Genomic DNA, 57,671 nt, shown 5'->3' with positions numbered 1-57,671 from the left:
CAGGCCGGAGCGGACGAAGAGCATGCGGTAGGCGGTCAGCCAGGCGGTCGGCAGGCACGCGGCCTCGGCGAAGGACAGCTCGGCCGGCTTGGGCAGCAGGTTGCGCCGGGGGACGGCCACCCGCTCGGCCATCGTGCCCTGGTGCAGCTCGGAGAACAGCGTCCGCTTCGGGTCGAGGGTCTCGTCGCCGGTCCAGCCGGGGCTGGCCACGACACCGTGGACGACGACCTCGTTGCCGTCCTCGTCCAGTCCGGCCGCGTCGGTGCCCAGGACCATCGGCATCCGCTCCTGCGGCAGGCCGACGCCGCGCAGGCTGAACAGGTCGTGGTGGTTGAGCGAGACCGCCCGCACCTGCACCGTCGTCCAGCCGTCGGGGACCTCGGGCTCGGGGCGCTCGCCGACCTCCAGCACGGACAGCGGGTCGTCGGGCGAGGGGGAGGAGACGAAGACGGCGCGCATGCGCCGGACGTTAGGACACGGCGGTCCGGCGGGCGACAGCGCGCCCGCCGGACCGGGCGCTCAGGAGGCCGGCGGCGGGCAGGCGGTGTGGTAGTAGGACAGCGCGCTGTCGTGGCCGTCGACGACGCCGACCGTCAGCGGCTGTCCGCCCTCGAGCGTGACCGTCACGGAACCGGCCAGGGTGGCGGCGCGGTGCAGCACCCGGCCGACGCAGTGGTCCCGGTTGCCCGTGCGCCCCTCCCGCTGCGTCGGGCCGGTGCCGGTCCAGGCGAGGTCGACGTCGAGGGTGCCCGCCGTCGCCGCCAGGCCCTGCCCGCCGGCCGGCGCGCAGGTCACCGGCACGGCCGAGCCGCTCAGCGTGGCCGACTCCAGCGACACCACCGATCCCGTCAGGTCGCCCAGCGGGGTGCACGCCAGACCGTCGACGTAGACCTCCACCGGGGTGACCAGCGCGCCGGTGGTGTCGCGCGTGACCGCGGCGGCCACGGTGAGCGGGGCGCCCTCGGCGGTGCCCAGCTGCGTGGTCGCCTTGTACTCCGTCGTCGCCCCGCGCCCGTCGGGCGGCGCCGCCGCGGCGGTCCCCGGCAGCAGGCCCGCGGTGCCGGCGGCCAGCAGCACCGTCAGCGCGCCGGCCGTCCTCGTCCTCATGTCGTCCTCCTCCGCGCCGTCCGGTCCGTCCGGGTGGGCGCGGGCGGCAGGCTGGCAGCGCCGCGGCCGCGCCGGAACGCCTCCGCGCGCGGCGGTGCGGGAGGGCGGCGTGTCGCCCGGGGCGCGCCGGCCCCGTCAGCGGACGACGACGACGGCGTCCTGCCGCGGGACGAACTCGCCGATCACCGGCGCGCCGGGCACCTCACCGGCCAGCAGCAGCCCGCCGGAGGTCTGCGCGTCGGCCAGCAGCAGCGCCTCGTCCCCGTCCACCGCGGACAGGTCGGTGTGCGGCCGGACCCAGTCGAGGTTGCGCCGGGTGCCGCCAGAGACGAACCCGGCGGCCAGCGCCTCGCGCGCGCCGGTCAGGTAGGGGACGGCGGCGGCGTCGACCACCGCGGTCACCCCGCTGGCCCGCGCCATCTTGTAGAGGTGCCCGAGCAGGCCGAACCCGGTGACGTCGGTGCCCGCGCGGATGCCGGCGGCCAGCGCCGCGAGGGAGGCGTCCCGGTTGAGCGCCGTCATCGACGCCACCGCCTCCTCGCTGACCTCGCCGGTGGCCTTCATCCGGTTGTTGAGCACCCCGACGCCCAGCGGCTTGGTGAGCGACAGCGGCGTCCCGGCGACGGCGGCGTCGTTGCGGACGACCCGGTCGAGGTCGAGCACGCCGGTGACCGCCATGCCGTACTTGGGCTCGGGGTCGTCGATGGAGTGCCCGCCGCCGACGTGGCAGCCGGCCTCCTGCGCGGTCTCCAGCCCGCCGCGCAGCACCTCGGCGGCGAGCTCGGCCGGCAGCACGTCGCGCGGCCAGCCGAGCAGGTTCACCGCGACGACCGGGGTGCCGCCCATGGCATAGACGTCGGAGAGCGCGTTGGCCGCGGCGATCCGGCCGAAGGTGTACGCGTCGTCGACCACCGGGGTGAAGAAGTCGGTGGTGAGCACCAGCCCCTGCCCGCCGGCGATCCGGACCACCGCCGCGTCGTCGCCGTCGTCGAGGCCGACGACCAGCTCGGCGGCCGGGGCGGCCGGACCGGTGTGCGTCAGCCCGGCGACGACGGCCTCGAGCTCGCCGGGCGGGATCTTGCAGGCGCAGCCGCCGCCGTGGGCGAACCGGGTCAGCCGGACCTGCTCCGGCGCGGTGGTCACGGGCCCACCGTAGGCTGGGCGGCGGAGGCGTCAGGGTGTCTGGTGGCCCCCGCGGCCTCTAAAGCCGACGTGGCCGAGCAGCTCGGTCAGGCGGGTTCGATTCCCGTCCGCCTCCGCCAGCCTCCCCGCGGGCCGGCGCGCATACGCTCCGCAGCGATGAGCGCCGACCCGCGGCGGGCAGTGCCCCGCACCGACACGCTGCTGGCCGACCCCGCGCTGGCCGGCGCCGCCGCCCGGCTGGGCCGCGACCTGGTCAAGGACGCCGTCCGCGCCGTGCAGCAGCGGGTCCGGGACGGCTCGCTCGCCCCCGAGGACGCCGTCGGCGCCGTCCTCGCCGCCCTGCCGGCGACGGCGGGCAGCCTGCGGCCGGTGCTCAACGCCACCGGCGTCCTGGTGCACACCAACCTCGGGCGGGCACCGCTGTCGGAGGCCGCGGTCGAGGCGGTGGTCGCGGCCAGTGGCACCACCGACGTCGAGCTGGACCTGCGCACCGGCCGGCGCGGGCCGCGCGGGGAGGCGGCGATCGCCGCGCTGCTGGCCGCCGTCCCCGCCGCGGAGGCGGCGATCGTGGTGAACAACTGCGCCGCCGCGCTCGCACTCGTGGCCACCGCCCTCGGCGGGGAGCTCGTCATCGCCCGCGGCGAGCTGGTCGAGATCGGCGACGGTTTCCGCATCCCCGAGCTGCTGGAGGCCACCGGCGCCCGGCTGCGCGAGGTCGGCACGACCAACCGGGTGACGCCGGCCGACTACACCCGCGCGCTCGGTCCGGACACCGGCGCGGTGCTCAAGGTGCACCCGTCGAACTTCGTCGTCCGCGGCTTCACGACGGCCGTCCCGGTCGCCGACCTGACGGCGGCGCTCGCCGGCACCGGGGTCCCGCTGGTGGCCGACGTCGGCTCCGGCCTGCTGCGGCCGCACCCGGTGCTGCCCAACGAGCCGGACCTGCAGACCACCCTCGCCGACGGCGCCGACCTGGTGCTGTCCAGCGGGGACAAGCTGCTCGGCGGCCCGCAGGCCGGGCTGCTGCTGGGCCGCGCCGACCTGGTGCAGCGGCTGCGCCGGCACCCGCTGTACCGGGCCCTGCGCGTGGACAAGACGACGCTGGCCGCACTGGAGGCGACGCTGCGCGGCCCGCTGCCGCCGGTGCAGCGGATGCTCGCCGCCGACGTCGCGGGCCTGCGGGCGCGGGCCGACGCGCTGGCGGCCCGGCTCGCCGCCGCCGGGGTGGACGCGGCCGCCGTGGACTCCGCGGCCCGGGTCGGCGGCGGCGGGGCGCCGGAGCACCCGCTGCCCAGTGCGGCCGTCTCGCTGCCCGAGCCGTTCGCCGCGGCGCTGCGGACCGGGCCGCGGCCGGTGGTCGGGTACGTCGCCGACGGCCGCACCCTGCTCGACCTGCGCAGCGTGCCGCCGTCGGCCGACGACGACCTGGCCGCCGCGGTGCTGGAGGTGGCCCGGACGTGGAGGTGATCGCGTGGACGTGATCGCGACCGCCGGCCACGTCGACCACGGCAAGTCGACGCTGGTCCGGGCGCTCACCGGCATGGAGCCCGACCGGTGGGAGGAGGAACGCCGCCGCGGCCTGACCATCGACCTCGGCTTCGCCTGGACGACGCTGCCCTCGGGCCGGGTGGTCGCCGTCGTCGACGTGCCGGGGCACGAGCGGTTCGTCGGCAACATGCTCGCCGGGGTCGGGTCGGTGCCCGCGGCGCTGGTCGTGGTGGCCGCCGACGACGGCTGGTCGGCGCAGACCGCCGAGCACGTCGCCGTCCTCGACGCGCTCGGCGTGCGGCACGCGCTGCTCGCCGTCACCAAGGCCGACCTCGCCGACCCCGCGCCGGTGCTCGCCGACGCCACCGAGCGGCTGGCGGCCACCTCGCTGGGCGCCGTGCCGGGGGTGGCGGTCAGCGCGCCCACCGGCCGCGGCGTGCCGGAGCTCGCCGCCGCCCTGGAGACGCTGCTCGCCGGCCTGCCCGCGCCCGACGCCGCCGCGCCGGTGCGGCTGTGGATCGACCGCGCGTTCCCCGTGCGCGGCGCCGGCACCGTGGTCACCGGGACCCTCGCCGCCGGCACGGTGACCGCCGGCGACCGGCTGCGGCTGCGCGACCGGGAGGTGGGCGTCCGCGGCGTGCAGTCGCTGGGCCGGCCGGTGGACCGGGCGACGGCGACCGCGCGGGTGGCGCTCAACCTGCGCGGCCTCGCCGTCGAGGACCTCTCCCGCGGCGACGCGCTGCTCACCCCCGGCGCCTTCCGCGACACCGCCGAGCTCGACGTCGTCCTCGACCGCGACCCGGCCGACCGGCTGCCGGCCGAGGCGGTGCTGCACGTCGGCTCGGCGGCGGTGCCGGTGCGGCTGCGGCCGCTCGACGGGACCGCGGTGCGGCTGCGGCTGGCCTCGGCGCTGCCGCTGCGGGTCGGCGACCGGGTGCTGCTGCGCGACCCCGGCGCCCGGCGGGTGCTCGGCGCCGACGTGCGCGACGTCGCCCCGCCCCAGCTGCGCCGCCGCGGCGCGGCCCGGCAGCGGGCCGCGGAGCTGGCCGGGCAGGACACCGGCCCGGCCGGCGCCACGGCCGACCTGGTCCGCCGCCGGGTGATGCGCGCCGACGACTTCACCGCGATGGGCTGGCCGGTGCCCGACGACGCCGTCCGCGCCGGGCCGTGGCTGCTGGCCCCGGGGCTGGTCGAGACGCTGGCCCGGCGGGTGCCGGGGCTGGTGGCCGCGCACCGGCAGGCCTTCCCGCTCGAACCGGGCCCGCCGGTCGCCGTCGTCCGGCGGGAGCTGGACCTGCCCGACGACGACCTGGTGCGGCTGGCGGTCCGCCCGCCGCTGGCCCTGCGCGAGGGGCGGGTGGTCGTGGCCGCCGCGGGGCTGCCGCCGGCGGTGCAGCGCGCGGTGGACGGGATCCGGGCGCGGCTGGCCGCCGACCCCTTCGCCGCCCCCGACGCCGAGGAGCTGCGCGCCTCGGCGCTGGGCCCGCGCGAGCTGGCGGCCGCGGTGCGCGACGGTCAGCTCGTCCGCATCGCCGAGGGCGTGTACCTGGCCCCGGGCGTCGAGCGGGTGGCGCGCGAGCGGCTGGCGGCCCTGCCGCAGCCGGTCACGCTCAGCCAGGCGCGCTCGGCGTGGGGGACCTCGCGCCGCGTCGCCGTGCCGCTCATGGAGTGGCTGGACGCGCGCGGGGTGACCGAGCGGCTGCCCGACGCGACCCGCCGGCTCCGGTGACCTCTCTGGTGCGGTCGGGGACCACCGCCCACTCCTTCTGAGCGCAGTCGTGCTCTGCCCCCGATGCGGGGCAGAGCACGAGTGCGCCGGTGCGGTAACCCGGGCGCCGGGGCGGGTCACCCGGCGAGGTGGCCCCACCGGTCGGCCAGCTCGTCCCACCGGCCGGTGGCCGCCACGCGCCCCTCCTCCAGGACGACGACCCGGTCGGCCCGGGCCAGCGCCGAGCGCTTGGCGCTGGCCCCGACCACGGTGACCCCGCGGCCGCGCAGCGCCTCCCACAGCTCCAGCTCGGTGCGCGCGTCGAGGGCGGAGGACACGTCGTCGGCGACCAGCAGCTCGGCCTCGGTGGCCAGCGCGCGGGCCAGCGCCAGCCGCTGCACCTGACCGCCGGACAGCCGCACCCCGCGGTGGCCGACCAGGGCGCCGTGCCCGCCGGCGTCCTCGACGTCGGAGGTCAGCCGGGCGTCGTCCACCGCGGTCTGCAGGCGCCGGTCGTGGTCGAGGGTGATGTTGTCGGCGAAGGACCCCGACAGCACCCGGGGCACCTGCCCCACCCACGCCACCTGCCCCGGGCGGAGGAACAGCTGCGGGTCGTCGACCTCCCGCTGGTTCCACCGGATGGCGCCCTCGTGGTCGACCAGCCCGGCGAGGGCGGCCAGCAGGCTGGACTTGCCCGACGCGACCCGGCCGGTGAGCAGCACCAGCTCCCCGGCCTCGACGGTCAGGTCGACGCCGGCGGCGCCCACCGTGCCGTCGTCGTGGACGGCGGTCACGCCCTCCAGCACGAGCCGCTCCAGCGGCACCCGGCCGGTCGCCGGCGGGGCGGGCGCGACGCCGGCGACGAGGTCGACGCCCGGGGGCTCGGCGACCAGGTCGGTGCCGCCGGCCAGCTGCGTCGTCGCCTCCAGCCAGCGCCGGGCCACCGGGGCCTCGGTGATGGCGGCGCCGGCCACCGTGCCGAACCAGCTCGACCCGCTCACCGCGGTCGTGACGAGCAGCGTGGTCGGCAGGTCCCACCCCCCGGCCAGGTGCACGGCCCAGGCCGCGACCACGCCGGCCTGCACGAGCAGGTTCGGCACGCCGTCGAGCAGCGTGCGCACCCGGTGCTCCCGCACGTACGCCGCCACCCGGTGCCCGTCGACGGCCTCCAGGTGGGCGCCGACGGCGGCCGTCGCGGCCGCCAGCTTCACCGTGCGCGCGGCGTCGAAGGCCGACACCAGGGAGCGCCCGAAGCGGGCGCGCGCGTCGCCGGCCTCGCGGGCGGAGGAGCCGGCCAGCGGCGCCCCGGCGACCGACACCAGCGCCGACAGCGCCATCACCCCGCCGACGACGGCCCCGGCCAGCAGGCTCTGCCCGGCGACGGCGGTGGCGGCCACGACGACGACACCGATGGTGACGTCCACCCAGCGGTCGACGTAGAGGACCAGGCGGTCGCTGTCCAGCGCGCGTGCGGCGATCTCGCCCGGCGGCGTGCGCACCAGGCGCCGCTGCATGGTCTGCCCGCGCAGCACGCCGAGGCGCAGCCGCAGGGTGACCGTCGACCACCACAGGAAGTAGGTCCGGAAGGCCACGGCGAGCAGCAGCGGCGCGGTGAGGACCGCCGCGGCCAGCAGCCCGGCGTCGGCCCACGGCGTGCGCCCGGCGTCCAGCGCCTCGACGAGACGGCCCCACAGCCACCCGGTCACCGGACCGTAGGCGCTGAGCATCGACACGCCGAGGAAGGCCACCGCCCCGAGCAGGCCCCACCGCGGGTGGACGGCGACCAGGCGCGCGACCGTGCGGGCCAGGCCCGGCGTCCGCACCGGCGCCGCCGGCCGGGGCGGGCGCCGCTCGGCGCGCACCGACAGCGCCTCCCCGGCCGGGGCGGGCGGCGGCTCCGCACCGGAGGCCCGCAGCAGCTCGGCGAACGGCCCGGGCGTGCGCGCCAGCTCGGCCCGCGGCCCGTGCTGGACCACACGGCCGCGCTCGAGCACCGCGACGGCGTCCGCGTGGCGCGTGGTGGACAGCCGGTGGGCGATGACGATGCCGGTGCGTCCGGACAGCAGCCGCTGCGCGGCCTGGGTCACCCGGTGCTCGGTCTGGGGGTCCATGCGCGCGGTGGCCTCGTCCAGGACGACGACCGCGACGTCGCGAACGAGCAGGCGCGCGAAGGCGACCAGCTGCTCCTCCCCGGCCGACAGCGTGACGCCGCCGGTGCCCAGGCGGGTGTCGAGGCCGTGCGGCAGCGAGGCCACCCAGTCGGTGAGGCCGAGCGCGTCCACGGCGTCCCCGACCACCGGGCGCGGGACGTCGGCGAACAGCGTGACGTTGTCCGCCAGCGTGGCCGCGAGCAGCTCGGTGCGCTGGGTGACCACGCCGACGGCGCGGCGCAGGTCCTCGACCGCGGTGGCGGTCACGTCCTGGCCGCCGACGAACACGGTGCCCGGCGGCGGCTCCACGGCCCGCGACAGCAGCCGGGCGAGGGTCGACTTGCCGGCACCGGTGCGCCCGACCAGCGCGCAGGTGGTCCCCGCCGGCACGAGCAGGTCGACGTCGGTCAGGGCGAAGCCGCCCGGGTAGGCGAAGGTGAGCCCCCGGATCTCGACGTCCGCCGGCCCGGCCGGCACCGCGGTCCCGCCCGCCGGTTCCTGCGGGGCGTGCAGCAGGGCGCGGATGCGGGCGAGCGCGCCCAGGCCGGCCTGCAGCTCGGGGAGGTGGTTGGTGACCTGGTTCAGCTGCCCGACGAAGGCGGTGACCAGCAGCCACAGGGTCACCAGCTGCCCGGTGCCGAGGCGGCCGGCGCCGACCAGACCCACCCCGGCGACGGCCACCGCCGCGAGCATGGCGTGCACCACCAGGCCGGTGCGCAGGCTGACCGTCGTCGCGGCGACCGCCGTGGCGCGCACCCGCCGGAGCACCTCGGCGGACTGGCGGGCGTAGGCGCGGACCACGTGCGGCTGGCCGAGCGCCGAGCGCACGTCGTCGCGCCCGGCGACGGCCTCCTCCAGCTGCGCGGAGTGGTCGGACCAGGCCGCCTCCTCGGCCAGCTTGCGCGCCGCGACCACGCCGGCCAGGCGGCGCGAGACCGCGACGGCGGCCACCGCGACCAGGGGGAAGGCGATCCACGCGGGCCACCAGGTCAGCCCGGCGACGACCCACGCCAGCACCGAGCGCAGCGCCGAGCGCCCGAGCTCCCAGCCGGTGCGGCGCAGCAGCTGGCCGACCTGGCGGGGGTCGTCGTCGACCCGGTCGAGGACCTCGCCGACCGCCTGCTCCTCCAGCACCGGCAGCGGCTGGCGCAGGGCGGCGCCAAGCAGGTCGGCGCGCAGCCGGCCCTCCGCCCGCCCGACGATCCCGGAGAAGAGGGTGCGGCCGGCGGTGTCCAGGACACTGGCGCCGAGCAGCAGCGCGGCCAGCAGCGCGACCAGGCCGGACCGGGGGTGCTCGGCCAGCCGGCCCGCGACGACGGTGGCCAGCGTCTCCCCGACGGCGCCCAGGAGCGCGGCGACCAGTGCGGCGCCGCTCGCGCGCCCGGCCAGCCGGCGCCACGTCAACGGCGCGGGGACCACGGCACTCCGATCCGGGCGCCGCGGGTCGCCGCGAGCGCCCTCAACGACGGTCGGTGACGAGGACGCTAGCCCGCGCCGCCGACGACCCGCGCCCGCTTTTCCGGTGCTGCGACCGAGGCGCGGAGGTCAGCCCCCGGCCTGGCGCAGCAGGGTGTCGCGCTCGTCGGCGTCGGTGCTGTCCGGCCGCGTCGTGCCGGCGTCCACGGTCTCCACCGTGTCCTCCGGGTCGACCGGCTCGGGCAGGGTGCGGAAGCGCGCGCGGGGGTCCTCGGGTGCGGTCACGGGCGCAGCATCCCGCGCCCGACGGGCTACAGGGAGGGCACCCAGCGTGCCGGGCGCTTCTCGCGGAACGCCGCGATCCCCTCCTGCCCGTCCTCACCGGCGAAGGCCCGCGCGGAGAGCTCCAGCAGGTCGTCGAACGAGCCGCGCAGCCCGCCAGACCGCAGCAGCCGCTTGGTCTCGGCCAGCGCCCACGGCGACCCGGCCGCCAGCGCGCGCACCTGCACGTCGGCCGCGGCGTCGACCTCCCCGTCGGGGGCGACGAGGTCGACCAGCCCGCCGGCCGCGGCCGCCGCCGCGTCGAACACCTCCCCGGTCAGCATCAGCCGGTGCGCCACGTGCGGCAGCATCCGCGGCAGCACGACGGCGGAGATGACCGCGGGCACCAGCCCCAGCCGCACCTCGGACATGCCGAAGGTCGCCGAGGCCGCGGCGACGACGACGTCGCAGGCGGCCGCCAGCCCCACGCCGCCGGCCCGGGCCGGCCCGCGGACGACGGCGGCCACCGGCTTCGGCGAGGTCCAGATCGTCTCCAGCAGGTCGGGCAGCTCGCGCACACCCTGGTCGCCGGCACCCGCCCCGGCGGCCTCCGACAGGTCCATCCCCGAGCAGAAGACCCGGCCGGTGTGGTCGAGCACCACCACCCGGACGGCGTCGTCGGCCAGGGCGGCGTCCAGCGCCTCGCGCAGCTGCGCCCGCAGCGCGCGGGAGAGCGCGTTGCGGTTGGCGGGCGAGTCCAGGACGAGCCGGGCCACGCCCCCCTCGACGGTCCGCTGCAGCAGCCGGTCGTCGTCCACGGGTGCAGAGCTCACCCCGGCATCCTGCCCACCCTGGCGGCGGCGCGGCACACTGGGAGCAGATGAACACCGTGCTGCCGCTGCTCCCGGGGTCCCCGGCGAGCCCGTCCGACCTCCCCGACGCCGCCCGCGAGCACCTCACGACGACGCCGTTCGGCCTCTACGTGCACGTGCCGTTCTGCGCCACCCGCTGCGGCTACTGCGACTTCAACACCTACACCTCCGACGAGCTCGGCCCCGGCGCCAACCGGGCCGAGTACGCCGGCACCGCGATCGCCGAGCTGCGCCGCGCCGCGGAGGTCCTCGGGCCCGACCTGCCCGCGGTGTCCACGGTCTTCGTCGGCGGCGGCACCCCGACGCTGCTGCCCGCCGACGACCTGGCCGCGGTCCTGGCCGCCGTCCGCGAGCTGTTCCCGGTCGACCCCGCCGTCGAGGTGACCACCGAGGCCAACCCGGAGTCGGTCACCCCGCAGTCGCTGGACACCTTGCGCGCGGCGGGCTTCACCCGGCTGAGCCTGGGCATGCAGTCGGCCGCCGAGCACGTCCTCGCCGTCCTCGACCGGCGGCACACCCCGGGCCGCGCGGCGCAGGCCGCCCGCGAGGCGGTCGAAGCCGGGTTCGGGCACGTCAACCTCGACCTGATCTACGGCACCCCCGGTGAGACCGACGCCGACTGGGCGGCCTCCCTCGACGCCGTCCTCGCCGCGCCGGTCGACCACGTCAGCGCCTACGCGCTCATCGTCGAGGAGGGCACGCGGCTGGCCCGCCGGATCGCCCGCGGTGAGCTGCCGCTGCCCGACGACGACGTCCTCGCCGACCGCTACGTGCAGGCCGACACCGTGCTGCGCGGCGCCGGCTTCGACTGGTACGAGGTCAGCAACTGGTCGCGCGGGGACGCCGCCCGCTGCCGGCACAACGAGCTGTACTGGGCCAACGCGAACTGGTGGGGGATCGGGCCGGGCGCGCACAGCCACGTCGGCGGCGTGCGGTGGTGGAACGTCAAGCACCCCGCCGCCTACGCCCAGCGCCTGGCCGCGGGGGAGAGCCCGGTGGCCGACCGCGAGGTCCTCGACGACGCCGACCGCGCGCTGGAGACGGTCATGCTCGGCCTGCGGCTGCGCGACGGGCTGCCGCTGACCGCGCTGTCGGACGCCGGCCGGCTGCGGGCCGCCGACGCCGTCGCCCGCGGGCTGCTCGACGCGGGCGCGCACGCGGCCGGGCGGGCGGTGCTCACCGACCGCGGCCGGCTGCTCGCCGACGCCGTCGTCCGCGACCTCACGGACTGAGGAGGGACCTCCCTTCCGGTCAGGTGGCCCCCGTGCAGGGTCCCGCCGCGAGCATGCGAGTGGTGGGGGGCAAGGGGGTCCTTCGCCTGACGGGTGTCACAGCGGACCGGCGACGTCCCGCACTACTGCCGGCACCGCCCGCCCGGCCAGGCTCGACGCCGTGACCACACCCGCCCTCGACGTCTGCGGCCTGACCGTGCGGCACGGCGACGTGCTCGCCGTCGACGGCCTCGACCTGCGCATCGGCCGTGGCGAGACCGTCGCGCTGCTGGGCCCCAACGGCGCCGGCAAGTCCTCCACCGTCTCCGCCGCCCTCGGCCTGGTGCGGCCCGCGGCCGGCCGCGTGCGCGTGCTCGGCCGCGCCCCCGCCGACGCGGTCCGGGCCGGCTGCGTGGGCGCGATGCTGCAGCACGGCGGGCTGCCCGGTGAGGCACGGGTCGGCGAGGTGCTGCAGCTGGTGCGCCGCAGCTACCCCGACCCGTGGCCGCTGGCGGACCTGGCCGCCACCACCGGCACCGACGGGCTGCTGGGCCGGCCCGTCGAGGCCCTCTCCGGCGGCCAGCGGCAGCGGGTGCTGCTCGCCCTCGCGCTGGCCGGTCAGCCGCCGCTGCTGCTGCTCGACGAGCCCACCTCGGCCATGGACGTCGAGGGCCGCCGCGCCTTCTGGGCCACGATGCGCGCGCTCGCCGCCCGCGGCACCACCGTCGTCTTCGCCACCCACCACCTGGAGGAGGCCGACGCGGTCGCCGACCGGGTCGTGGTGCTGGCCGGCGGGCGGCTGGTGGCCGACGGGTCGTCCGCGGCGGTCCGCTCGGCGGTGTCCGGGCGCAGCGTCCGGCTCACCGCCGCGCGGCTGCCCGACGACCTCCCCGGCGTCACCGCGGTGACCCGCCAGGGCGCCGTCGCCACCCTGGCCACCGCCGACGTCGAGGCCACCCTGCGGGCGCTGCTCGACCACGGCGTCGCCCTGACCGACCTCGAGGTGCGCGGCGCGAGCCTCGAGGACGCCGTCCTCACCCTCACGACGGGAGCCCTCCGATGAGCCCGCTGCTCGCCTTCCAGCTGCGCCGGATCGGCCGCAACCGGCAGTACCTGCTGTTCACCGTCGTCCTGCCGGCCGCGTTCACCGTCTTCTTCACGCAGGTGTTCGCCGGCCAGCCGGGCGGGGTGAGCCAGGAGCAGGCCGCGGCCACGATGGTCGCGATGATGGCCTACGGCGCCATCGGGGCGGCCCTCGGCGCGACGATCCGGCTCTCCTTCGACCGCGCGTCGGGCTGGCTGCGGCAGCTGCGGGTCACCCCGGTGCCGCCGGCGGCGGTGGTCACGGTCGACGTCGCCGTCGGCGTGCTGCTCACCCTGCCGCCGCTGCTCGTGGTCGCGGCCACCGGCCGGCTGGTCAACGGGGTGCGGCTGGCGCCGGGGGAGTGGGCCGGCCTGCTGCTCGTCCTGTGGCTGGGGTCGGCGGTGTTCGTCGCGCTGGGGCTGCTGCTGGGCTGGGCGCTGGAGCAGGAGGCGGCCGGCGGCGCGATCGGCGTCGTCGCCACCGTGCTGGCCGTGCTCGGTGGGCTGTGGGTGCCGGTCGAGCTGTTCCCGTCCGGGCTGCGCGCGGTCGCGCACGTCCTGCCGTCCTACTGGTACGCCGAGGCCGGGCGCGCGGCCGCCGGCGGCAGCGTGCCGGTGCTGCCGCTGCTGGTGCTCACCGGTGCCGCCACGGTGTGCGCCGCGCTCACGGTCGCGGTGGCCCGCCGCCGGTCGCTCACCGCGGTCGCGGGCTGACCGGGCTACGGTCGGGCGCCGTGGACCCCCGTCCCCGCTGGTACCGCATCGGCTGGGCGCTGCCCTGGCTGCTGTTCCAGTTCTTCCCGGTCGCCGACCTGCTCACCACCGACCGGCCGCTCGCCGTGCGGGTGGCCGCGGGCGCCGGCCTGCTGGTGTTCACCGCCGTCTACCTCGCCGTCTTCCGCCGGGCCTTCGACGGCTGCTGGACCGGGTCGCTGTGGGGCCGGCTGGCCGTCGTCGCGGTCCTCGGCACCGTCCTCGCCGCCGCGATGGGGCCGTCGTGGGCGGGCCTGCTCGTCTACGTCTCGGCGGCCGCCGCGGCCGCGCTGCCCACCCGGTGGGTGTGGCCGGCCGTCCTCGCCGCGGCGGCCGTGTGCGCCGCGGTGGTCACCCTCGGCGGGGAGCCCGGGCTGCTCATCCTCCCGGTGCTGTGCCTGCTCACCGCCTTCGCGCTGCGCGGCACCCGGCACCTGGTGTCGGTCAACGCCGAGCTCGCCGAGGCCCGCGAGGAGCTGGCCCGCAACGCCGTCGCCGAGGAGCGGCTGCGCTTCGCCCGCGACCTGCACGACCTGCTCGGCCACAGCCTGTCGCTCATCGCGCTCAAGAGCGAGCTGGCCGGCCGCCTCGCCGAGGTCGACCCCGCCCGGGCGCGCGCGGAGATGGCCGACGTCGAGGCCGCCGCCCGCCGCGCGCTGGCCGAGGTCCGCGACGCGGTCAGCGGCTACCGCCGGGTCAGCTGCGCGCAGGCGCTCGCCGAGGCCCGCTCGGCGCTGTCCGGCGCCGGCATCTCGGTGCGGCTGCCCGCCCGGGTGCCCGCGCTGCCCGGCCCGGTCGACACCGCGCTGGGCTGGGTGGTGCGCGAGGCGACGACGAACGTGCTGCGGCACAGCGGCGCCCGCGCGGTCGCCGTCGCCCTCACCGACGACGGCACCCAGGCGGTGCTCACCGTCACCGACGACGGCCGCGGCCCGGCCGGCGACACCGGGCCCGGGTCGGGGCTCACCGGCCTCGCCGAGCGCGTGGGCGCCCTGGGCGGCGCCCTGACCGGCGGTGCCGGCCGCGCCGGCGGGTACGAGCTGCGGGCCGTCCTGCCGCTGGCGCCCGCGGCGGTCCCGGCGGGAGCCGCCCGGTGATCCGCGTCCTGGTCGCCGAGGACCAGTCGATGGTGCGCGGCGCGCTGCGGGCGCTGCTGGAGCTGGAGGAGGACATCGAGGTCGTCGCCGAGGTGGGCCGCGGCGACGAGGTGCTCACCGCCGCCCGCGAGCACCGCCCCGACGTCGCGCTGCTCGACATCGAGATGCCCGGGCAGGACGGCATCGAGGCCGCACGCGAGCTGGCCGCCGCGCTGCCCGCGGTGCGCGCCGTCGTGCTCACCACCTTCGGCCGGCCGGGGTTCCTGCGCCGCGCGATGGAGGTCGGCGCGGCCGGGTTCCTTGTCAAGGACGCCCCGGTCGCGGAGCTCGCGCGGGCGATCCGCGCCGTCGTCGCCGGGGAGCGGGTGATCGACCGGGACCTGGCCGCCGCCGCGCTCGCCCTCGGGGCGACGCCGCTGTCGGCGCGCGAGGCCGACGTCCTGCGCGAGGCCTCCGACGGCGCGACCGTGGCCGACATCGCCCGCCGGCTGTTCCTGTCGGAGGGCACGGTGCGCAACTACCTGTCCTCCGGGATCGGCAAGACCGGCACCCGCACCCGGGTCGAGGCCGCCCGCGTCGCCGCCGACAAGGGCTGGCTCTAGCGGCTCAGAGCCCGGGGGCCATCAGCGTGCCGGGTCGGCGGGCATGAGCGCGTCGAGGTCGAGGACCCGCACGTGGATGACGGTGCGCTGCTGCAGCGCCGCCCGCAGCGCCCGGTGCAGGCCGTCCTCGAGGTAGAGGTCGCCGTGCCACTGGACGGCGTGCGGGAACAGGTCGCCGTAGAAGGTCGAGTCGTCGGCGAGCAGGGCGTCCAGCGCCAGTTCGCGCTTGGTGGTGACCAGCGTGTCGAGCCGGATCTGACGGGGCGGGATCATCGCCCAGTCCCGCGGGGCCAGGCCGTGCTCGGGATAGGGGCGGCCGTCGCGCACCGCTTTGAAGATCAGGGACCCGACCTCCGTCCGCACCCACCCCGTTCCGGCACCGTCGGCCGTCACCCTATCGACCGTCCGGGTGACCCGTTCGGCCCCGTCCAGAGGCTCACCGCGAGCTCGCGAGCGGAGAGGGGGACGGGGTCCTTCGCGTATGCTGGTCTGGCACTCCGTCCGTGCGAGTGCCAGCCCGCCGCAGGGCGGCCGGCGTGCCCCGACCGCGCGCCCGGGCCCGCCCGCACGACGACGTCGACCGGTACGGGGAGGTGTCACCGTGGCGCACGACGAACGCCGCCTGCAGGTCCTGCGGGCCATCGTCCAGGACTTCGTCTCCACCAACGACCCGGTGGGCAGCAAGGCCCTGGCCGAACGGCACGACCTCGGGGTCTCGCCGGCGACCATCCGCAACGACATGGCGGTGCTCGAGGAGCAGGGCTACATCACCCAGCCGCACACCAGCGCCGGCCGGGTGCCCACCGACAAGGGCTACCGCCTCTTCGTCGACCGGCTCTCCTCGGTCAAGCCGCTGTCGGCCGCCGAGCGCAGGGCGATCGAGCGCTTCCTCGACGGCGCCGTCGACCTGCACGACGTGCTCGGCCGCACGGTGCGGCTGCTCGCGCAGCTGACCCACCAGGTCGCCGTCGTGCAGTACCCCACGCTCTCGCGCAGCGCCGTGCGCCACCTCGAGGTGGTGCAGCTGACCGGCTCGCGGCTGCTGCTGGTGCTCATCACCGACACCGGCCGGGTCGAGCAGCGGGTCGTCGACTGCCCGGCCGACGTCACCCGCGACGACGTCGCCGACCTGCGCACGCTGCTGAACGCGGCGTTCACCGGCGCCCGGCTCGCCGACGCCGGCGGCAAGGTGCCCGACCTGCTCGACACCGCCCCGCCGCACCTGCGCGTGCTGGTCGCCGCGGTGGGCGCGGCGCTGGTGGAGACGCTGGTCGAGCCGGGGGAGGACCGCCTGGTCGTGGGCGGGACGGCGAACCTGGCGCGGGTCGCCGTCGACTTCCCCGGGAGCCTGCGGCCGCTGCTGGAGGCGCTCGAGGAGCAGGTCGTGGTGCTCCGGCTGATCAGCGAGGTCGACTCCGGCGGTGCGGTGCTCGTGCGCATCGGCGAGGAGAACGCCCACGAGGCGCTGGCCGGTGCGTCGGTCGTCTCCGTGGGGTACGGAACCGGCGACCGGGCGCTGGGCGGGCTGGGCATCGTGGGCCCGACCCGCATGGACTACCCGGGCAACATGGCCGCGGTCCGCGCCGTGGCCCGCTACGTCGGCCAGCTGCTGGCCGAGAGCTGAGGTCTGTACACCAGATGGCAACCGACTACTACGGCGTCCTCGGGCTGTCCCGGGGCGCGTCCGACGCCGACATCAAGAAGGCCTACCGGCGGCTGGCGCGCGACCTGCACCCCGACGTCAACCCCGATCCCGAGGCCAAGGAGCGCTTCCAGGAGGTCAGCCGCGCCTACCAGGCGCTGACCGACCCGGACAAGCGCCGCATCGTCGATCTCGGCGGCGACCCCTTCGACGCCGGCGCGGGGGCCGCCGGCGGCTCACCCTTCGGCGCCGGGGCCGGCTTCGGCGGGCTCGGCGACATCATGGACGCCTTCTTCGGCGGCGGCGCCATGGGCGGCCGGGGCCCGCGCAGCCGGGTGCGCGCCGGGGACGACGCGCTCATCCGCCTCGAGCTCGACCTGGAGCAGACGGTCTTCGGCACGACCGAGGAGATCACCGTCGACACCGCCGTCCTGTGCGGCACCTGCAGCGGTGCGGGCACCGCCCCGGGCACCCACCCGGTCACCTGCTCCACCTGCTCCGGGCGCGGCGAGGTGCAGAGCGTGCAGCGCTCCTTCCTCGGCCAGGTGGTCAGCTCTCGGCCGTGCCCGACGTGCGCCGGCACCGGCCAGGTCATCCCCGACCCCTGCCCCGAGTGCGGCAGCGAGGGCCGGGTCCGCGCCCGCCGGACCATCCCGGTCAAGGTGCCCGCCGGCGTCGAGGACGGCATGCGCATCCGGCTCACCGGCCGCGGCGAGGTCGGCCCCGGCGGCGGGCCGGCGGGTGACCTCTACGTGGAGATCCGCGAGCGCCCGCACGAGGTCTTCACCCGCGACGGCGAGGACCTGCACTGCCACGTCACGCTGCCGATGACCGCCGCGGCGCTGGGCACCACGCTGCCGCTGACGCTGCTCGACGGCGAGGACACCGACGTCGACGTGCGGCCGGGCACCCAGTCGGGCACCGTCCTCACGCTGCGCGGCAAGGGCGCGCCGCGGCTGCGGGCCACCGGCCGGGGCAACCTGCAGGTCCACGTCGACGTCCAGACGCCGACCCGGCTCGACGCCGAGCAGGAGAAGCTGCTGCGCGAGCTCGCCGCGCTGCGCGGTGAGGACCAGCGGCAGCCGTCCGCCGAGGGGCACGGGGGGCTGTTCTCCCGGGTCCGGAACCCGTTCAGGTGAGCGCCCCGGCCACCGACGACCAGCACCCCGTGCAGGACGGCTCCCCGCTGTTCCTGCTCGACGAGCTCCCCGACGCCGCGGAGCTGGTCGTCGGCGGCGCCGAGGGCCGGCACGCCGTCGACGTGCTGCGGCTGACCCCCGGCGAGCCGGTGCGGGTCGGGGACGGCCGCGGCACCGTCGTCGAGGGGACCGTGCTCGACGCCGGCCCGGCCGGCCTGCGCGTGCAGGTGACCGCCCGGCACGAGGTGCCCGCGCCGGAGCCGGAGTTCGTGCTGGTGCAGGCGCTGCCCAAGGGCGACCGCGGACCGCTCGCGGTGGAGCTGGCCACCGAGCTCGGCGTCGACCGGATCGTGCCGTGGGCCGCCGCCCGCTGCGTCACCCGGTGGCGCGAGGACCGCGTGGAGAAGGGCCTGGCGAGGTGGCGCGCGGCGGCGCGGGCGGCGGCCAAGCAGGCGCGCCGGCCGCGGGTGCCCGAGGTCGCCGGCCTGCTGACCACCCGGCAGGTGTGCGGCGAGCTCGAGGACGTCGACCTCGCGCTGGTCCTGCACGAGCAGGCCCGCACCCCGCTCACCGGCGTCGAGGTGCCCCGCACCGGCACGGTCGCCGTCGTCGTCGGGCCCGAGGGCGGGCTGACCGACGGCGAGGTCGTCGCGCTGCGCGCCGCCGGGGCGCGGGCGGTGCGACTGGGCCCGGAGGTGCTGCGGACCTCGACCGCCGGCGCCGCCGCGCTGGCCGCCCTGTCGGTCCGCACCCGCTGGTCCTGACGGCGGGGTCGCGCCGGGATCAGGTGACCTGATCGTGGGGCGTCCTCCCGCACGGTGGGACGTGGGGGAGGACGCGCTGCGGTGCGGGAGGACGGTCGGCGCGCCGTAGGGTCCGACCGTGACCGACTGCCTGTTCTGCCGGATCGTCGCCCGGGAGATCCCCGCCGACGTCGTGCACGAGACCGACCGCACGCTCGCCTTCCGCGACGTCAACCCGCAGGCCCCGACGCACGTGCTGGTGATCCCCAAGGACCACCACCCGACGGTGGCCGCGCTGGCGTACGCCGACCCCGACCTGCTGGCCGAGGTCGTCCGGGCCGTGTCGGCGGTCGCCGTCCAGGAGGGCCTGGCCACCGACGACGGCGTCGAGCCGGGCTACCGGGTGGTCACCAACACCGGTCCGCAGGCCGGGCAGTCGGTCGACCACGTGCACCTGCACGTGCTCGGCGGCCGCGACCTGCGCTGGCCCCCGGGCTGAGCCGCGCGGACGGTGGCAGGGTGGCCGGCATGACCGACGCCGGCAGCGCCGCCCCCGTCCGGATCGAGCGGGACGGCGACGTCGCCGTCGTCGTGCTCGACAGGCCGCCGCTGAACCTCTTCGACGAGCCGGTGTTCGCCGCCCTGGAGCAGGTGGCCGCCGAGCTGGTCGGGCTCACCGCGCCCGGCCGCCCCGACCGCGCCCGCGCGGTGCTCGTCGAGGCCCGCGGGCGGGTCGTCTCCGGCGGGGTCGACGTCACCGCCTTCCGCGACATCGCCGAGGGCCCCGACCCGGCGCAGGCCGGCGCGGCGCTGTGGGCGCGGCTGCTGCGCGTGGCCCAGACCGTCGAGGACCTGCCGGTGCCCACCGTGTTCGCCGCGCACGGGCTGACCCTCACCGCCGCCTTCGAGCTGGCGCTGGCCTGCGACCTGCTGCTGGCCGCCGAGCGGGCGTCGTTCGGGCTGGTCGAGATCGTCGTCGGGCTCACCCCGTCGATGGGCGGCCCGCAGCGGCTGGCCGAGCGGGCCGGGCCGGCGCGGGCCAAGGAGCTCATCTTCACCGGGGAGCGGTTCCCGGCCGCGGTCCTGGAGCGGTGGGGCGTGGTCAACCGGGTGCTGCCCGACGAGGGGTTCGCCGCGGCCGCCCGCGACACCGCGCACCGGCTCGCGGCCGGCCCCACGGTGGCGCACGCGGCCACCAAGCGGCTGGTCACCACCGCCGTGCGGCACGGCGCCCGGGCCGCCGACGACATCACCCCGCAGGTCTCCGGGCCGCTGTTCGCCACCGCCGACCTGCGCGGCGCCGTCGCCTCGTTCCTCGAGGAGGGACCCGGCAAGGCCACCTACCAGGGGCGCTGAGCCGGTCGCGGACGGGATTCCCGGTGGCGGCCCGCGGGTAGACTCGGACGGTCAGATCCCCGTGTCAGGAAGGCAGGGTCGAGGGTTCTTGCCCGACACCTCCCCGAACGTCCCCGTGCCCGGCGTGCCCACCTCGCGTGAGGCCTCCGCCCAGGCCGCCGCGGCGGACGTCGCCACCGCTCTCGCGACCCCCGCGCCGGCGGCGGTCCGCACCACCATCACCGTCCCGGACTCGGTGTCCATGGTCGGCCTGCTCGGCTCCGGCGACGAGCTGCTGCGACTGGTCGAGGGCGAGCTCGAGGCCGACGTCCACGTGCGCGGCAACGAGATCGCCGTGACCGGGCAGCCGGCCGACAACGCCTTCGCCGTCCGCGTCTTCGACGAGCTGATCGCGCTGCTGGGCACCGGCCAGGCGCTGCGCCCGGACTCGGTGCGCCGCGTCATCGGCATGCTGCGCAGCGGCGGCTCCGAGCGCCCCGCCGACGTGCTGAGCCTGGACATCATCAGCCGCCGGGGCCGCACCATCCGGCCCAAGACGCTCAACCAGAAGCGCTACGTCGATGCGATCGACGCGCACACCGTCGTCTTCGGCATCGGCCCGGCCGGCACCGGCAAGACCTACCTGGCCATGGCCAAGGCCGTGCAGGCGCTGCAGACCAAGCAGGTCAACCGGATCATCCTCACCCGGCCCGCAGTCGAGGCCGGCGAGCGGCTGGGCTACCTGCCCGGCACGCTCAGCGAGAAGATCGACCCCTACCTGCGGCCGCTCTACGACGCGCTGCACGACATGGTCGACCCGGAGTCCATCCCGCGGCTGATGCAGTCGGGCACCATCGAGGTCGCCCCGCTGGCCTACATGCGCGGACGCACGCTCAACGACGCGTTCGTCATCCTCGACGAGGCGCAGAACACCACCGCCGAGCAGATGAAGATGTTCCTCACCCGGCTCGGCTTCGGCTCGAAGATCGTCGTCACCGGTGACGTCACGCAGGTGGACCTGCCCGGCGGCGCGCAGAGCGGGCTGAAGGTGGTGCGGGAGATCCTCGACGGCATCGAGGACGTGCACTTCGCCAACCTGACCAGCTCCGACGTCGTCCGCCACCGGCTGGTCGGCGACATCGTCGACGCCTACGAGCGCTGGGACGCCTCCCACCAGCAGGGCGCCGGCCGGCCCGCGACGCCCGCCCGCCCGGCGCGGCCGACCCGCCGGCAGGGGAGCTGAGCGCCGTGCCCGTCGAGGTCGCCAACGAGTCCGAGATCGCCGTCGACGAGGCCGAGCTGACCGGGATCTGCCGGTACGTGCTCGCCGAGATGGGCGTCAACCCGATGGCCGAGCTGTCGGTGCTGTGCGTCGACCCGGACTACATGTCGGTGCTGCACGAGCGCTGGATGGGGGAGAAGGGCCCGACCGACGTCCTGGCCTTCCCCATGGACGAGCTCGACACCGCCCGTCCCGACGACCCCGAGCCCGGCCCGGCGCTGCTCGGCGACGTCGTCCTGTGCCCCTCGGTCGCCGTCCGGCAGGCCCGCGCCGCCGGGCACTCGATGGACGACGAGCTGCTGCTGCTGGCCACCCACGGCGTGCTGCACCTGCTCGGCTACGACCACATGGAGCCCGAGGAGGAGCGGGAGATGTTCGGCCTGCAGAACCGCCTGCTCGAGGGCTGGCGGTCCGCCCCGCGGCAGCCGGTCACCGGCGAGCCGGCCGAACGGGGCCAGTCCTCCCGGTGAGGGCCCCGCGATGAGCGCCGGTGCGGTGACCCTGCTGGTGGTCGCGATCTGCCTGGTGCCGCTGGCGGGCGCCTTCGGCGCCATGGACGCCGCCCTGCAGCGGGTGTCGCTCGCCCGGGTGGAGGAGCTGCGCCGCGACGGCGTCCGGCGCGCGGTCCGCCTCGAGCAGGTGCTCGGCGAGCGCGCCCGCGCCGTGGCGCTGCTGCTCCTGCTGCGGATCGTCTGCGAGATGGTGGCGGCGGTGCTCGTGGCCGTGCTGTTCGTCCGGGTCCTGGGTATGGGCTGGCAGGCGGTGCTGGCCGCGGCCGGCGTGATGGTGGTGGTCAGCTACGTGCTGGTCGGCGTCGGGCCGCGCACGCTCGGCCGCCAGCACGCCTACCCGATCGCGCTGGCCACCGCCGGCGTCGTGCGGCTGCTGGTGCGGGTCCTCGGGCCGGTCGCGACGCTGCTCATCCTCATCGGCAACGCGATCACCCCCGGCCGCGGCTACCGCGACGGCCCGTTCTCCACCGAGGTGGAGCTGCGCGAGCTCGTCGACCTCGCCGAGGAGCGCGGCGTGGTGGAGTCCGGCGAGCGCAACATGATCCACTCGGTGTTCGAGCTCGGCGACACCATCGCCCGCGAGGTGATGGTGCCGCGCACCGACGTCGTCTGGATCGAGCGGACCAAGAGCGTCCGGCAGGCGCTGGCGCTGGCGCTGCGCAGCGGGTTCAGCCGCATCCCGGTGATCGGGGAGAACGTCGACGACGTCGTCGGCGTCGTCTACCTCAAGGACCTCGTGCGCCGGTCGCAGAACCTCGGCGACGCCCGCGGGCCCCGGGTCGAGGAGCTCATGCGCCCGCCGGCGTTCGTGCCGGAGTCCAAGCCGGTCGACGAGCTGCTGCGCGACATGCAGGCCCGCCGCACCCACATCGCCATCGTCGTCGACGAGTACGGCGGGTTCGCGGGGCTGGTGACCATCGAGGACATCCTCGAGGAGATCGTCGGCGAGATCGCCGACGAGCACGACGCCGTCCAGCGGCCGCCGGTCGAGCACCTCGAGGACGGCTCGGTGCGGATTACCGCCCGGCTGCCGGTCGAGGACCTCGCCGAGCTCTTCGACGTCGAGCTGCCCGGCGACGACGACGTCGAGACCGTCGGCGGCCTGCTCGCCCGCGAGCTCGGGCTGGTGCCGATCGAGGGGTCCTCGGCCGACGTCGCCGGCCTGCACCTGGTCGCCGAGAGCACCGGCGGGCGGCGCAACCGCATCGACACGATCCTGGTCACCCGGCTGCCCGACGCCGACCCCGAGCACCAGTCCGGGGCCACCCGGGCGGAGGTCCCGGCCACCGTCGAGACGTGAGGAAGGACCCTCCCGCCCACCACCGCTCGCAGGCTCGCGCCGGGCCCCTGCGGGAGGGCCGGATCCACCGGTAGGAGACTCCTCCTGTGCCCGACCTGCAGCCCGAGGACGCCAAGCTCGTCACCCTCGCCCGCTCCGCGCGCGGCCGCACCGCCGCCGCCGAGGGCGCCGCGGTCCGCGACACCGACGGGCGCACCTACGTCGCCGCGTCGGTGGCGCTGCCCTCGCTGACCCTCTCGGCGCTGCAGGCCGCCGTCGCCGCCGCCGTCTCCAGCGGGGTGCAGGGGCTGGAGGCAGCCGCGGTGGTGTCCGACGCCGACGCCGTCGAGCAGGCGGGGCTGGCGGCGGTGCACGACCTGACGCCGTCGGCCCCGGTGTTCCTCGCCGGCCCCGACGGCACCGTCCGCGCCACCGCGTGAGCGCCCGCGATGATCAGGTGACCTGATCGTGCAGCGTCCTCCCTCACCGTGGGACGTGCGGGAGGACACCGCAGGATCAGGTCACCTGATCCCCGCCACCTCCGCGTGGGTGTCACCCGGCGGTGGGAGACTGGACCGGTGAGCACGCCGGAGCAGCCGTACCGCAGCGGCTTCGCCTGTCTGGTGGGCCGCCCCAACGCCGGCAAGACCACGCTGACCAACGCGATGGTCGGCGAGAAGGTCGGCATCGTCAGCAACCGGCCGCAGACCACCCGGCACGCCATCCGCGGCGTCGTCCACCGGCCCGGCGGGCAGCTCGTGCTCGTCGACACCCCCGGCCTGCACAAGCCGAAGAGCCTGCTCGGCCGTCGGCTCAACGACGTCGTCCGCGACACCCTCTCCGAGGTCGACGTCGTGGTGTTCTGCATCCCGGCCGACCAGCCCGTCGGCACCGGCGACCGGTTCATCGCCCGCCAGCTGCAGGACGTGAAGGCCCCGGTGGTCGTCGTCGTCACCAAGACCGACGCCGCGTCGAAGAAGCAGGTCGCCGAGCAGCTGGTGGCCGCCAGCGCGCTGGTCGAGGCCGCCGAGGTCGTGCCGGTCAGCGCGGTGCGGGGCGACCAGGTCGAGCTGCTGGAGGACCTGCTCGTCGGCCTGCTGCCCGAGGGGCCACCGCTCTACCCCGAGGAGCAGACCACCGACGAGGACACCGACCGGCAGATCGCCGAGCTCGTCCGCGAGGCGGCGCTGGAGAAGGTGTTCCAGGAGGTGCCGCACTCCCTCGCCGTCACCGTCGAGGAGCTGGTCCGCCGCCCCGACCCCAAGCGGGAGGGCGCCGAGCTGGTCGAGGTGCACGCGCTGCTGCACGTCGAGCGCGCGAGCCAGAAGCCCATGCTGCTGGGGAGGGGCGGGTCGGTCATCAAGGCCATCGGCACCGAGGCCCGCGCCGGCCTCGAGCAGCTGCTCGGCGCGCGCGTCCACCTCGACCTGCACGTCACCGTCCTCGGCGAGTGGCAGGACGACCCGAAGAAGCTCAACCGGTTGGGTTACTGAGTGAGCACCACACCGAAGTCGCTGTACCGCGACGAGGGGGTCGTCCTGCGCACCCAGAAGCTGGGGGAGGCCGACCGGATCGTCACGGTCCTCACCCGCCGGCACGGCAAGGTGCGGGCGGTGGCCAAGGGCGTGCGCCGCACCAAGAGCAAGTTCGGGGCCCGGCTCGAGCCGTTCAGCCACGTCGACCTGCAGCTCTACACCGGCCGCAACCTCGACGTCGTCAGCCAGGCCGAGTCCATCCGCTCCTACGGCTCGGTCATCGCCGGCGACTACCCGGCCTACACCGCCGGCACCGCGGTGCTCGAGACCGCCGACCGGCTGACGGCGGAGGAGAAGGAGCCCTCGTTGCGGCTGTTCCTCCTCGTCGTCGGGGCGCTGCGGGCGCTGTCGGACCGCACCCGCCCCGCCGGGCTGGTGCTCGACGCCTTCCTGCTGCGCGCCATGTCGGTGGCCGGGTGGGAGCCGGCGCTGGGCGACTGCGCGCGGTGCGGCACCGAGGGCCCGCACCGGCACTTCTCCGTCCCGGCCGGCGGCTCGGTGTGCCGCGAGTGCCGCCCGACCGGCTCGGCCATGCCCAGCCCGGTCACCATCGAGCACCTGGAGGCCCTGCTGTCCGGCGACTGGGAGCGGGCCGAGGCCAGCGAGAGCGCGCAGCGCCGGGAGGGCAGCGGCCTGGTCGCGGCCCTGCTGCAGTGGCACCTCGAGCGCGGCCTGCGGTCCCTGCCGCTGGTCGACCGCTCCGACGTCGCGCCGCGGCGGGAGGCGGGCCTGCTGAGTGAGGCGTGAGGTGAAGGCACCCGACCCCCACCCGTCGGGCGCCACCCCGCCGCCGATCCCGGCCGACCGGGTGCCCCGGCACGTGGCGATCGTCATGGACGGCAACGGGCGGTGGGCCAAGGAGCGCGGACTGCCCCGGACGGCGGGTCACGAGGCGGGGGAGTCCTCGCTGTTCGACTGCGTCGAGGGGGCCATCGAGCTCGGCGTCGGGGCGATCAGTGCCTACGCCTTCTCCACGGAGAACTGGCGGCGCAGCCCCGAGGAGGTCCGCTTCCTCATGGGCTTCAACCGCGACGTCATCCGCCGCCGCCGCGACGAGATGCACGAGCTCGGCGTGCGGGTGCGCTGGGCCGGCCGCCGCCCGCGGCTGTGGCGCAGCGTGATCAAGGAGCTCGAGATCGCCGAGGAGCTCACGAAGGACAACGACGTCCTCACCCTCACCATGTGCGTCAACTACGGCGGCCGCGCCGAGATCGCCGACGCCGCCGCGGCCATCGCCCGCGAGGCCGCCGCCGGCCGCCTGGACCCGGGCAAGGTCGACGAGCGCACCGTCGCGCGGTTCCTCGACGAGCCCGACATGCCCGACGTCGACCTGTTCGTCCGCAGCTCCGGGGAGAACCGGACGAGCAACTTCCTGCTCTGGCAGTCGGCCTACGCGGAGTTCGTCTTCCTCGACACGCTCTGGCCCGACTTCGACCGCCGTCACCTGTGGGCCGCCTGCGAGGAGTTCGCCTCCCGCCAGCGCCGCTTCGGCAAGGCCTAGCGGCACCCTCGCACGGCCCCGCCACGAGCTCGCGGGCCGCGGCGGAATCCGTTGACAGTCCGGCGGACCGGCCCGACAGTGGCGGCTCCCCCGACAGAGGACGGACGACACCACCGTGAGCGAGAGCACCGCCGCGCCCCCGCACGCCCCGACCCCGGCGCAGCCCGGTGACCTGACCGACCACCTGGTCGCCACCGACGTCTGGACCGACCAGATGCTGAGCGAGGCGGGCATCCCCGTCGTCGACGTCCCGTTCGTCACCGTCGGCGGCGGCGTGGGCTCGTTCGTGCTCGTCGACTACCTGCGCATCTGCGGTGTCCCCACCGACGCCATCCGCGTGCTGACGCCGCTGCGCACCCCCTGGGAGAGCTACGAGTACCTGACGGCGGTCTCCCAGATCCCGCGCGGCGAGCGGCTGCGCTCGGACTCCTCCGGCACCCCGGACAACATCTGGGGGTTCCCCGGCTACGCCATCCGCGAGGCCCTCCAGGGCAACCTCCGGGCGGCGTGGAACGTCCTCGTCGAGCCGGTGTTCGCCGACTACTACACGCCGAGGGCCGGGATGGTCTTCGAGTCGATGGAGAAGGAGATGCACCGGATCCGGTGGCCGGAGATGGTCGTCCCCGGGCAGGTCCGGATGGTCCGCCGGCGGGCCGGCGGCGGGTACTTCACGGTCCTCACCCCGCCGGAGGGCGCCACGCCGACCCGGCGGATCGCCTACCGCAGCCAGTTCGTGCACGTCGCCGTCGGCTACCCGGGCCTGCGCTTCCTGCCCGACCTGCAGCGGTACCGATCGGAGCACAACGACTACCGGCGGGTGGTCAACGCCTACGAGCCGCACGAGCACGTCTACGAGCGGCTGGCCCTGCGTCCCGGCACGGTGCTGGTCCGCGGCGGCGGCATCGTCGCCTCCCGCGTCCTGCAGCGGCTCATCGACGACCGCGACCGCCGCGGCCTGAATACCCAGATCGTGCACCTGTTCCGCTCCTACGTGGACAAGCCGCACGGGCCCAGCCTCTTCATGCGCCGCAAGGGCGCCGACGGCTGGGCCTACCAGGGCTTCAACTGGCCCAAGTCGACCTGGGGCGGCCAGCTGCGGGCCCGGATGGCCAAGCTCGAGGGCGAGGACCGCGTCCGGATCTACAAGGAGATGGGCGGCACCAACACCCCGGCGCGCCAGGACTGGCAGGAGCAGCTGGCCCGCGGCCGGCAGCAGGGTTGGTACCGCGTCGTCATCGGGCAGATCGACGGCATGCGGCCGGTCGGCGACCTGGTCGAGGTCTCGGTGGACACCGACCAGGGGCGGCACGTCGGCACGTTCGACCACGTCGTCGACTGCACCGGGCTGGAGGCCGACATCCGCGAGCACCGGCTGCTGGCCGACCTGCTCGACCACTCCAACGCCCAGCGCAACCCGCTGGGCCGCCTCGACGTCGAGGCCGACTTCGAGGTCACCGGCACCCGCAACGGAGGCAAGGTGTACGCCTCGGGCAGCGCCACGCTCGGCGGCTACTTCGCCGGCGTGGACAGCTTCCTCGGCCTGCTGGTGGCCGCGCAGGAGATCACCGACGACCTCGCGGCCCAGGGGTTCGCCCGGAAGCTCACCCCGGGGCGGTCCACCAGCCAGTGGTGGAAGTGGGTCCGCAACACCACCATCTGACCGCCCTCCCGACCTGCGAGAGAGACACCCGTGATCCCCACCCTCAACGGCCGCATCCAGACCCGGGTCTTCCTGCTGGCCACCGTCGGCGTCCTGTGGACGCTCGTGTTCACCCCGCTGCTGCCCACCGGGGCGCCGCTGGGCGCCTCCTACGGGGCCACCTTCTCGGTGCTGCTCGTCGTCACCGTGCTCGGCGTGCTCTGGGAGTTCGTCTACCACGGCCTGCAGCAGTTCCGGTGGGAGAAGGACTGGCCGACCTTCTTCACGCTCGTCACCGGCATCCCCGAGGGGCTGCTGGTCTGGTTCCTGCTGGCCGGCGGCGCCACCTGGGTCGACAGCATGCCGGGCCCGGCGTTCGTGCTCCTGTTCTCGACCACCTGGCTGCTGGTGTTCCTCGTCGCCAACGGCCCGATGCGCGTGCCGTTCGTGCACTGGCGCAACCAGGGCGGGAAACTCGTCTGATGTCGAGTCCCCCGCCTCCGCTTCCCGGTGACGCCACGGCGGGGGCCACGGTCACTCCCTTCGACCAGGTCGCCGTCCAGGTGGCGCAGGGCCCCGACCTCGTCGTCCGGCTGCCCGGCGTGCTCCTCGTCGTCGCGGTCCCCCCGCAGTCCACCGCGAGCGCCGCGCCCCCTCCCCGCCCGACGCTCGCGGGCTGGGGGCCGGCGCCGGTGCCGGCCCCACCCGTGGCCGTGCCGGCCGGTGACGCGCCCCTCGGCGAGCTCGTCACCATCTGCCGCCGGGTCTCCGCCGCCGGTGCGCGCGCCCCCGGCGTGCGGCTGCACGAGGAGCTGCGCACCTGGCTCGGCACGGTGGCCGCTCCGCCCTCGTTCGCCGTCGTCGCCGCCACCGAGGACGGGCTGGCGCTCGTGCTCGTCGGCGGCGGGACCGCCGAGGTGCCCGACCTCGGGCTGCGGCTGACCGCGGCGCAGGGGGAGGACCTGGGGAACGGGACGGGGGTCGTCGACCGCTTCGTCGCCTGGCCACCGGCGGTACTGCACCTCTCGGCCGGCTCGCCGGTGACCACGGCGCCGCACCCGCTGGCCGACCTCGTGGCCGGTGTCGTCCCCGGCGCCGCCGCGGTGCTCTCGCCGTCGCCGGCACCCCCGCCGGTGCCCCCGCCGCCGTCCGGGACGGCGGCGACTCGCCTCCCGGCGCCGCACGTCGGGACGCCGCTGGTGGAGGTCCCGCCGGTGGGCGAGCGCGTGGCGTCCGCCTCCGCCGCCGGGCCGGCGCTGCCGCCTGAACCGGCGGCGCCCCCGCCACCGGCGCCGGAGCTGCCCGCCCCGAAGCGGTCGGCGCGGCTGTTCGACGCGCCGGCCGACGCCGAGCCGCCCCGCGAGCCCCTGCCGATCCCCGGCGCCGAGCCGACGTCGACCCGGGCCGCGGAGCCGGAGGACGACCGGGCGAGGGTCAAGGGGATCGTCTGCAAGAACGGTCACCTCAACGACCCCCGCGTGAGCTTCTGCGCCCTGTGCGGGATCCGCACGACCCAGCAGACCGCCGTCCTGGTCGAGGGCGTGCGCCCGCCGCTGGGCCTGCTCGTCTTCGACGACGGCGCGACGGTGAGCCTGGACGCGGACTACCTGCTGGGCCGGGAGCCGGAGACCGACGCGCGCGTGGCCTCCGGGGACCTGCGACCCCTGCTCGTCGTCGACCCGACCGGTGGCGTCAGCCGGCACCACGCCGAGATCCGCCTCGAGGGGTGGGACGTGCTGCTGGTCGACACCGGCTCGGCCAACGGCACGCTCGTCGCCCCCCGCGGGGCCCCGGGATGGGGGTCGCTGGTGCCCCACCAGCCGGTCCGGCTGACCCCGGGCATGGCGGTCCGCATGGGCGGCCGGCAGTTCGCCTTCGAGTCCCCGCACGGCGCCTACTGACCCGTCCGGCGCCCGTCCCCGGGCGGGGACGGGCGCCGTCGTGTCACCCGCGGGCGGTCGTGCTCTGCCCCCGGTGCGGACCAGAGCACGACCGTCCGCGGCAGGACCACGGGGCGGAGCCCCGGCCGCACCCGGGACGCGACGGAGCCCGCGTCCCCTCGAAACGGGACGCGGGCTCCGGGACGAGGTGGCTCAGGCGGCCCCGGGCCGGGCGGCGATGCCGGCGAGGGTCTCGTCCATGTCCCGGTCGGCGTCGGCCGTGCCGGCGTGCACGAGCAGGATCGGCGTCAGGTCGTCGCCGGCCGGGACGGCGCCCGCACCCGCCGGGACCACCAGCAGCGCGGGCAGCGCCTGGCTCTCCGGCTCGACCTGCACCCCGGCCCGGCGCAACGAGTCGGCCACGCCGCGCTTGACCCCGCGGCGGCCGTCGCCGGCGCGCAGCTGCAGCGGCACCTGCCGGCCCAGCGAGGCGTGCGCGGCCAGCCGGAGCGCGGCCCGGCCGTCGGCGCCGCCGTCCTGCAGCACCGCGACCGGCCCGTGCGGCTGCAGCGTCGCGGAGCCGAGCTCGCCGGAGACGGTCACCACCGAGCCGTTCAGCGACGCGGGCCACGGGGTGTCGCCGTCGGCGGTCAGGGCGCCCTCGCCGAGACCCCAGCCGCTGCGGACCAGCACCACGTCGGCACCGCTGCTGCCGGCCAGGTCGGCGACCTCCGCCCACGGGTCCTCGCTGAAGCGGGAGGCCACCGACGCCCGGAGCCCCCGCGCCTCCACCTGGCGGGCCAGCGTGCGCAGCTCGCCGGCGACGGTCGCCATGAGCTCGAGGTCGGCACCCAGCCCGGAGGAGACCTCCGGCTTGGGCCGCGACCGCCGCACCACGCGGGTGAGGACCACCTGCGCCGGCTGCTCGCGGCCGACCAGGTCGCAGGCGAGGTCCACGAGGCCCGCATCGCGGTCGACGTCGTCCACCACGACGACGACCGTGTAGGCCTCGGTGAGGCCCATCTCGGCCCGCTCGGCCGCGGCGATGTCGCGGTCGAGGACCCGCTGCGGGTAGATGACGTTGAGCAGCGGCGAGGTCATCACCGTGGTGACGACGGCCATGATCACCATGAGCGTGAACATCTCGGCGTCGAGCACACCCTGCTGGACGCCGATGTTGAGGATGACCAGCTCGGTCAGCCCGCGGGTGTTCATCAGGGTGGCCAGCGCGCTGGCCTGCCGGCGCGGCACCTTCTGCGCGCGGGCCGCCGCGTACGCGCCGACGAACTTGCCCGAGATGGCCACCAGCAGGATCAGCGCCAGCTCGCCGAGGCCGGTGAGGTCGATGGCGCCGATGTCGACCTGCAGACCGGTGACGACGAAGAAGACCGGCAGCAGGAGCAGCACGCTGACCTGCTCGAGCCGGTCGATGATCTCGTGGTTGAGCCGGGCGGCGCCCTTGCGGGGCATGACCACGCCGAAGAGGAAGGCGCCGAAGATGAAGTGGATGCCGATCTCCTCGGCCACCCAGGCGCTGGCCAGGATGCCGATCAGCACGCCGGCGAGCATCTCCGGGGTGAGCTGGCCCAGCCGCTCGTAGCGGGTGACCAGCACCCGCAGCACCGGCTTGACCACCAGGAACATCACCAGGGCGAACACGATCGACAGGCCCAGGATGAGCACGACGCCGGAGAACGAGCCGGCCGCGACGATCGCCACGACGACGGCGAGCAGGCACCAGGCGAGGACGTCGTCGACGGCGGCGCAGGCCAGCGCGAGGACGCCGGTGGGGATCCGGTGCATCTGCCGCTCGGCGAGGATGCGGGCGAGCACCGGGAACGCGGTGATCGACATCGCCACACCGAGGAAGAGGGCGAAGCCGAGGTAGGAGATGGCCGAGGTGGTGCCGTCCTCGGCGGTGAAGACGTCGTGGTGGGTGTGCAGGTAGGTGGCCAGCAGCACGCCCAGCGCGAAGGGCAGCAGGATCGAGGCCAGCGACACCGACACGGCGATCTTCTCGCGCCCGCGGATGAACGACAGGTCGACCTCGAGGCCGATGAGGAACATGAACAGGACCAGGCCGAGCTGGGCCAGCACGTTGAGGAACGGCCGGATGTCCGGTGGGAACAGCAGGGTGTCCAGGTCGCCGGGCAGCGCGCCCAGCAGGGTGGGCCCGAGCAGGATGCCGGCGACGATCTCGCCGATCACCGCCGGCTGACCGACCCGGCGGGCGAGTCGGCCCATCAGGCGGGCGAGGACCATGATCACGGCCAGGTCGATGAAGACGTAGGCGACGATCTCTGCGACGGGGCGCGGCTCCACGAGATCTCCGGATGGCGTGTGACGGGTGGGTGCGGGTCACCCGGGGACTGTCGCGACCGCGGCGCGGTCACGGGCCGTCCGAGGGGTCCCGGGCGGCGACGGGCGCGGAGCGTAACGGCGGTCCGCGGGACGTGGGGGTCTTCGGCACGTGGCGGTGCGGGACCGATCCGGCGGGACCGATCCGGCGGGGCGGATCGGGTTCCCGGACGGCGGTCCGGCGGGCACACTGTCGCGCTGCCGCGTCGCGGCGTCCCGGTCGTCCCGGGGGGAGAGCAGCGTGTCAGGAGGACAGGGATGGATGCCGTCGGCCTGGTGGGCCCGGCGCCTGCCACCATCGCGGACTACCAGGTGGTCCGCGTGCTCGGTGAGGGCAACAACGGCCGCTTCTACCTCGCCCGCCCGCCGGCGCGGCTCGGGCTGCCCGACGAGTACGTCGCGGTGAAGGTGTTCACCGGCACGCACAGCGAGCAGGCCTACGAGCGCGGGGTGCGCGAGCTGCGGGCCTTCGCCCAGGTGGCCTCGCCCTACCTGGTGAAGGTCTACGACGCGGTGCTCCAGGACAGCTTCCTGTACGCCATGGAGTACTGCCCGCTCGGCTCGCTGGCCGCCCCGGCCCGCCCGCTCAGCCGCGGCGAGGTGCTGCGGGCGGTGGCGCACGCCGCCCACGCCGCGCACGCGCTGCACGAGGCCGGGCTGACCCACGGCGACATCAAGCCGGCCAACATCCTGCTCACCGACGACGGGGGCAAGCTCTCCGACCTCGGCCTGGCCCGCTACCTCGCGCCCGGCGTCACGCTGACCGGGATGGCCAGCGCCGCGTCCGTCGAGTACCTGGACCCGGCGCTGCTGCGCGGTGAGCGGCCCTCCCGGGCCACCGAGGTGTTCGCCCTGGGCGCCACGCTCAACCGCGCGCTCACCGGCACCGGCCTCTACGGCGAGCTGCCCGACGGCGAGCCGCTGCTGGCGATCCGCCGGGTGATGAGCGCCGAGCCGGCGATCAGCGCCGGGCTGACCGACGACGAGGCCGCGCTGGTCTCCGCCTGCCTGGCGCCGGTCGGCCAGCGGCCGGCGACCGCGCTGCAGGTGGCCGAGCGCCTCGACGCGCTGGCGGCGGCCACCCGCGCCTGAGCGCGGCGCCCGACGACGAGGGCCCCGTCCTCACCGGCCGGTGGGGACGGGGCCCTCGTCGTGTCGGGACCGCCGGGTGCGGGTCAGCGCTGCACGAAGTCGCTGTGCGCGCTGTCCTGCCACCACTGGTAGAGGGTGGCCAGGCCCTCCTGGCCGCCGTTGGCGATCACGACGATGCCCTCGGCGGCGAACTCGTCCTGGGTCCAGTACAGGACGGCGTTGTTGTCGGCGTTCACGAAGCAGCCGAGCCGGCCGGCGCTCTGCCCGTTGATCGTGTACTCGTCGTAGCCCTGACCGGTGGCGCAGTCCGGCTGGCCGGTGAACGCGCTGACGCCCTCGCGCTCCATGTCGGCGAGGAAGACCTCGCTGACGGCCGCCGCGTCCTCGTACAGGTAGAACGACGACGCCTCGGGGCCGGGCTGGGTCGCCGCGGCACCGCAGTTCACGGTCGCGATGTCGCCGTCGCCGGCCGGGTCCCCGGTCTGGCAGGCGGCGGGGTCGAAGTCGCCGGGGATGATCCCGAGCAGCTGCTCCTCCGGGTCGGGGTCGGTGGTGCCGCCCGTGTCCGTGCCGGTCCCGGTGTCCGTGCCCGTGCCGGTGTCCGTGCCGGTGTCGGAGCCGCCGTCGGCGGTGGTGTCGGTCGGGGTGTCGCTCCCGCCGAAGCCGCCGGCCAGTGCGATGACCCCGATGACCACGGCCACCAGCGCCGCCGCGATCCCGCCGATGAGCAGCGGCAGCCGGTTGCGCCGACCCGCGCCGGTCGGTGTGGCCCCGCCGGGGGACGGGACGAAGCCCTGGCCGGCCGGGGGGCCGTAGCCGGTGGGGCCGCCGGGGTTGGACGGCGGCCCGTAGCCGGTGGGGGCGCCGGGGTTCGACGGCGGGCCGTAGCCGGTGGGCGGCCCCGGGTTGGACGGCGGCCCGTAGCCGGTCGCGACGCCGGGGTTGGACGGCGGGCCGTACCCGGTGGGGGCGCCGGGGTCGGACGGCGGGCCGTAGCCGGTCGCGACGCCCGGGCCCGCCGGCGCGGCGTAGGCAGCCGCGGGGACACCGGTGACCGAGGGGGCACCGTACGTGCCGGGCGGGCCGGGGTTGGAGAAGCCCACGGTGTGCGGCCGCACCGGCAGCGGCGTGACCGAGGTCGGCGGCGCGGCCTCGGGCCGGGGGGCGACCCCCGCCGAGGACAGCGCCGCCCGCGCGGCCGCGGCGAGCTCACCGCAGCTGCCGTAGCGCTCGCCGGGCTCCTTGGCCAGGCCCTTGAGGACGACGTCGTCGAGGCCGTGCGGCAGGCCCGGCCGCAGCTGCGACGGCGGCGTGGGTGGGTTGTTGAGGTGGGCGAACATGAGCGTGGCCAGCCCGTCGCCGGTGAACGGCCGGCGGCCGGTGAGGCACTCGAACAGCACGCAGGCCAGCGCGTAGACGTCGACGCGCTTGTCGATCGGCTGCTCGAGGAACCGCTCGGGCGCCATGTAGTCGAACGACCCGAGCGCCGCGCCGGTCTGGGTGAGCGCCGGCCCCTGCCCGTCCGACGTGGACCGGGCGATGCCGAAGTCCACCAGGTACACGAACTCGTCGTCGCCGGTGCCGGTGAGCAGCACGTTGGACGGCTTGACGTCGCGGTGCACCAGGCCGTCGGCGTGGGCGGCGTCGAGGGCCCGTGCGGTCTGGCTGACGATCGACACCGCCCGCTCGGGGCTCATCGGCCCCTGCTCGGCCAGCACCGCCGCCACGTCGCGGCCGGGCACCAGGCGCATGTCGAGGAACAGCCGCCCGTCGATCTCGCCGTAGCGGTGGATCGGGACGATGTGCGGCTCGTTGAGCCGGGCCGCCAGGTGCGCCTCGCGCCGGAACCGCTCCCGGTAGCCGGAGTCGGAGGCCAGGTGCTCGGAGAGCACCTTGAGCGCGACCGTGCGGTCGTGCTCGGTGTCGAAGGCGCGGTAGACCTCGCCCATCCCGCCGCGGCCGAGCAGCGCCTCGATGCGATAGGGGCCGAACTGTTGCAACTCCACCGGTGTTCCTCCGTGTGCCGCAGCCCGGGCGCTCGTCGGATCCGGGCGCCGGGTGCGGGTCGTCGGCGGAGTCTAGGGACGGCGACCGACCCCGACCAGCGTCCTCGCCACGGCAGGTGGTCGCGGTTGCGCATCGGCGATCTGCGTCCTCGCCCGCACGGGCGAGGTCGCAGAACTGGCGCGCAGGAAACGGTAGGCGGATCGGCGGAGCGTCACTAGCTTGCACTCGCTCTCGGGCCCCCACGCCCACCCCTGCGAACGGAAGAAGCACGATGAGTCAGCCCCCCGGCCCGTACGGCGCGCCGAGCCAGTACGCCCCGCCCGGTCAGTACGGCGCCCCCGCCCAGTACGGCGCCCCCGGCCAGTACGGCGCCCCCGCGGGCCCCGGCGGCCCCGGTGCCTTCGGTCCGGGCGGACCGGGTGGTCCGGGCGGCCCGGGCGGGTTCGGCCCCGGCGGCTACGCCCGGCCGCCGCAGAGGAAGAGCGTGCTGCCCTGGGTGGTCACCGCTCTGGTCGTGGTGGCCGCCGGCGTCGGCGTGCTCCTGTTCTTCCTGCTCCGCGGTGACGACACCCCCGCCACCCAGGCCGCGGGCTCGTCCTCGTCGGCCGAGTCCTCCCAGGGCTCGGACGAGGGCTCCGGGGAGGGCTCCGGCGGCAGCGAGGGCGCCGGCGGCGGGATGGAGATGGGCGGTCCGGTGACCGTCCCCGGCGGCGCGGGCACGCCCGGCGGCGGGGGCAGCACCGGCGGCGGTACCACCGGCGGCGGCAGCACCGGCGGCGGCAGCACCGGCGGCGGCAGCACCGGCGGCGGGATGACCGAGCAGACCGGCGGCACCGACACCGGCCAGTACGAGGGCTCCGGCGACATCGCGCTCGCCTGGGTGCAGGCGGCCTTCGACTTCGACTACACCACGCTCTACAACATCTCCTGCGCCGGGCTGCAGGACGCCGCGGTGCAGGGGTCGCAGGGCACGGAGTTCGCGCCCGACGAGTACCTGACGCTCTTCTTCTACACCGACGTCCTCGGTGGCCTGGCCATCACCGACGGCGTCCTGGTGAGCGTGGAGTACGACGCGGCCAACGCCGTCGACGTCGCCACCTTCGAGCTCACCCTCGAGGACGGCAGCGTCCAGACCGTCCAGCTCTGGGTGGACCAGAACCTGCTCGTCTGCAACTTCGGCTGACCGCACCCACCCGACGGCCGGTCCCCGCACCCGCGGGGGCCGGCCGTCGGCGTCCGTCCGCCGCTGCTGCTGCACCATGGGCCGGTGTTCGCGGTGACCCGGTTGCGGGTGTCCCCGTCGGCGGCCGCCGACCTGTCCACCGACCTCGACCGGTTGCTGGCCGCGCTCGCCGCACGTCCCGGCTTCCTCGGCGGCGAGGCCGGCCGGTGCGCCGACGACCCGGGCCTGTGGGCGCTGGTCACGCGCTGGGGCGGCGTCGGCGCCTACCGCCGCGCGCTGTCGGCCGCGGAGGTGAAGATCGCCGGGGCGCCGGTGTGGCTGCACGCGGTCGACGAGCCGGGGGCCTACCTCCCGCCGGGATGAGCCGCCGCCACCGCGCGGGTGCGTAGCCTGCGTCGGACAGGACGAGCCGGGGGAGGACAGGCGCGATGACCCAGCCGCCGCAGGACGGGACACCGCCCGACCGCACCCGCGAGGCCCGCCTGCCCCCGGTGCCGCGGGGCCCGGGCCGGCCGGCGGTGCCCGACCAGCCCACCGACCGGCTCGCCGGAGGACCGCCCGAGCAGCGGGACCCGACCCTGCGGCTCGGTGGCCCGGCGGCGTCCGGGCCCCCGCAGCCTCCCCCCGGCCAGCAGCCCCCGTGGGGCCAGCAGCCGCCCTACGGGCAGCAGCCCCCCTGGGGACAGCAGCCCCCCTGGGGACAGCAGCCGCCGTACGGCGCCCCCGGCTACGGCGCGCCGGGCTACGGCGGCCCGGGCTACGGCGCCCCCGGCTACGCACCGCCGCAGCCGCCGAAGAAGGGCCGCGGCCCGCTGATCGCCCTGCTCGCCGCGCTCGGCGTCCTGCTCGTGGGCGGCGGCGTGCTGGCCGTGCTCCTGCTGACCCGGGACGACGGCGGCAGCGGGGCCGCGCCGGCGAGCACCTCGGCGACCACCTCCTCGAGCGCACCGACCTCGTCGTCGGCGCCGTCGTCGTCGGCCGGGCCCACCGGCGGGGGCGGCTTCGGCGGCGGCGCGGGGGCACCCACCGGCGGCGGGGGTGGCGGTGCCGGCGGCGGGGAGCTCAACCTCCCCGAGAGCCCGGAGTTCGCCGCGGCCTGGGTGCAGGCGGTGGTGGACCGCGACGGCGAGACCGCCCGCGCCGACCTGTGCGCCGACGGGCAGGCCCAGCTCCCCGACGCCGCGGCGCTGCTGGCCGACTTCGACGCCTTCCTCGGCGGGCAGATCACCGACGGCACGGCCACCGGTGCGGCCCCCGCGGGCGACGTCGACGAGGTCACCTTCGACGTCACGCTCGACGACGGCAGCCAGGTCTCCTTCGTCGTCACCGTCGTCGACGAGGGCGGGCCGGCCGTCTGCGGCTACACGCAGGCCTGACGCGGCGCCGTCAGCCGCCGAAGAGGGTCTCCAGCTGGGCCCGGAAGGTCAGCACCGACAGCGTGCCGAACAGCAGGATCGCCCACACCAGCGCACCCAGCCGCACGCCGCGCACGCGGATCGGTGCCGGCAGGATCCTGCGGTTGACCAGGATCAGCAGGCCCGCGTAGAGGAACATCATGAACCCGCCGACGACGGCGGAGATCACCAGCAGCACCAGGGGCTGGTCGAGGCCGGCCAGCAGCACCACGATGCCGACGAGGACCAGGCCCCACACCAGCGCCGCGTAGACCTTGCTCTCGTTGGCGTCGCGGGCGTACGAGGTCTTGATGACGTCGGCGGCGAGCCGGCTGGTGTAGTCGACGATCCCCAGTGCGGCGGCGAAGAGCGCGAAGGCGCCGACCGCCCAGAAGAAGTACTGGAACCAGGAGCCGACCCGCTCGCCCAGCACCTGCCCCTCGGTCTCGATGAAGCCGATGTCGTTGGAGACGTCGTCGCGGCCGAACACCGTCGAGTAGGCCAGCAGCGAGGTGAACAGGATCGTGACGAACGTGATCAGCACGAACGTGGACAGCTGCTCGACGTTGGCGAACCGCCACCAGCCGCGCCACCGACGCAGGTTGTCCGGGGTCGGCTCGAACACGTAGCCGGTGCTCGGCACCGCCTCCGGCTCGCCGGTCACCGGGCTCATCAGACGCGGCACGTAGGCGCCCATGCCGAAGCCCTTGTCGCGGATCCAGTTGGACTGCACCAGGTTCTGCCCGCCGCCGCCGCCGGCGAAGGCCAGCGCGCCGAGCAGCAGGGCGAAGCCCAGCTCCTCGGCCGGGATGCGCGGCCGGGTGACCACCTGCGGCAGGTCCGACCACGCCGAGGCGCCCACCGCCACGACCGCGGCCACGGCGAAGAGCAGCAGCACCGCCGCGACCTTGAGCATCTGCGCCCGCTCCAGCGCGACGTAGACGACCGGCGCGAGGGTGAGGACCAGCCCGATGACGACCAGCATGCCGATCGCGATCCAGCGCGGGTCCCCGCCGCCGACCAGGTAGGTGACCAGGGTCGCCGAGCTGGTCGACCAGCCCGGCCACAGGTTGGCGAAGTAGGTGAGCAGCGCGAACACCAGGCCCCAGTGCCGCCAGAACCGGCTGAACCCGGTGAGCGCGGTCTCGCCGGTGGCCAGCGTGTACCGCTCGATCTCCATGTTGAGGAAGTACTGGGTGACCAGCCCGACCAGGGCCGCCCACACGAAGACCAGCCCGACCTGGGAGGCGATGTAGGGGTAGAGGATGAACTCCCCGGAGGCCAGGCCGACGCCGGCGGCGATGATGCCCGGGCCGATCAGCCGCAGGTAGCGGCGCGGCTCGTCGGGCATGTCCCGGACCTCGGGCCGCGGGTGGTGGCGCGTGGGGAACGCGGCGGCGACGTCCGCCCCCGGGGCGCCCCGGGCGGCTCCGGCGCGGTCTGACCTGGCCATCGGACCTCCTCGGGCGTGGCCGCCGGTCCCCGACGGCGTCTCGGCGCTGCCCAGGGGGTCAGTCTGGCCGGGGACGGACGGCGACGCCACGTGTCGCCCGACTACCGTGGGCGGGTCAGCCGCCGACCGCCAGCCGGATGGAGCACCGAGCTCGTGAGCGCCAGCACCACCCACGACCCCGCCCGCCTCGACAAGGTGGTCAACCTCTGCAAGCGCCGGGGGTTCGTCTTCCCGTCCGGCGAGATCTACGGCGGCACCCGCTCGGCCTGGGACTACGGGCCCCTCGGCGTCGAGCTCAAGGAGAACATCAAGAAGCAGTGGTGGCGCACCGTCGTCCAGAGCCGTGACGACGTCGTCGGCCTGGACTCCTCGGTGATCCTGCCGCGGCAGGTGTGGGTGGCCTCCGGCCACGTGGGCGTGTTCACCGACCCCCTCGTCGAGTGCCTGCACTGCCACAAGCGCTTCCGGGCCGACCACCTGGAGGAGGACTTCGCGGCGCGCAAGGGCCACGAGGCCGAGCACGGCCTGCTGGACATCTCCTGCCCGAACTGCGGCACCAAGGGCCGGTGGACCGAGCCGCGCGACTTCAACATGATGCTCAAGACCTACCTCGGCCCGGTCGAGGACGAGTCGGGACTGCACTACCTGCGCCCGGAGACCGCGCAGGGCATCTTCGTGAACTTCGCCAACGTCATGGGGGCGGCGCGGAGGAAGCCGCCGTTCGGCATCGGCCAGATCGGCAAGTCCTTCCGCAACGAGATCACCCCGGGCAACTTCATCTTCCGCACCCGCGAGTTCGAGCAGATGGAGATGGAGTTCTTCGTCGAGCCGGGCACCGACGAGGAGTGGCACCAGTACTGGATCGACGAGCGCACCCGCTGGTACGTCGACCTGGGGATCGACCGAGACAACCTGCGGCACTACGAGCACCCGAAGGAGAAGCTGTCGCACTACTCGACGCGCACCGTCGACATCGAGTACCGCTTCGGCTTCCAGGGCTCGGAGTGGGGTGAGCTGGAGGGCATCGCCAACCGCACCGACTTCGACCTGAAGACGCACTCGGAGCACTCCGGCGTCGACCTGTCCTACTTCGACCAGGCGGACAACACCCGCTGGACGCCCTACGTCATCGAGCCGGCAGCGGGGCTGACCCGCTCGCTGATGGCGTTCCTCGTCGAGGCCTACACCGAGGACGAGGCGCCCAACGCCAAGGGCGGCGTCGACACCCGCACCGTGCTGCGGCTGGACCCCCGCCTGGCGCCGGTCAAGGCCGCCGTCCTGCCGCTGTCGCGCAACGCCGACCTCTCGCCCAAGGCCCGCGACCTCGCCGCGAGGCTGCGCCGCACCTGGAACGTCGACTTCGACGACGCCGGCGCGATCGGCCGCCGCTACCGCCGCCAGGACGAGATCGGCACCCCGTTCTGCCTCACCGTCGACTTCGACACCCTCGAGGACCAGGCGGTCACCGTGCGGGGCCGCGACTCGATGGGCCAGGAGCGCGTCGGGCTGGACCAGGTCGAGAGCTACCTGGCCGCCCGCCTGCCCGGCTGCTGACGCGGGCACGTCCGCGGACCTGCCCGCGTGCAGATCCGCGGACGTGCCCGGGTCTACCGGGCCGCGCGCCGGCCCGGGCGCTGCCGCTGCGGCGCGACGGCGGGGGCGGCCGGGTGCACCGCGGGACCGCCGTCCTCGAGCAGGTCCCGGGCCGCGGCCAGGACGGCGGGGACGGGGACGCCGGCCACCAGGGACCGGTCGTGCCCGCAGCGGGACCGGCTCTGGTCGACCCCGCAGACCGGGCAGTCGGTGCGGGCAGAGACGGCGACGCGGTGCCGCCGCCGGGTCAGCGGCCCGGCGTTGAGCAGGTTGTGCTCGAGGAAGACGCCGACGGTCGCCGTCCCCACCGCCGCCGCGAGGTGCCGCGGGCCGGAGTCGTTGGCGACCACCACCCGGCAGCGCGCCAGGACGCCGGCCAGCGCCCCCAGCGACAGCCGCCCGACCAGGTCGAGCTGCGGCGCCGGCGTCGCCGCGCGGATCGCGTCGGCCGCCCGCCGGTCGTCGGCCCCCGAGCCCACGACCACCACCCGCACGCCGTCGGCGGCCAGGGCGCCGGCGACGGCTGCGAAGCAGGCGGCCGGCCAGCGGCGCCGCGGGTCGCTGGCGCCGGGGTGCAGGGCGACCAGCGGCTCGGGCCCGGCGGGCAGGACGGCGTCGGCGGCCGCGGCGTCGGCCGGGGTGACCGCCAGCCGCGGCTCCAGGGTGACCGGCACCGCGCCCACCAGCCCGACCAGCTCCAGGCAGCGCAGCACCTCGTGCTGGTCGTAGACGTAGGGCAGCCAGCGGTCCAGCGGCGGGGCTCCCCCGTCCCGCGCGCCGGCGGTGACCCGCGCGCCCAGGGCAGTCACCAGCGGGTTGGAGTTGCCGCCACCGCCGTGCAGCTGCAGCGCCAGGTCGTAGCCCTCGGCCCGCTGCGCGCGCAGGAAGCGGTGCACCTCGGGGTGGTCGCGGGAGGCGCCCGGCGCGTCGTGGACGCCGGGCCACGGCGGGACGGCGACCACGCGGTCCCACGGCCCGGGCCGGCCCTCGAGCAGCTCGGCGTGCCACGGCCGGCCCAGGTAGGTGATCTCCGCGTCGGGGTGGGCCGCCCGAAGCGCTGCGAGCGCCGGGAGGGTCATCACCAGGTCGCCCAGCAGGTTCGCGCGCAGGACGGCGATGCGCTCCACGCCGGGCACGGGTGCGCCGGCGGGCGGGAGCGGCGCTGACCTCGACACGCGTCCTCCTGACCTCGGGCTGCGGAGAACCGCCGTGCCCAACCAGAACGCCCTCGACACGTGCGCCAGCCGGACACCTGCGTACACCTCGGTGTGTACGCTGAGCCCGTGGGCCGGACGAACATCGACATCGACGACGACCTGATCTCCCGGGTCATGCGCCGGTACGGCCTGCAGACCAAGAAGGACGCCGTCGACTTCGCGCTCCGCCAGGTCAGCGCGGCGCCCATGACCCCCCGCGAGATGCACGCCATGCGGGGCAGCGGCTGGGACGGCGACCTCGACGGGACCCGCCGTGGGGAGGCCGAGGAGCTGGCCGGGCAGTGGCCGGTCGACCCGGCTGCGCAGGAGTGACCGTCCTCGTCGACTCCTCGGTCTGGATCGCCTACCTGCGCGGCGAGGCGGGGGTCGAGACCGACCTGCTCCACGGGCTGATCGCCCGTGGGGAGGCCGCGGCGACCGACGTCGTCCTCCTGGAGGTCCTGGCCGGGACGACCGCCGAGGAACGCGCCGGGCAGCTCGCCCGGTTCCTCGCCGGCGCGGAGCTGCTCCGCCAGGAGTCCCCGGTCGACGTGGAGACCGCCGCCGCCCTGTACCGGGCCTGCCGTCGGGCCGGGGAGACACCGCGTTCGCTCAACGACTGCGTCGTGGCCGCCGTGGCGCTGCGGCACGGGGTCGGCGTCCTGCACCGCGACCGCGACTTCGGTGTCCTCGCCCGGCACGCGGGGCTGCGGACCCTGCCGGCGCCGGCGTGAGGTCGTGCACTTCCGCGGAAGTGCCCGACAGGGCCCGCCTACCCTGGACGGCGTGACGAGCACCCTGGCGCCGGCGGTCGCCCCGCTGCAGCTCGGGCCGCTCACCGTGGACCCCGCCGTGGTGCTCGCGCCGATGGCCGGCATCACCAACCCGGCGTTCCGCACCCTGTGCCGCGAGTTCGGCGCCGGCCTCTACGTCTGCGAGATGATCACCACGCGGGCGCTGGTCGAGCGCAACGAGAAGACGCTGCGGATGATCCGGGCCACGCCGGAGGAGGCGGCGGCCGGCTTCTCCGTGCAGCTCTACGGCGTCGACCCGGCCACCGTCGGGCGGGCGGTGGAGATGCTGGTCGACGAGGAGGTCGCGGGCACCCGCCCGGCGCACGTCGACCTCAACTTCGGCTGCCCGGTGCCCAAGGTGACCCGCAAGGGCGGGGGCTCGGCGCTGCCGTGGCGGCGGGTCCTGTTCCGCGACATCGTCCGCGCCGCGGTGCGCGCCGCCCGCGACGTGCCGGTCACCGTCAAGACCCGCATCGGCATCGACGACGACCACGTCACCTACCTCGACGCCGGCCGGATCGCGCAGGACGAGGGCGCCGCGGCGATCACCCTGCACGGGCGCACCGCCGACCAGCTCTACAGCGGCACCGCCGACTGGGCGCCGATCGCGCGGCTGGTCGAGGCCGTCGGCATCCCGGTCCTCGGCAACGGCGACGTCTGGGAGGCCGACGACGCCCTGCGGATGGTCGAGACGACCGGCTGCGCCGGCGTCGTCGTCGGGCGGGGGTGCCTGGGCCGGCCGTGGCTGTTCGGCGACCTGGCCGCGGCCTTCGCCGGCTCCCCGCGGCGGGCGCTGCCGACGCTGCGCGAGGTCGCCGCCGTCATGCACCGGCACGCGCAGCTGCTGTCGGCCGGGCAGGGCGAGCTGCACGGCTGCACCGACTTCCGCAAGCACGTCGCCTGGTACCTCAAGGGCTTCTCGGTCGGCTCCGACGTCCGCCGTGCCCTGGCCATGGTCAGCTCCCTCGACGAGCTGGCCGGCCTGCTCGACCGCATCGAGGACCAGCCCTACCCGACGGCGGTCCTCGGCGGTCCGCGCGGGCGCACCAGCAGCCCGCGGCCGGTGGCGCTGCCCGAGGGCTGGCTCGACGACCGTGACGACCCGCGCCCCCCGGCGGGCGCCGAGCTGGAGACGAGCGGCGGATGACCGGCCCGTACCTCTACGACGAGGGCCCCGAGCGGCTGCACACCAGCACCCCGCGCCGCCGCAACGGGCTCGTCCTGGGCATCTTCGGCGCCACCGTCGCCGTCGGCGTCGGGATGGTGGTCGCCCTGCCGCTGGTCAAGGGGACGGCGGAGGAGCAGGCCCGCGAGGTGGTCGGCGTCTTCACCGCGGCACTGGCCGCCGGCGACCTCGAGACCGCCGGCGGGCTGCTGTGCCAGGCCGAGCACGACCGCGCCGACACCGAGGGCGTGGACGTCGGCGAGGTCGCCGCCGGGTACGCCCGGCCGGGCACCGCCGAGATCCTGGCCGTCGAGCCGGGGGAGCAGGGGGACCGGGACTCCCAGGAGGTCCGGGTCCGGTGGGACGACGGCGGGACCGGCACCGAGACGACGCTGGTCGTGGTGCTCGAGGAGGGCCCGCGGGTCTGCGGGACCTCCGGCTGAGGCGGGCGCCGCGGCCACGACGGGAGCCCTTTCCCGACCCGGCCCCGGCTGTCACCATGTGCGCCGCCCGGCGGGGAGCCGACCGGGCCCGCACGAGAGGAACCCCGGTGTCGCAGCCGCCCCACCCGTCCGCGCCCTACGCCCCGGCCGGTCCGTACGCCCCCGCGGGTCCGTACGTCCCCCCGGCCCCGGCCGCGCCGCCCGCCCCCGTCGGGGTCGCCCCGGCCGCGCCGCCGGTGCCGCCGCCGGCCGCGCCCACCCAGGTCGGCTTCCCGGGACAGGTGCAGCTGCCGCCGCAGCCGCAGTACGCGCCCACGCCGCAGCAGGCGGCCGCGATGCAACAGGGGCCGCCGGCCACCGGCTTCCCGCTCTACGTGTCCCCGCCGCCCTCGCCGGTGAACCGCACCGGCCTCTACGTCGGCGTCCTCGTCTGCGTGCTGACGATCCTGTTCGCCGTCGTCGGCTTCGTCCTCGTGGCCTGACGTCCCCGCCGGCCGGGGCCCTCCGGCTCCCCGACCGCCACACCGGTCCCGGCTGCCGCGCCCGGCACGGGCCCCGTGTTATCCATGACCGGTGGCGCGGGTGGGGTCTCTGGTGTCGCGGGTGTTCGCCGCGGCCGTCCTCGCCGCCCTGCTGCTCGTCGCCTCGACGGCGGTCGCGATCTGGTGGACGGCGCGCCAGGACGCCCGCCCGTCGTCGGACGCGATCGTGGTGCTGGGGTCGGCCCAGTACAACGGCGTGCCGTCGTCGATCTTCGAGGCGCGGCTGGAGCACGCCGCGTCGCTGTGGGAGGACGGCGTCGCGCCGGTCGTGGTGACCGTCGGCGGGAAGGCGGCCGGGGACCAGTTCACCGAGGCCGAGGCCGGCCGGGACTACCTGCTCGACGCCGGGATCCCCGAGGAGTCGCTGCTGGCGGTGCCCGAGGGCGTCGACACGCTGGAGAGCATGCGCGCGGTCGGCACCGCCTTCGACGAGCGCGGCTGGTCCGACGCGGTCCTGGTCACCGACCCCTGGCACGCCATGCGGGCCGAGCGGATGGCCGAGGACGCGGGGATCTCCGCCGAGAGCTCCCCGACCCGGCAGGGTCCGGCGGTGCAGACGCGCGGCACGCAGTTCCGGTACATCCTGCGGGAGACCGCCGCCTACCTGCTCTATCGCGTGACCGGGGAGAGCGTCGCGGGCGCACCGGGCATCGGCTGAGGAGGGCACGTGCTGGAGCTGGGCAGGGGCCGCGGGGAGCTGCCGGTGCTGCGCGACGGCGAGCCCGTGGCGCACCTGCGCTCCACCGACTTCTGGAGGGAGGGCTCGGTCGCGGTGGTCGGGGACCGCGAGTGGGTCCTCGACCGGCGGCGCGGCGGCACCCTCGCCGGCCGGTGGGCGGTCGACCCCGCGGACGCCGTCCGCCTGCGCGCCGAGCAGGTGTCGGTGTGGCGGGGCACCTGGCGGCTCGACCTCGCCGGCACCGTCGTCGACGCCGTGCCCGCCTCCTGGTGGCGGGGCACCTACCGGTTCACCGCCGGGGAGCGGACGGTGGCCGAGAGCGGGTCCACCGGCGGCTGGTCGCCCCGGCCCACGCTCACCGCGGACGAGGACCTGCCGCTCGACGCGCAGGTGTTCCTGCTGTGGCTGGTCCTGGTGCTGCAGCGGCGGGCCTACGGGGCGGCGGTCGCGGCCTCGGTGGGCGGCGCGGCCGCCGCCGGGAGCAGCTGAGCCCGACCCGTGCGGGCCGTCGTCCCGGGCCGTCGTCCCGGGAGGGGATGATCGGTGCCGGGACGCGCACCGGCGTCCCGGCAGCAGCACGACGGAGGGGGCCCATGGCCGGCCGGGGACGCATCCGAGCGGCGGACATCGCGCTGGTGCGCGAGCGCAGCCGGATCGACGAGGTGGTCGGCGAGCACCTGCAGCTCAGGCGGGCCGGGGGCGGCAGCCTCAAGGGCCTGTGCCCGTTCCACGACGAGAAGTCGCCGTCGTTCCACGTCACGCCTGCGCGCAACCTCTTCCACTGCTTCGGCTGCGGAGCCGGCGGGGACGTCATCAGCTTCGTCCAGCAGATCGACCACCTGAGCTTCACCGAGGCGGTCGAGCGGCTGGCGGCGCGGGCGAGCATCGACCTGAAGTACGAGGACGACGGCGGCCGCCCCACCGGCGCGCCCGACCGCGCGCAGGTCGGGCAGCGGGCGCGCCTGGTCGCGGCCAACACCGCGGCCGCGGAGTTCTACACCGAGCAGCTGCGCAGCCCCGAGGCGGCGCCGGCGCGGCAGTTCCTCGCCGACCGCGGCTTCGACCGGCAGGTCGCCGTCGACTTCGGCTGCGGGTACGCCCCGGGCGGCTGGGACGCGCTCACCCGGCACCTGCGCGGGAAGGGCTACACGCAGCAGGAGCTGGTGACGGCCGGGCTGGCCAAGGAGTCCTCCCGCGGCACGCTCATCGACCGCTTCCACCGGCGGCTGGTCTGGCCGATCCGCGACATCACCGGCGACGTCATCGGGTTCGGCGCCCGCAAGCTCATGGACGACGACCCCGGCCCCAAGTACCTCAACACCCCCGAGACGCCGCTGTACAAGAAGAGCACCGTCCTCTACGGCATCGAGCGGGCCAAGCGCGACATCGCCCGGCGGCACCAGGCCGTCGTCGTCGAGGGCTACACCGACGTCATGGCCTGCCACCTCGCCGGGGTGACCACGGCGGTGGCCTCCTGCGGCACCGCGTTCGGCCCCGAGCACATCAGCGTGCTGCGGCGGCTGCTCATGGACCAGGACGAGTTCCGCGGGGAGGTCGTCTACACCTTCGACGGCGACGCCGCGGGCCAGAAGGCCGCGCGGAGGGCGTTCGAGGAGGACCAGCGCTTCATCGCGCAGACGTTCGTCGCCGTCGAGCCCGACGGGCGCGACCCCTGCGAGCTGCGCCAGGCGCACGGCGACGCCGCCGTCCGCGACCTGGTGGCCCGGCGGACGCCGCTGATCGAGTTCGTGCTGCGCACCACGCTGGCCGAGTACGACCTCGACACCGTCGAGGGCCGGGTGGCCGCGCTCGACCGGACCGCGCCGCTGCTCGCCCAGGTCAAGGACCACGCGCTGCGCCCGGCCTACGCCCGGCGGCTGGCCGGGCTGATCGGCGACACCGACGAGGGGGAGGTGCTCGAGCGGGTCCGGCGGATCACCGGCGGGGAGACCGCCCCGCCCCGCCGGCCGCGGCAGCCCAAGCGCACCCCCGACGACGCCGCGCTCGCCGTCGAGCGGGAGGCGGTCAAGGCGGCGCTGCAGGTGCCGGAGATCGCCGGGCCGTCGTTCGACGCCGTCCCGCCCGCCGCCTACACCGATCCCGACTACGCCGCCGTCGCCGCGGCCGTCGCGGCGGCCGGGGGAGCGGCCGCCGCCCGGGTGTCGGGTCCGGCGTGGCTGGACGAGGTGGCCGGGCACTGCGAGCGGGAGACCGCCCGCGCGCAGCTCACGGCGCTGGCGGTGGAGCCGCTGCGCTCGGTGGGCGACGCCGACGCCGTCTACGTGTCGGCTGTGCTGGCGCGGCTGCAGGAGATGGCCACCGTGCGGCAGGTGACCGCGCTGAAGGCGAAGCTGCAGCGGATGAACCCCGTCGAGCAGGGTGACGAGTACATGCGCGCGTTCTCCCGGCTGATGGCGCTCGAGCAGGAAGCCATCTCGCTGCGGCAACGGGCGATCGGCGGGCTGACGTGAGCCTGGGCGAGCGGCTGCGCCGACGGTTCGCCCGCCCGCCGGAGCCGGTGCGCGCCGTCGTCCAGGCGTCGGCGGACGCCGACGAGCGGGTGCTGGCGTGGGGGGAGCTGGCGCGCGGGCAGGGCTGGCTGACCGCCACCAGCCGCGGGCTGCGCGTGGTCCCGGCCGACCTGCGGCTCGACGCGGCCGGCGACGTCGGCGTGCTGCGCTGGCACGAGGTCGGTGCGGCCCGCTGGGCGGCGACCAACGACGGCGGTGGCACGTTCACCGTGACCGCGCTGGCCGAGGTGGAGCCCGGCGTGCAGGCGCGGGAGCCGGCCGAGCGGTACGCGCTCACCGACGCCGGCGACCTGCCGGCCGTGGTGCGCCGGCGGGTCGACCAGACTGTCGTCGCCAGTCGCCGCTCGCCGCTGCCCGGCGGGGGAGGGGTGCTGCTGGTGGCCCGGCGGGTGCCCGGTCAGGCCGCCCGCGAGTGGACCGTCGTGTTCGACGACGACGCCGACCGCACCGACCCGGAGGCCCGGGCCGTGGCGCGCGCCAAGCTGGAGGAGGCGCTCGCCGCCGAGCAGCCGGGCTGAGCCTGGCCCGCCCGGCGGCGCCTGCTCAGCCGACCGGCGGCGGGTCGGCGGGCAGCGCCGTCAGGTCGGGGGCCTCGGTGGTCGTCGCCGGGGGCAGCGTCGTGGTGCCGGTGCTGCGGGCCGGGGCCGGCGCGGGGCCGGTGTCGCGGCCCATCTTCTCCTTCACCGAGCTGACGACGTCGTCGGCGCGGGCCTGGGCCATGCCGGCCAGCCCCTGCAGCTGCGGGTTGTCCTTCGCGTCCGACCACAGGCCGAGGATCTGCTCGTAGCGCTCACGGCCGGCCTTCGCGCCGAGGACGTACCCGGCACCGAAGCCGAGGAGGAAGGAGAACTTGGCCACGGGGACCTCCGTGTTCGAGACGTCAACGACCGGGTGATCACGCTACGGGCGGACGCTCCCGTCCGCGATGGGAGGAGCCTGCGCAGGGCGCCCGGGGCCGTCAGGTACTGTGGACCTGCGCGCGGGCCACGCCCGCCCGTCCCCCGTAGCTCAATTGGCAGAGCATGCGACTGTTAATCGCAGGGTTATTGGTTCGAGTCCAATCGGGGGAGCATCACCCCAGGTCAGCGGCCTGACGTAGTCGCGGGGTAGCGCCCCGCGACCAATTTACGACCAACAAACGAGCGGACCGCTCACCTCGGGCGAGGGCATCCCTCCGCGGCGGTGGTCATCGAGCAGGTGGCCTACGAGGACGTGCCGGCGCCGCGGCGGTCGACCTCCCTGAGCTGTGCGCCAAGGTCGTAGAGCCTCACTGCGCGCTGAGGCGGACGCGCTCCGGCGGCACACTCGTGAGGTGACGGCCCCAGCCGTAGTCGTGCAGCTGCCGCCAGGTGACCGCGGCGCGCCAGCCGAACCCGTCGTCGCACAGGCGCCACGCGGTCTGGTGTCCGCACCACCACCGGCCGTCGTTCTCCACCTCGACGTCCCGCGGTGGGTCGAACCGGCGCTCGTCCAGCAGGCGGATGGAGACCGTCACCCAGACGGTGTAGCCGCCGGCGCGGACGTGCCACGCCCACCGACCCTCTGGTGTGACATCGCGTGACCGAACCGTGCCGACTGGACCGCGGCACGTGGACGATGCGCACCATGGCCTACCAGGCGTCGACGTCGCTGCCCCATGACAACCTCGAGCGGGCGACCGCGGGACTGCGGGCCGCACTCCGTCACCGAGTGCTCGACGCCGGTGACCCGGGGCTGCCGGACTGGTCAACACTGACCGTGACCGGCCCCGAGATGGCGGGCGACGAGCGCGGCCGGTCCTGGTTCACCTGGACTGCCACGGTGACAACCCGCCCGTAGCGCGCATGACTTTGCGGGTGTGGGCGGATCACGGCAGGTCGGCCGCTAGTGCGTGACTCCAGCGCTTCCTTCCTGCGCAACTGACACCCGCGGCTCCGAGACCAAGTGGTCCCCGCGCCGCGGCTTGTCACTTCTCCCTGCGCTTGTAAGGGGTCTGCGACAGGGCACTGCCGACGGCGGTCTTCGACGCCTTGCCGGTGCGCTTGTCGCGTAGCACCTTGGAAGCCGCCTTGGCGGCCTTGGGGCTGGTCTGGTTCTTCTCCGCCATCGCTCCTCCTCTCGAGGATCGACGTCGACAGAGACGGGGCCTCCGGCGCCCCACCGACAGAGTCGACCGATCACCGCAGTGAAAAGCGCTACTTCCGCAGCCACGTCGGGTCTCCGATCGTGGCTCGGACTTGCTCGAGCTCCTGTAGTCCGCGCAGCACGGACGCGGCGAGCAGGACAGCAACGACGGCGTTGCCCTCGTTAATATGGCTCGGCTCGGCGACGTGGCAGGTGACGTGGCGACTCAGCTCGTCAGGCATGGGGTCAGGTGACTTCGTCGGATGCCAGTCGTTGTAGAAGCTGTCGAGCGGAGCCAGCGCTGCCCGCAGGCGGATCTCGACGTAGGCAACTTCCTCCAGGTCGACCCGGACTCGGTTCTGGACCTTCTTTGACTTGTCGTCGATCGCGAAGCGGGTCGCTGACTCGACGACCACCGTGGCAAGTGCTTGGGCTGCTTCTGCATGTCCAGCGGCAAGCGCTTCGACGGCCTGAATCGCCAGCTGCACCTTGCCCGCGTAGTCAGGTGCGCTCACCGTCGCAAGCAGTGCTCGGCAATCGTCGACGACCTCGTTGCGTCGAGCGATCAGCGTGGCGATACGGGCCGGCCGGTCCGCTGCGTCGAGCAGTTCACGCACGATCTCGCTACGAGGAACCCACACTAGGGGGATGCCGTCGCCCTGAATCACGGTCGGCAACGCATCGAAGTTCAACTCGCCTGACCAGTTGGGCGGCTGGCTCTCCCGAACGCGAGCAATCCGCTCCGCGAGATCGGGAGGCAGAGTGAACTTAGGGAGTGGTGGCAGCTCGAAGTCGAACTTCGAGAGGTTGGCCGCCATGCGCTCGCGCACCTCCGCGAACGCCGGCTTAAGGGTGTTGGAGAGCTGAGTCTGTGCGGCTTGGGCGATCGGGGCCAACAAATCCGCGATGCGCGACCGGAGGGGATCGAACGCTGCAGACCAGTCGACCTCCTCGTGCTCGCGGTCCTCATGCTCACGGTCCTTGTGCTCGCCGTCGTTGTGCTCGCCGTCAGCCGGTGGCTCAGTCATGGCCTCGAAGCTAGCCGCGGGGTGCGGTAAGGCCCTTAAATATCGTCCTCTGTCTGAGGCTTCAAACTCACTGAACTAGCAGGGGACGCCTGAAGTAGCCGCAAGCCGAAGGGGCCCCTCCGGAAGTCCGGAGGGGCCCCTTGCCTGTGGCAGCTCTTCGTGCAGCCGCTACCGGGCCGGCTACGGCGCCGTCCCGGTAGCGGCTGGGAGCAGATCAGCCGACGTGGTCCTCGTCGTAGTCCTCGTCGAGGTCGTTGTCCTCGCCGATCTCGTCCAAGTCGACGAGGTCGTCCTCGTCGTGGTCCTGCTCCGCGACGTGAGGCTCATCCTCGCTGGGCTCATTCAGGGTGATCAGCGCGCTGATCTTGCTGCCCATGGTGCTCAGCTGGCGCCAGTCATCCTTGGTGCCCAGGGCCGGCCCGACGGCCCCGTCGCCGGTGGCGGCGAGGCGCAGCAGGCTCTCAAGGAGGTCGACCGCGGACTCCAGCTCCTTCCGCAGGGCCTGCCGGTAGGAGCTGGCCTGCTGGCCCGGGGTGCCCTCGGGCATGCGGAAGCCGCCGCTCCTGGCCTGCTCCTCCTGCTGCTCCGCCATAGCCCGCGCCGCCCGCTCAGGGTCGGACAGCCGGACGACCTCCCCGCGCTCAAGCAGCTCCGCCTGCCCCGTGCCATCGACCAGAGTCGTCTCCGGCTGATCCGGGTCGACCACCGGCACGGCGTAGCTGTTCTCGGGCAGCTTCCCGCCGTCCTTGAAGTCGCGCTTCGAGAACGAGTTGATCGCAGCGGCGTCGGCCTGGAAGGCCTGGGCGGCGTGAGCCAGCTGGTAGAGGCCGGCCTTGTTGTCCTGGTGCCCGAGCTCGGCGATGACGTCGTTCGGGTTGGCCCGGAAAGGCACCTCACCAGACTGCAGGGCACTGCCGATGTTGCTGCCCACCAGGCCGTCGGCGACCAGGGCAACCCCGCCCGCGACCATCAGGGTGCGCCGGGCGTTGGCGTCCCCGTTGAGCGCCCGGGGCACGAGCGACAGGAAGTCGCTCGTGGGCACCGGCTCCCAGTCGGCGCCGTAGAGCGCGTGCGGGACCGGGCCGCCACCATTCCAGGCCCGGCGCGCGGACTGCAGACTGCGGGCCTTCGTCGTGCGCCAGGGGACGTCGATGAGCGGACCGAGGTAGCCGGCGTAGGCCTTGTTCCGGATGATCGTCTTCCCGGTCAGGGACCGCAGCTGGTCCTTGATCTTGGCGAAGGCGATCGGCTGGGTGAACGCGTGGATCAGGTAGACCGCGCGCCACAGCGCCGTGTCCGGGATGGCGGAGTTCCCGAACACCTTGGAGGTGCATTCCGGGCCGAGCGCGCCGGTGGCGAGCTTGACCACGTCGGGGTGGAGGTGGCGACCGTGGAGCGCGCGGGTCAGGGCGCGCTCACCGATGTCGATGCTCTTGGCCGCCTCGTCCCAGCCGCGGAACTCGGTGTGGATGCTGGCCACCACCGCGCGGATGGACTCGGGGAAGACCTCCGTCGGGGGCAGCGTCGTCGTGAGGGCAGCGTGCACCCCGACGTAGATCTCCGCCGGCATGGTGAAGGTCTGGCCGATCCGCACCGCGTCCTCGGTCGGCGAGCCGGTGGCCATGCCCGCCGTGAAGCGGGTCCGCAAGTCCGCCGCCACCCGATCCCGGCCCCGGGCGTGGTCAATGGACGGATCGGGGGCCTTACCGGCACGGGGCGGCTGGGTGGCAAGCAGGTCACTGATGCCCTGCTTGGCCACCTCGTCCGCGCTCGGCTTGCCCCCCATGCGCGCGCTGATCGAGCGGACCCAGCGCGTGATCCCGTCCCGCAGGGCGATGACGTGGAAGGACGGCGTCTCGTCCTCGAAGTCGAGGCGCGCCACGTGACCCAGAACCGCCCGGCCGACCCGCCGGGAGAGGATGGAGGGCTCGTAGTCCGCACCCGTGTGGAAGGTGTGGGTGATGGTCTGGTGCAGGTGATCCACCAGGTGCTGCATGTTCTTGTAGGTCAGCACCAGCTCGGCCATCGGGTACCCCTCGTCGTCGAGGGCGCCGGTGACCTGCGGCCGCGGGACCGGAAGCCCCTCGGCCTCCGTCCGGGGCTGAAGCAGCGGCCAGAGCTCCGTGGTCATCACAGGCCCGGGCAGCTGATCCAAGGTGGCGGTCTCCACCGTCGCGCTGGTGAGCAGACCGTTCTTGACAAGCATGCCGCCCAGCTCGGGCTGCACCAGCGCCCGGGCGACGGCGTGCCTGCCGTCCTCGGACAGCAGCCCGGCCGTCTCGAGCGCGCGGACCAGGACGCCGCGCGTCTTCGCCGACGACGGCTCAGGGAGCGAACCGGTGAAGTTGACGATGACCAGCGGCTCCTCGCCGCCCACATCGAGGGTGGCGGGGGTGGTGCGAGGCGCCGGCTCGTGCGCGGCAGGGACCGCCCCGTCCGGGGTGTTGTCGCTGCCGAAGTTCGGGCTGACGGGCTCGCTGAACAGAGGGCTAGCCACGGTTGGGCTCTCCAATTCTGGTGCCCGTGGGAGACATCCCGACGCCATGCCGGGGTCCCTGCCTGACACGAAGGCCAGGACGCGGGGGCAACCTTGTCCGCGCTGCGTCTCATCACCACCGAGAGCACTGCACGCCTCGACCAGCTGAGCATCAGTCGGCATGTCCCGACCTAGCCCGTCTGTCTCCGCGGCCCCTGCGGGCCACCCGGACGGTTCCGGTTGTGCAGCGCCTCGCCACTGATGGGCGCGACAGGGAGGGACGGTAGGGAGTCCCGTTGACCTCGTCAACCTGGAGCGGGCGATGATCTTGATCTTCCCTCTAACGGGTTACGACGGGACCCACGGACGCCGCGCGAAGCGAGGGTCGATTTACGAGGGCCGGAGGGCTGACGAGCACCTGGCGCCAGCTGATGTTGACGCGCAGGGGTGCATCGCGGTCACTGTTCCTCTGAGTGCTCTTGCTGGTAGCGGACCTGAGCCTCCTCGACCTCTGCGACGAGCTCGTCGTGCCGGCGCATAGCTTCGGCCCGCGTTTCTGCGCGCTTCTGCTCAAGCTGGGGGCCGTCGTAGACGGCGACGCGCTGGACTCCGTCCGGCTGGGCCAGCTTCTTCAAACTTTGGCTGACGGACTTCAGCTCCGCGGCAGCGTGGTGAATGGTCCGCTCATTCATCCACATCCGGTGACGGAAGACTCCCCAGTCCAGCACCGAGGGAGTAGTGTGCTGATCGCCGAACGAGTCGGTGTACGTGATGGCGACGTCGTGGCGGTCAGGAAGTTTGTAGCGGTCCTGGGCGCGCTCAACACTGTTGTCCCAGAAAGTGCGCCACTCCTGGCCTGGGGCCAGAAACGGGATGCTGCTCGGAAGTGGGACTTCCTGCGCGCCGCCTTGCTGGTCCGTGCGCACCAGAGCAGGCGTGCAGGCGATGGTCACGTCGCGTGCTCCTGTAGTGCCCAGGTTCTGAATCACCACTTCGATTGCCTGCGGAGTCACGCGATTCGGTACGGCAGACATCACGACGTAGGGCTGGGCCTGCTCGCGGCGCAGCGTGCGGGCCTCCTCCAGCTGCTCGCTCGCTACAGTCAACTGATCCCGGAGGCCGATGACTTGCCGTCTGGCGTAAAGCGCGGCCACGACCGCGACCGCGACGGTGGCCACGGCCGCGAGCGCCGCGATGCCGGCGCCGACAGCAGAGACGACGTCGGTCCACGTCGGCTCGCTGGCAGCCGTAGCTGCTGCACCATTGATCGCTTCCCTCATATCTGAAGGCTAGGTCAGCGCTACGACACCGAACCGCTGGTCCCAGTTCCAGGGCGCCGCCTTCGCGTTGCATCTGCAGCCTCGTCGTTCGTGTCCTGGTTCACCGAGGCCATCGGTGGCGAACGCCCAAGCTGTCGGCAGCGAGCGGCACACTCGCTCTGGGCTAGGCGGAGGGAGTCCGATGTTCAATCCTTGGCAGGCGCACGGTCAGCTACTCCGGTGGAGCGTTTCTCAGGCGTACAGCGAGCCTCATGGCGGCTGCTACCAATGCTTTATCACCACGTCCTGGGATGAAGCGGCGCGCGAGATCGAGGATGAGGAAGCAGTCATCGATCAGGCTGGCGGTGAGATTGCCATGGCCGAGGAGGCCCGTGCGGAGGCTGAGGAGTCAGGAGGGGATATCAGCCCCTACTCCTACCTGGACTACGGCGTCATCGGGCTTGTTGCTGCGCTTTCGGCCGCGGGGATCTGTACGGTTTCAAGCGCAAGCCCACCTGACGGCCGTCCCTACGTGGCGCTCGTGGCGGACCTGCCACGGTTGCATCACCTGGCTCGGCTCGTAAGTGAGGTCCAGGGCTGTCAGCTGCAGGCCGGCCACGGGCTAGTCGCCGCTCGACCTCCGAGACGTGCTTGCGGATGGACTCGGCCAGACGCCTGTCGGCCTCCTCCCGCGGCTCGCCGCGCTGGTCCCGCGGCAGCTGATCGACCCACGCGGACAGGGCCTGGATCTCGAGCGCCCGCGTGCGGGCCTCCTCCCGCCAGGCGCGCAGCGGTGGATCGGGGAAGCGGAGGTGCGGCGCGGCGCGGACCTTGGCGCCCGACCCCGACTCATCGTGCGGTTGCCCGCTCATCCGACGCCCCCTCGGCCCGCTGTCCAACGGTCGCGTCCTGGTCCGGGCCTCCGGGAGCCGGCCCCGGTCCGGTGGAAGGTGGCCGGGCCGGCGGAGTGGTGGCCGGCAGAGTGGTGGCCGGTCGACGCTGAGGCCGGATGCGTTCGGCCGCTCGCGCCGGTGGGTGACCGGCCGGCGTCCGAGGCCGTGGTGGGCGCGCTCGCTCGCACCACGGTGCGCACGCCGCTCACAGCAGGCGGAACATCGTCACGGACCACTGCGGCACGTTGAGGTAGACGCGCCCGTCGCCCTCGGTCCACGGCTCGGCGAAGGCGTTGCCGGCCCCGTCCCAGCCACCGAACCGGGCGTCCTGGGAGCAGAGGATCTGTTGCCAACGTCCCGGCTGCCCGGTCGCCACCCCGTAGCCCGCTCCGATGTGGGACGTGTCGCTGGCGTTGACCACGACCAGGACGAGGTCGCCGTCGTCGGTCCAGCGTTTGAACGCGAGGACGCCCCCGGGGTCCCGGTGCGTGACCTGCAGGCCGCCGCGGCGCAGCGCCGGGTGGTCCCAGCGGGTCTGGTTCGCGGCCTGCACGAGATGCCGCATGCCCATCCCGATCTCGTCGCCGGCGATCGACCAGTCGAAGCGGTGGTCGCCGTGGGCGTCGGCCCCGTCGTGCCAGTAGCCGTCGAGGTGGCATTCGCTGCCCATGAACAGCATCGGCGTGCCTTTGATGGCGACGTTGAGGGCCCAGGCCATGCGCGCCTTGGCGCGGGCATACCAGTTCCCGCGGCCGCCGAAGCGTGCGACGAAGTGCCGTTTGCCCTTGCCGCCCTGCTGGTCGTCGCCGCACTCGTCGTGCGAGCCCAGCAGGTAGGTGACGGTGTTCCACGAGTGGGCGTAGGTCTGGCCCGGCCCGTAGGAGTTGCCCGCCAGCCGCTCAATGTTGCCCACCGGGTCGTCGCCGTTGAGCGCGCGGAGGACGCCGTAGAAGGGTTCGACGGTCCAGGTGGCGTGGAAGCCGGCTGAGGACAGGACGGACTCGTGGTCGGGCAGGTGTTCGGCGATGAGGTACGTGCCCGGGTGGCGCCGCTTGGCCTCCCAGGTGAGGTGCTGCATGAACTCCCAGCCGTCGTTGCCCAGCCCGCGGGCCCGCTCCATGGTGCGGGTCGAGTCGAAGCGCAGCCCATCGCCGTTGTACTCCTCCAGGTACATCCCGATGTTCGCGACGAAGAAGTCGCGGATGCCCGGCCGCCAGAACGCCGGCGCGGTGCCCCAGTCGGTGCGGTAGGTGGGATCGGTCCCCAGGTAGCTGTCCCCGGTGCCGTCGGCCCGTTCGTCGAAGTGGTGGAAGGAGCTGTCCTCGTCGCTGATGTGGTTGTAGACCACGTCGAAGATGACGGCCAGGCCGCGCCGGTGGCAGGCGTCGACCAGCGCGCGCAGGTCAGCGGGGCGTCCGTAGGCCGACTCCAGGGCGAAATAGAAGGCGGGGTTGTAGCCCCAGGAGCGGTCGGCCCGGAACTCTTGCACCGGCAGCAGGGCGAGGGCGTTGAAGCCCAAGTCCCGGATGTAGTCCAGCTTGGTCTGCAGCTGGTCGAAGGAGGCCACGCCGTTGGGTGCGACGTGGTCGTCGCGGTAGCCGCAGAACGAGCCGACGTGGCACTGGTAAAGGAGGAGGTCGTCGAAGGCGGGCGTGGTGAACGGTGCCCACGGGTGGCCGGTGTCCACGACGTGGGACTTGTTGTGCCGGTTGTCCAGGCTGGAGCTGTCGGTGTCGCGCGCGGCGGGGTCGAGCCGGTGGTTGACCGCGGGCTCGCCGCGGCCGACGAGCAGCTCGTACCGGCCGCCTGCGCGCAGGCCGGCGACGTGGCCGTCCCACCAGCCGTCACCGGTCGGGGCGAGGGGGGGGGGGGGGGGGGGGGGGGGGGGCGCGGGGGGGGGGCGGGGCGGGCGCCGCGGGGGGGGGGGGGGGGGGGGGGGGCACCGGCCCCCCGCGCCCCCCCCCCGCCCGACGCGCGCGGGGTGGGGGCCGGCGCCGGTGCCGGCCCCACCCGTGGCCGTGCCGGCCGGTGACGCGCCCCTCGGCGAGCTCGTCACCATCTGCCGCCGGGTCTCCGCCGCCGGTGCGCGCGCCCCCGGCGTGCG

The 57,671-nt window shown here is 75.2% G+C and carries 55 protein-coding genes and 2 tRNA genes (1 of these 57 running past the window's edge); 39 read left to right on the top strand and 18 right to left on the bottom strand.

Annotated features, from left to right (window positions below):
• The 3 genes from ACI780_RS19460 to selD all read right to left on the bottom strand — a co-directional run.
• Nucleotides 1-459, bottom strand: the 5' end (the start) of a protein-coding gene (locus ACI780_RS19460; protein WP_457005049.1) for a zinc-binding dehydrogenase. It extends 507 nt beyond the left edge of the window; only the first 459 of its 966 coding nucleotides appear in the window; it begins with the start codon at nt 457-459; its stop codon lies beyond the left edge, outside the window.
• A 60-nt stretch (nt 460-519) separates the two neighbouring features.
• Entirely contained in the window at nt 520-1,107 is a 588-nt protein-coding gene (locus ACI780_RS19455) for a hypothetical protein (protein WP_456872733.1), read from the bottom strand.
• A gap of 135 nt (nt 1,108-1,242) precedes the next feature.
• On the bottom strand, nt 1,243-2,250 hold the full coding sequence (gene selD / locus ACI780_RS19450; protein WP_456872732.1) for a selenide, water dikinase SelD: 1,008 nt from the start codon (nt 2,248-2,250) through the stop codon (nt 1,243-1,245).
• Nucleotides 2,251-2,273: 23 nt separating this feature from the next.
• Between selD and ACI780_RS19445 the strand changes: the two genes are divergently transcribed.
• From ACI780_RS19445 to selB, 3 genes are all read left to right on the top strand, one after another.
• Nucleotides 2,274-2,369 (top strand) — tRNA-OTHER (locus tag ACI780_RS19445).
• Nucleotides 2,370-2,406: 37 nt separating this feature from the next.
• Nucleotides 2,407-3,717: an L-seryl-tRNA(Sec) selenium transferase gene (gene selA, locus ACI780_RS19440; protein ID WP_457005046.1), complete on the top strand. Its 1,311-nt coding sequence runs from the start codon at nt 2,407-2,409 to the stop codon at nt 3,715-3,717.
• A gap of 4 nt (nt 3,718-3,721) precedes the next feature.
• Nucleotides 3,722-5,467: a selenocysteine-specific translation elongation factor gene (gene selB, locus ACI780_RS19435; protein WP_456872730.1), complete on the top strand. Its 1,746-nt coding sequence runs from the start codon at nt 3,722-3,724 to the stop codon at nt 5,465-5,467.
• A 116-nt stretch (nt 5,468-5,583) separates the two neighbouring features.
• Here the strand turns inward: selB and ACI780_RS19430 are convergent, their stop codons facing one another.
• From ACI780_RS19430 to ACI780_RS19420, 3 genes are all read right to left on the bottom strand, one after another.
• Entirely contained in the window at nt 5,584-9,015 is a 3,432-nt protein-coding gene (locus ACI780_RS19430) for an ATP-binding cassette domain-containing protein (protein WP_457005044.1), read from the bottom strand.
• Nucleotides 9,016-9,141: 126 nt separating this feature from the next.
• Nucleotides 9,142-9,297 (bottom strand): hypothetical protein, encoded by a 156-nt coding sequence (locus ACI780_RS19425; RefSeq protein ID WP_456872728.1) that lies wholly within the window; start codon nt 9,295-9,297, stop codon nt 9,142-9,144.
• Between the two features lie 26 nt (nt 9,298-9,323).
• Complete coding sequence (locus tag ACI780_RS19420) at nt 9,324-10,106, bottom strand: enoyl-CoA hydratase-related protein (protein WP_457005042.1); 783 nt, start codon at nt 10,104-10,106, stop codon at nt 9,324-9,326.
• A 47-nt stretch (nt 10,107-10,153) separates the two neighbouring features.
• Here ACI780_RS19420 and hemW point away from each other — a divergent pair, with 47 nt between their 5' ends.
• From hemW to ACI780_RS19395, 5 genes are all read left to right on the top strand, one after another.
• Nucleotides 10,154-11,377 (top strand): radical SAM family heme chaperone HemW, encoded by a 1,224-nt coding sequence (gene hemW, locus ACI780_RS19415; protein WP_457005040.1) that lies wholly within the window; start codon nt 10,154-10,156, stop codon nt 11,375-11,377.
• A gap of 160 nt (nt 11,378-11,537) precedes the next feature.
• A complete protein-coding gene (locus ACI780_RS19410) occupies nt 11,538-12,419 on the top strand; it encodes an ABC transporter ATP-binding protein (protein WP_457005038.1) in 882 nt (293 codons plus the stop codon).
• On the top strand, nt 12,416-13,153 hold the full coding sequence (locus tag ACI780_RS19405; RefSeq protein ID WP_457005036.1) for an ABC transporter permease: 738 nt from the start codon (nt 12,416-12,418) through the stop codon (nt 13,151-13,153). The genes ACI780_RS19410 and ACI780_RS19405 overlap by 4 nt, the downstream gene beginning before the upstream one ends.
• A gap of 20 nt (nt 13,154-13,173) precedes the next feature.
• The gene (locus tag ACI780_RS19400) at nt 13,174-14,289 is read left to right on the top strand and encodes a sensor histidine kinase (RefSeq protein ID WP_457005034.1); all 1,116 of its coding nucleotides are present in this window, start codon (nt 13,174-13,176) and stop codon (nt 14,287-14,289) included.
• Nucleotides 14,286-14,891, top strand: coding sequence for a response regulator transcription factor (locus ACI780_RS19395; RefSeq protein WP_457005032.1), 606 nt, complete (start codon nt 14,286-14,288; stop codon nt 14,889-14,891). The genes ACI780_RS19400 and ACI780_RS19395 overlap by 4 nt, the downstream gene beginning before the upstream one ends.
• 21 nt (nt 14,892-14,912) lie before the next feature.
• Here the strand turns inward: ACI780_RS19395 and ACI780_RS19390 are convergent, their stop codons facing one another.
• Nucleotides 14,913-15,284, bottom strand: a complete 372-nt coding sequence (locus ACI780_RS19390; RefSeq protein WP_456872720.1) for a type II toxin-antitoxin system VapB family antitoxin — start codon at nt 15,282-15,284, stop codon at nt 14,913-14,915.
• A gap of 208 nt (nt 15,285-15,492) precedes the next feature.
• Here ACI780_RS19390 and hrcA point away from each other — a divergent pair, with 208 nt between their 5' ends.
• The 15 genes from hrcA to ACI780_RS19315 all read left to right on the top strand — a co-directional run bounded on the left by hrcA (nt 15,493) and on the right by ACI780_RS19315 (nt 29,399).
• Nucleotides 15,493-16,515, top strand: a complete 1,023-nt coding sequence (gene hrcA, locus ACI780_RS19385) for a heat-inducible transcriptional repressor HrcA (protein WP_456872719.1) — start codon at nt 15,493-15,495, stop codon at nt 16,513-16,515.
• Nucleotides 16,516-16,529: 14 nt separating this feature from the next.
• A complete protein-coding gene (dnaJ, locus tag ACI780_RS19380) occupies nt 16,530-17,672 on the top strand; it encodes a molecular chaperone DnaJ (RefSeq protein ID WP_457005029.1) in 1,143 nt (380 codons plus the stop codon).
• Nucleotides 17,669-18,436 (top strand): 16S rRNA (uracil(1498)-N(3))-methyltransferase, encoded by a 768-nt coding sequence (locus ACI780_RS19375; RefSeq protein WP_457005026.1) that lies wholly within the window; start codon nt 17,669-17,671, stop codon nt 18,434-18,436. Before dnaJ ends, ACI780_RS19375 begins: the two co-directional genes overlap by 4 nt.
• 118 nt (nt 18,437-18,554) lie before the next feature.
• Entirely contained in the window at nt 18,555-18,914 is a 360-nt protein-coding gene (locus ACI780_RS19370) for a histidine triad nucleotide-binding protein (protein WP_456872716.1), read from the top strand.
• 29 nt (nt 18,915-18,943) lie between these two features.
• Nucleotides 18,944-19,771 (top strand): enoyl-CoA hydratase/isomerase family protein, encoded by an 828-nt coding sequence (locus tag ACI780_RS19365; protein ID WP_457005024.1) that lies wholly within the window; start codon nt 18,944-18,946, stop codon nt 19,769-19,771.
• Nucleotides 19,772-19,895: 124 nt separating this feature from the next.
• Nucleotides 19,896-20,993 (top strand): PhoH family protein, encoded by a 1,098-nt coding sequence (locus ACI780_RS19360; protein WP_456872714.1) that lies wholly within the window; start codon nt 19,896-19,898, stop codon nt 20,991-20,993.
• Between the two features lie 5 nt (nt 20,994-20,998).
• Entirely contained in the window at nt 20,999-21,502 is a 504-nt protein-coding gene (ybeY, locus tag ACI780_RS19355) for an rRNA maturation RNase YbeY (protein WP_456872713.1), read from the top strand.
• Between the two features lie 10 nt (nt 21,503-21,512).
• Nucleotides 21,513-22,844 (top strand): hemolysin family protein, encoded by a 1,332-nt coding sequence (locus ACI780_RS19350; RefSeq protein ID WP_457005021.1) that lies wholly within the window; start codon nt 21,513-21,515, stop codon nt 22,842-22,844.
• 86 nt (nt 22,845-22,930) lie between these two features.
• Nucleotides 22,931-23,263: a cytidine deaminase gene (locus ACI780_RS19345; protein WP_457005019.1), complete on the top strand. Its 333-nt coding sequence runs from the start codon at nt 22,931-22,933 to the stop codon at nt 23,261-23,263.
• 138 nt (nt 23,264-23,401) lie between these two features.
• Nucleotides 23,402-24,316, top strand: coding sequence for a GTPase Era (gene era / locus ACI780_RS19340; RefSeq protein WP_456872710.1), 915 nt, complete (start codon nt 23,402-23,404; stop codon nt 24,314-24,316).
• Complete coding sequence (gene recO, locus ACI780_RS19335; protein WP_456872709.1) at nt 24,317-25,105, top strand: DNA repair protein RecO; 789 nt, start codon at nt 24,317-24,319, stop codon at nt 25,103-25,105.
• Nucleotide 25,106: 1 nt separating this feature from the next.
• Entirely contained in the window at nt 25,107-25,859 is a 753-nt protein-coding gene (locus tag ACI780_RS19330) for an isoprenyl transferase (RefSeq protein WP_456872708.1), read from the top strand.
• 115 nt (nt 25,860-25,974) lie between these two features.
• Nucleotides 25,975-27,519, top strand: coding sequence for a hypothetical protein (locus ACI780_RS19325; RefSeq protein ID WP_457005016.1), 1,545 nt, complete (start codon nt 25,975-25,977; stop codon nt 27,517-27,519).
• A gap of 30 nt (nt 27,520-27,549) precedes the next feature.
• Nucleotides 27,550-27,981: a hypothetical protein gene (locus ACI780_RS19320; protein ID WP_456872706.1), complete on the top strand. Its 432-nt coding sequence runs from the start codon at nt 27,550-27,552 to the stop codon at nt 27,979-27,981.
• The gene (locus tag ACI780_RS19315) at nt 27,981-29,399 is read left to right on the top strand and encodes an FHA domain-containing protein (RefSeq protein ID WP_457005014.1); all 1,419 of its coding nucleotides are present in this window, start codon (nt 27,981-27,983) and stop codon (nt 29,397-29,399) included. Before ACI780_RS19320 ends, ACI780_RS19315 begins: the two co-directional genes overlap by 1 nt.
• 192 nt (nt 29,400-29,591) lie before the next feature.
• On the opposite strand, the gene ACI780_RS19310 is transcribed toward ACI780_RS19315, so the two are convergent.
• Nucleotides 29,592-31,700, bottom strand: coding sequence for a cation:proton antiporter (locus tag ACI780_RS19310; protein WP_456872704.1), 2,109 nt, complete (start codon nt 31,698-31,700; stop codon nt 29,592-29,594).
• A 294-nt stretch (nt 31,701-31,994) separates the two neighbouring features.
• Here ACI780_RS19310 and ACI780_RS19305 point away from each other — a divergent pair, with 294 nt between their 5' ends.
• Nucleotides 31,995-32,828: a protein kinase domain-containing protein gene (locus ACI780_RS19305; protein WP_456872703.1), complete on the top strand. Its 834-nt coding sequence runs from the start codon at nt 31,995-31,997 to the stop codon at nt 32,826-32,828.
• Between the two features lie 83 nt (nt 32,829-32,911).
• Here ACI780_RS19305 and ACI780_RS19300 read toward each other — a convergent pair whose 3' ends face one another.
• Nucleotides 32,912-34,834 carry a protein kinase domain-containing protein gene (locus ACI780_RS19300; protein WP_456871625.1) on the bottom strand — a complete coding sequence of 641 codons (1,923 nt, stop codon included), beginning with the start codon at nt 34,832-34,834 and terminating at the stop codon, nt 32,912-32,914.
• 272 nt (nt 34,835-35,106) lie between these two features.
• Here ACI780_RS19300 and ACI780_RS19295 point away from each other — a divergent pair, with 272 nt between their 5' ends.
• The 3 genes from ACI780_RS19295 to ACI780_RS19285 all read left to right on the top strand — a co-directional run bounded on the left by ACI780_RS19295 (nt 35,107) and on the right by ACI780_RS19285 (nt 37,394).
• Nucleotides 35,107-36,018: a hypothetical protein gene (locus ACI780_RS19295; protein WP_456871624.1), complete on the top strand. Its 912-nt coding sequence runs from the start codon at nt 35,107-35,109 to the stop codon at nt 36,016-36,018.
• An 84-nt stretch (nt 36,019-36,102) separates the two neighbouring features.
• Nucleotides 36,103-36,381, top strand: a complete 279-nt coding sequence (locus ACI780_RS19290) for an antibiotic biosynthesis monooxygenase family protein (RefSeq protein WP_456871623.1) — start codon at nt 36,103-36,105, stop codon at nt 36,379-36,381.
• A 65-nt stretch (nt 36,382-36,446) separates the two neighbouring features.
• A complete protein-coding gene (locus ACI780_RS19285) occupies nt 36,447-37,394 on the top strand; it encodes a hypothetical protein (RefSeq protein WP_457005010.1) in 948 nt (315 codons plus the stop codon).
• Between the two features lie 10 nt (nt 37,395-37,404).
• Here the strand turns inward: ACI780_RS19285 and ACI780_RS19280 are convergent, their stop codons facing one another.
• The gene (locus tag ACI780_RS19280; protein WP_456871621.1) at nt 37,405-38,865 is read right to left on the bottom strand and encodes an Nramp family divalent metal transporter; all 1,461 of its coding nucleotides are present in this window, start codon (nt 38,863-38,865) and stop codon (nt 37,405-37,407) included.
• 153 nt (nt 38,866-39,018) lie between these two features.
• Here ACI780_RS19280 and ACI780_RS19275 point away from each other — a divergent pair, with 153 nt between their 5' ends.
• Nucleotides 39,019-40,419 carry a glycine--tRNA ligase gene (locus tag ACI780_RS19275; RefSeq protein ID WP_456871620.1) on the top strand — a complete coding sequence of 467 codons (1,401 nt, stop codon included), beginning with the start codon at nt 39,019-39,021 and terminating at the stop codon, nt 40,417-40,419.
• Between the two features lie 53 nt (nt 40,420-40,472).
• On the opposite strand, the gene ACI780_RS19270 is transcribed toward ACI780_RS19275, so the two are convergent.
• Entirely contained in the window at nt 40,473-41,633 is a 1,161-nt protein-coding gene (locus ACI780_RS19270; protein ID WP_457005007.1) for a glycosyltransferase family 9 protein, read from the bottom strand.
• A 108-nt stretch (nt 41,634-41,741) separates the two neighbouring features.
• Between ACI780_RS19270 and ACI780_RS19265 the strand changes: the two genes are divergently transcribed.
• From ACI780_RS19265 to ACI780_RS19225, 9 genes are all read left to right on the top strand, one after another.
• Entirely contained in the window at nt 41,742-41,987 is a 246-nt protein-coding gene (locus ACI780_RS19265; RefSeq protein ID WP_456871618.1) for a type II toxin-antitoxin system VapB family antitoxin, read from the top strand.
• Entirely contained in the window at nt 41,984-42,388 is a 405-nt protein-coding gene (vapC, locus tag ACI780_RS19260) for a type II toxin-antitoxin system VapC family toxin (RefSeq protein WP_457005005.1), read from the top strand. The genes ACI780_RS19265 and vapC overlap by 4 nt, the downstream gene beginning before the upstream one ends.
• A 52-nt stretch (nt 42,389-42,440) precedes the next feature.
• On the top strand, nt 42,441-43,595 hold the full coding sequence (gene dusB, locus ACI780_RS19255) for a tRNA dihydrouridine synthase DusB (RefSeq protein ID WP_457005003.1): 1,155 nt from the start codon (nt 42,441-42,443) through the stop codon (nt 43,593-43,595).
• On the top strand, nt 43,592-44,056 hold the full coding sequence (locus tag ACI780_RS19250) for an Rv0361 family membrane protein (RefSeq protein ID WP_456871615.1): 465 nt from the start codon (nt 43,592-43,594) through the stop codon (nt 44,054-44,056). Before dusB ends, ACI780_RS19250 begins: the two co-directional genes overlap by 4 nt.
• A gap of 107 nt (nt 44,057-44,163) precedes the next feature.
• Entirely contained in the window at nt 44,164-44,538 is a 375-nt protein-coding gene (locus ACI780_RS19245) for a hypothetical protein (RefSeq protein WP_456871614.1), read from the top strand.
• Nucleotides 44,539-44,638: 100 nt separating this feature from the next.
• A complete protein-coding gene (locus ACI780_RS19240; protein WP_456871613.1) occupies nt 44,639-45,256 on the top strand; it encodes a YdcF family protein in 618 nt (205 codons plus the stop codon).
• Nucleotides 45,257-45,265: 9 nt separating this feature from the next.
• A complete protein-coding gene (locus tag ACI780_RS19235) occupies nt 45,266-45,766 on the top strand; it encodes a hypothetical protein (RefSeq protein WP_457005000.1) in 501 nt (166 codons plus the stop codon).
• 104 nt (nt 45,767-45,870) lie between these two features.
• Complete coding sequence (gene dnaG, locus ACI780_RS19230) at nt 45,871-47,748, top strand: DNA primase (protein ID WP_456871611.1); 1,878 nt, start codon at nt 45,871-45,873, stop codon at nt 47,746-47,748.
• Complete coding sequence (locus tag ACI780_RS19225) at nt 47,745-48,326, top strand: hypothetical protein (protein ID WP_456871610.1); 582 nt, start codon at nt 47,745-47,747, stop codon at nt 48,324-48,326. Before dnaG ends, ACI780_RS19225 begins: the two co-directional genes overlap by 4 nt.
• A gap of 25 nt (nt 48,327-48,351) precedes the next feature.
• Here ACI780_RS19225 and ACI780_RS19220 read toward each other — a convergent pair whose 3' ends face one another.
• On the bottom strand, nt 48,352-48,666 hold the full coding sequence (locus tag ACI780_RS19220) for a YtxH domain-containing protein (protein ID WP_456871609.1): 315 nt from the start codon (nt 48,664-48,666) through the stop codon (nt 48,352-48,354).
• A gap of 139 nt (nt 48,667-48,805) precedes the next feature.
• Here ACI780_RS19220 and ACI780_RS19215 point away from each other — a divergent pair.
• Nucleotides 48,806-48,878, top strand: a tRNA-Asn gene (locus ACI780_RS19215).
• A 197-nt stretch (nt 48,879-49,075) separates the two neighbouring features.
• On the opposite strand, the gene ACI780_RS19210 is transcribed toward ACI780_RS19215, so the two are convergent.
• Nucleotides 49,076-49,303: a hypothetical protein gene (locus ACI780_RS19210; RefSeq protein ID WP_457004997.1), complete on the bottom strand. Its 228-nt coding sequence runs from the start codon at nt 49,301-49,303 to the stop codon at nt 49,076-49,078.
• 62 nt (nt 49,304-49,365) lie between these two features.
• Between ACI780_RS19210 and ACI780_RS19205 the strand changes: the two genes are divergently transcribed.
• The gene (locus ACI780_RS19205; RefSeq protein ID WP_457004995.1) at nt 49,366-49,626 is read left to right on the top strand and encodes a hypothetical protein; all 261 of its coding nucleotides are present in this window, start codon (nt 49,366-49,368) and stop codon (nt 49,624-49,626) included.
• Between the two features lie 127 nt (nt 49,627-49,753).
• Here ACI780_RS19205 and ACI780_RS19200 read toward each other — a convergent pair whose 3' ends face one another.
• The 5 genes from ACI780_RS19200 to ACI780_RS19180 all read right to left on the bottom strand — a co-directional run bounded on the left by ACI780_RS19200 (nt 49,754) and on the right by ACI780_RS19180 (nt 57,254).
• A complete protein-coding gene (locus tag ACI780_RS19200) occupies nt 49,754-49,894 on the bottom strand; it encodes a hypothetical protein (RefSeq protein ID WP_457004993.1) in 141 nt (46 codons plus the stop codon).
• Between the two features lie 88 nt (nt 49,895-49,982).
• Nucleotides 49,983-50,939, bottom strand: coding sequence for a hypothetical protein (locus ACI780_RS19195; protein ID WP_457004991.1), 957 nt, complete (start codon nt 50,937-50,939; stop codon nt 49,983-49,985).
• Between the two features lie 214 nt (nt 50,940-51,153).
• Nucleotides 51,154-53,436 (bottom strand): hypothetical protein, encoded by a 2,283-nt coding sequence (locus ACI780_RS19190; protein WP_457004989.1) that lies wholly within the window; start codon nt 53,434-53,436, stop codon nt 51,154-51,156.
• A 437-nt stretch (nt 53,437-53,873) separates the two neighbouring features.
• Nucleotides 53,874-54,695: a hypothetical protein gene (locus ACI780_RS19185; protein ID WP_457004987.1), complete on the bottom strand. Its 822-nt coding sequence runs from the start codon at nt 54,693-54,695 to the stop codon at nt 53,874-53,876.
• A gap of 1,077 nt (nt 54,696-55,772) precedes the next feature.
• Nucleotides 55,773-57,254 (bottom strand): alpha-amylase family glycosyl hydrolase, encoded by a 1,482-nt coding sequence (locus tag ACI780_RS19180; RefSeq protein ID WP_457004985.1) that lies wholly within the window; start codon nt 57,252-57,254, stop codon nt 55,773-55,775.
• Nucleotides 57,255-57,671: the final 417 nt, after the last annotated feature.

The sequence above is a fragment of the Geodermatophilus sp. SYSU D00814 genome (assembly GCF_054050055.1).
The sequence above is the reverse complement of the archived record's forward strand: the minus strand, read 5'-3'. Positions and strand labels throughout refer to the sequence as shown.

Coding starts and splice junctions, on each gene's coding strand:
- selA (WP_457005046.1), top strand. CDS start 2,407: ATGAGCGCCGACCCGCGGCGGGCAGTGCCCCGCACCGACACGCTGCTG.
- ACI780_RS19200 (WP_457004993.1), bottom strand. CDS start 49,894: ATGGCGGAGAAGAACCAGACCAGCCCCAAGGCCGCCAAGGCGGCTTCC.
- ACI780_RS19305 (WP_456872703.1), top strand. CDS start 31,995: ATGGATGCCGTCGGCCTGGTGGGCCCGGCGCCTGCCACCATCGCGGAC.
- ACI780_RS19365 (WP_457005024.1), top strand. CDS start 18,944: ATGACCGACGCCGGCAGCGCCGCCCCCGTCCGGATCGAGCGGGACGGC.
- ACI780_RS19295 (WP_456871624.1), top strand. CDS start 35,107: ATGAGTCAGCCCCCCGGCCCGTACGGCGCGCCGAGCCAGTACGCCCCG.
- hemW (WP_457005040.1), top strand. CDS start 10,154: ATGAACACCGTGCTGCCGCTGCTCCCGGGGTCCCCGGCGAGCCCGTCC.
- dnaG (WP_456871611.1), top strand. CDS start 45,871: ATGGCCGGCCGGGGACGCATCCGAGCGGCGGACATCGCGCTGGTGCGC.
- ACI780_RS19250 (WP_456871615.1), top strand. CDS start 43,592: ATGACCGGCCCGTACCTCTACGACGAGGGCCCCGAGCGGCTGCACACC.
- ACI780_RS19195 (WP_457004991.1), bottom strand. CDS start 50,939: ATGACTGAGCCACCGGCTGACGGCGAGCACAACGACGGCGAGCACAAG.
- ACI780_RS19455 (WP_456872733.1), bottom strand. CDS start 1,107: ATGAGGACGAGGACGGCCGGCGCGCTGACGGTGCTGCTGGCCGCCGGC.
- ACI780_RS19185 (WP_457004987.1), bottom strand. CDS start 54,695: ATGAGGGAAGCGATCAATGGTGCAGCAGCTACGGCTGCCAGCGAGCCG.
- ACI780_RS19280 (WP_456871621.1), bottom strand. CDS start 38,865: ATGGCCAGGTCAGACCGCGCCGGAGCCGCCCGGGGCGCCCCGGGGGCG.
- dnaJ (WP_457005029.1), top strand. CDS start 16,530: ATGGCAACCGACTACTACGGCGTCCTCGGGCTGTCCCGGGGCGCGTCC.
- ACI780_RS19315 (WP_457005014.1), top strand. CDS start 27,981: ATGTCGAGTCCCCCGCCTCCGCTTCCCGGTGACGCCACGGCGGGGGCC.
- ACI780_RS19405 (WP_457005036.1), top strand. CDS start 12,416: ATGAGCCCGCTGCTCGCCTTCCAGCTGCGCCGGATCGGCCGCAACCGG.
- ACI780_RS19350 (WP_457005021.1), top strand. CDS start 21,513: ATGAGCGCCGGTGCGGTGACCCTGCTGGTGGTCGCGATCTGCCTGGTG.
- ACI780_RS19285 (WP_457005010.1), top strand. CDS start 36,447: ATGACCCAGCCGCCGCAGGACGGGACACCGCCCGACCGCACCCGCGAG.